The sequence below is a fragment of the Pseudomonas sp. 2835 genome, from assembly GCF_050435905.1.
Lineage (GTDB): Bacteria > Pseudomonadota > Gammaproteobacteria > Pseudomonadales > Pseudomonadaceae > Aquipseudomonas.
The window spans coordinates 55,017-112,287 of record NZ_JBNDLE010000017.1 but is presented as its reverse complement, the minus strand read 5'-3'; the positions used below and the strand labels follow the sequence as shown (position 1 = coordinate 112,287).

Here is a 57,271-nt window from a genome sequence, read left to right as displayed (position 1 = left end):
TTGCGGCTTGCGGCTTGCAGCTCACCCGCTACAATGCCGCCACTGCTGTCTGGAGTGACCTATGCGCGATGCACTGAATCAAGGCCTGATCGACTTCCTCAAGGCCTCCCCTACGCCGTTCCATGCCACCGCCGCCCTGGCCCAGCGCCTCGATGCCGCCGGTTACCAGCGCCTGGACGAGCGCGACAGCTGGGCCACCGTGGCCGGCGGTCGCTACTACCTGACCCGCAACGATTCCTCGATCATCGCCTTCAAGCTTGGCCGTCACTCGCCACTGCTCGATGGTATCCGTCTGGTCGGCGCCCACACCGACAGCCCGTGCCTGCGGGTCAAGCCGCAGCCCGAGCTGCAGCGCCAGGGCTTCTGGCAACTGGGTGTGGAAGTCTACGGCGGCGCCTTGCTGGCGCCATGGTTCGACCGTGACCTGTCGCTGGCCGGGCGGGTAACCTTCCGCCGTGATGGCAAGGTCGAAAGCCAGCTGGTCGACTTCAAGCTGCCGATCGCGGTGATCCCGAACCTGGCGATCCACCTCAACCGTACCGCCAACGAAGGCTGGGCGATCAACCCGCAGACCGAGCTGCCGCCGATCCTGGCCCAGGTTGCCGGTGACGAGCGCGTGGATTTTCGTGCCCTGCTCACCGACCAACTGGCCCGCGAGCACGGCCTGAACGCCGATGTGGTGCTGGATTACGAACTGAGCTTCTACGACACCCAGAGCGCCGCCTTGATCGGCCTGCATGGCGAGTTCATCGCCGGCGCGCGCCTGGATAACCTGCTGTCGTGCTACGCCGGCCTGCAGGCGCTGCTCAATGCCGACAGTGATGAAACCTGCGTGCTGGTGTGCAACGACCACGAAGAGGTCGGCTCCTGCTCGGCCTGTGGCGCCGACGGGCCGATGCTCGAACAGACCCTGCGCCGCCTGCTGCCCGATGGCGACGACTTCGTCCGCGCGATCCAGCGTTCGCTGCTGGTCTCGGCCGACAACGCCCACGGCGTGCACCCCAACTATGCCGAGAAGCACGACGGCAACCACGGGCCCAAGCTCAATGCCGGCCCGGTGATCAAGGTCAACAACAACCAGCGCTACGCCACCAACAGCGAAACCGCCGGTTTCTTCCGCCACCTGTGCATGGCCGAGGAAGTACCGGTGCAGAGCTTCGTGGTGCGCAGCGACATGGGTTGCGGCTCGACCATCGGCCCGATCACCGCCAGCCACCTGGGCGTGCGCACTGTCGACATAGGCCTGCCGACCTTCGCCATGCACTCGATCCGCGAGCTGTGCGGCAGCCAGGACCTGGCGCACCTGGTCAAGGTGCTGACGGCGTTCTATCGCAGCCGCGACTTGCCGTAACTGCGCGGCGCCTGCATCGCTGGCAAGCCAGCTCCCACATGCCGAACCTGTGGGAGCTGGCTTGCCAGCGATGAGGCCCGCCAGCCTGACCCCGATCAACCCCTCGCCGGCGAATCCCGCTATGCTTGAGCCATAACTCTCAAGTAAGGACCTTGCCGCATGTCAGCCTTTGCCTCTCTGTTCCTTCCGGTCATCGCCGGCCTGATCCTGCTGACCGTGGGCTTCAACCTGCGCGATCGCAATATCGGCGTACTGATGATGTGGGTCGGCACCCTGGGCATGATCGGCATCATGTGCTGGAAGATCCTCGAGAAACTCAACTGACAAATACACTACACTCGGGCGATTGATCGTTTTGAGGTTGATTGTCCGGTGCCTGTCTTTTTCCGCGTTTTTCTCCTGCTCCTGCCCCTGTTCTTCGTTGCGCCCGCGCACGCCGCCGGCCTGCCGGGCCTGCTCGGTGGCGGCAGCAAGGCCCAGCCCGAAGCTAGCGAACCCCTGGGCCAGTCACTGGATGAAGTGATCAAGAGCCTGGAGAACGACCAGCAACGGGCCAAGCTGCTGGCCGACCTGAAAAAACTGCGCGACAGCACCAAACAGGCGCAACCCAGCGCCGAACAAGGCGTACTGGGCCTGATCGGCACGACCTTCGGCGAGCTGGAAAAACAGTTCAGCGGTGAGGCCAGCCCGTTCAACCGCTGGACCCGCGAACTGGAGCTGGCGCAGATCGAGCTCGACGCCCGCCTGGTGCCCTGGCACGAATGGCCGCCGATCCTCTTCGGCTTTGCCGCGATCATTGCCCTGTGGAGCCTGCTGGCCTACGCCCTGAACTGGGTCGGCCACCAGGTCCGGCTGCGCTTTGGCCTGACTGAAGAACTGCCGCAACACCCGCGCACCTGGGACCTGGTGCGCTTCGCCCTGCGCAAACTGGGGCCCTGGCTGGTGGCGCTGGTGATCACCGTGTACCTGAGCTTTGCCCTGCCCTCGTCACTGGGCAAGTCGATGGCCATGGTCCTGGCCTACGCGCTGGTGGTCGGTACCTGCTTCTCGGCAATCTGCGTCATCGCCTTCTCCCTGCTTGACGGCCCGCACCGCCACCGCGCCCTGCACATCCTGCGCCACCAGGCGTTCCGCCCGCTGTGGCTGATCGGCAGCTTCGCCGCCTTCGGCGAGGCCATGAACGACCCGCGCATGGCCAGTGCCCTTGGCGATCACCTCTCGCACACCCTGGCGACCCTGGCCAACATCCTCGCCGGGCTGTCGACCGGGTTGTTCATCCTGCGCTTTCGCCGGCCCATCGCCCACCTGATCCGCAACCAGCCGCTGTCACGGCGCCTAACCCGCCGGGCGCTGAGCGATACCATCGAAATCCTCGGCACCTTCTGGTACCTGCCGGCGCTGGTGCTGGTGGCGATTTCGCTATTTGCCACATTCATTTCCGCCGGCGACACCAGCACTGCCCTGCGCCAGTCGCTGATGTGCACGGTGCTGCTGATCTTGTGCATGGTCATCAACGGCCTGGTCCGTCGCCACGGGCTCAAGCCGCAGCGGGCCAACCGTCGCCAGGCGGTGTACTCGGAACGCTTGCGCAGCTTCGGCTACACCCTGGTGCACCTGTTCATCTGGCTGGTGTTCATCGAGCTCGGCTTGCGCGTCTGGGGCTTCTCGCTGATTTCCTTCACCGAGGGCGAAGGCCATGAGGTGGCGGTGCGCCTGTTCGGCCTGGCCGGCACCCTGATTGCCGCCTGGCTGGTGTGGATTCTTGCCGACACTGCCGTGCACCACGCCCTGACCCGTTCGCGCAAAGGCCTGGCCAACGCCCGTGCGCAAACCATGATGCCGCTGATCCGTAACGTGCTGTTCGTGACGATCTTCATCATTGCGGTGATCGTCGCCCTGGCCAACATGGGCATGAACGTCACCCCGCTGCTGGCCGGTGCCGGTGTCATCGGCCTGGCCATCGGTTTTGGCGCACAGTCGCTGGTTGCCGACCTGATCACCGGGCTGTTCATCATCATCGAAGACTCCCTGGCCATCGACGACTACGTCGATGTCGGTGGTCACCTGGGCACGGTCGAGGGCCTGACCATCCGTACTGTGCGCCTGCGCGATATCGACGGCATCGTCCACACCATCCCGTTCAGCGAGATCAAGAGCATCAAGAACTACTCCCGCGAGTTCGGCTACGCGATCTTCCGGGTAGCCATCCCGCACAGCATGAACATTGACCAGGCGATCACCCTGATCCGCGATGTAGGGCAGAAGATGCGCAACGACCCGCTGATGCGCCGCAACATCTGGTCGCCGCTGGAACTACAGGGTGTGGAGAGCTTCGAGTCGGGTTCGGCGATCCTGCGTGCCCGTTTCAAGACCGCACCGATCAAGCAGTGGGAAGTGTCGCGGGCCTTCAACCTGGCGCTCAAGCGCCAGCTCGATGAAGCAGGCCTGGACCTTGCCACCCCGCGCCTGAGCGTGCAGGTGATCACCGCCGACGCCAGCACACCGTTCAGCGAAACGCCCACCAAGGCTTAACCGGCTTCAGCCTTGATGCGGATTGCATCATGGCGCCAGTACTCAAGGTCACAGTCGATCAGCCGCCCGCGCTGGTCGCTGTTGACCCGGGTGATGTGCAGGCCGGGGCTGCCGGCCGACACTTTAAGCGCCAGCGCTGCCGCCACCGGCAAGGCAGTCGGCAGGATCTCGAAGCGTACCCGCCCGTACTGGATACCGTAGTTTCCGGCATACAACTCGGTCAGCGACTGGCTCAGGTCATGGTCAAGAATGCCCGGGAAGTACTCGGGATTCAGGTAGTGCTCGGCATACAGCACCGCCCGGCCATCGATCCGGCGTAACCGGCAGATCTGGATCACACTCGACAACGGCGCCAGTTGCAGCCGCGCACAAACCACTGCCGTCGCCGGTTGCAGGCGCGCCGACAGCAACTCGGTGCGCGCCTCGCGGCCCTGCTCACGGACCATGGCATGAAAGTGGCTGCGCTTGATCAGGTCGTAGGTCAGGCGCTCGGGCGCGACGAACCAGCCGCGCCGTTCCTCGCGGTAAATCAAGCCACGCGCCTCCAGTTGCACCAGCGCCTCACGCAAGGTGATGCGCGTGGTGTCGAACACCTCGCTGAGCTTGCGTTCGGCCGGCAGCTTGCAGCCGGGCGACAGGAGGCCATGCTCGATCTGCTCCTGCAGGGCATGACAGATGGCTGTTACTGCTCGCGGTGGCAGTGGCTGCATCAAAGGTTACCTATCTGGACTAGTCCAGCACCGGCGGCGCCCAATTTTGGCGCCTTCAGGGCTATGAGAATAGTGCAAGCCTAGGCACTGCAGATGAATGCCAGATGACAGTCAGGGTGGTCTACGCTTGATTTTCAGGGGCGCAAGCCCTGGCTGGCAGCACGCCTGGACATCAAATTGTCATGCAACAGGCCTACCTTGGCTCAGGTATTGCTGACCTAGACCAACCGAACCGCAACAACGTCCAACAACACCTTTTGCGTTTTGCACGGCACCCATCAAGGAGCTTCGGATGAAAAAGCTTTTTCTGGCGTCACTGTTAGGCTCGAGTATCGCTTTCTGCACTGCGGCCATGGCCGCCGACACCGACCTCAAGGCCCTCGAGGACGCCGCCCGCAAGGAAGGCGCGGTCAACAGCGTGGGCATGCCCGATGCCTGGGCCAACTGGAAAGGCACCTGGGACGACCTTGCGAAAAAATACGGCCTCAAGCACATGGACACCGACATGAGCTCGGCCCAGGAAGTGGCCAAGTTCGATGCCGAAAAAGACAACGCCAGCGCCGACATCGGTGACGTCGGCGCCGCCTTCGGCCCGATCGCCGTGGCCAAGGGCGTGACCCAGCCGTACAAGCCAAGCACCTGGGAGCAGGTCCCGGACTGGGCCAAGGATAAAGACGGCCACTGGGCCCTGGCCTATACCGGCACCATTGCCTTCATCATCAACAAGCAACTGGTGAAGGAAGAAGACATCCCGAAAACCTGGCATGACCTGGAAAAAGGCAAGTACAAGGTCGCTATCGGTGACGTCAGCACTGCCGCCCAGGCTGCCAACGGCGTACTGGCCGCGGCCATCGCCTATAAAGGCGACGAGAGCAACATCGAACCGGGCCTGCAGCTGTTCACCAAGCTGGCCCAGCAAAAACGCCTGTCGCTGGCCAACCCGACCATCCAGACCCTGGAGAAGGGCGAGATCGAAGTCGGCGTGGTCTGGGACTTCAACGGCCTGAGCTACCGCCAGCAGATCGACCCGAAGCGCTTCGAGGTACTGATCCCGTCTGACGGTTCGGTGATGTCCGGCTACACCACCATCATCAACAAGTACGCAAAAAACCCCAACGCCGCCAAGCTGACCCGCGAATACATCTTCAGTGATGCCGGGCAGATCAACCTGGCCCAGGGCCACGCCCGGCCGATCCGTGCCGAGCACCTGAAACTGCCGGCTGAGGTAGAGGCCAAACTGCTGCCCAACGAGCAGTACGGCGCCGCGCAGCCGATCAAAAATGCTGACGCCTGGGAAGCGACCTCCAAGGCCCTGCCGCAGAAGTGGCAGGAGCAAGTGATCATCGAGATGGAGTGAACCTTCAGGGGGTGTCAGGCAATACCTGCTACCCCCAATCGCTGGCAAGCCAGATCCCACAAGGTCTGTGGGAGCTGACTTGCCAGCGATGAGGTCACCACAATTGCGGAGTTCCTATGAACCACAACGTCATCCTGGTCCTGCTCGATGGCCTCAACCATCAGGTCGCACACCATGCCATGGGCCATCTGCATGCCTATGTCGAAGCCGACCGCGCCGCGCTGTACCGGTTGGAATGCGAGCTGCCGTCGTTGTCGCGGCCGCTGTACGAATGCATTCTCACCGGCGTCGCACCGATCGACAGCGGCATCGTCCACAACAACGTCAACCGCCTGTCCAACCAGCGCAGCGTGTTCCACTACGCCCGCGAAGCCGGCCTGGGCACGGCCGCGGCGGCCTATCACTGGATGAGCGAGCTGTACAACCGCTCGCCCTTCGACCCGCTGCGCGACCGCCACACCCACGCGCCGAAGCTGCCGATTCAGCACGGGCTGTTCTACTACGCCGACCACTACCCCGATTCGCACCTGTTCGCCGATGCCGAGTACCTGCGCCGCCGCCATGCACCGAACTTTCTCCTGGTGCACCCGATGAACATCGACGACGCCGGCCACCGCCACGGCCTGGACAGCAGCCAGTACCGCAACAGCGCGCGCAGCGCCGATATCCTTCTTGCCGACTACCTGCGCACCTGGCTCGAAGAGGGCTATCAGGTCCTGGTGACCGCCGACCACGGCATGAACAACGACCGCTCGCACAATGGCCTGCTGGCCGAAGAACGCGAAGTACCGCTGTTCGTTTTTGGCCAGGCGTTCAGCCTCGACCCGGCGGCCAAGCCGCTGCAGACCGAACTGTGCGGCACCATTTGCGAGTTGCTCGGCGTGCCCCACGACAAACCGGTGTGCCGGGAGCTGCTCAAGTGAATTCGATCAAGCGCGGCAAATGGCTGGCCCTGCTCTGCCTGGTGCCTTTCGCGGTGTTTTTCATCATCTTCCAGATAGCCCCGCTGGCCTGGGTCATGTTCCACAGCGTGCAGGTGGAATCGAGCTGGGGCCTGGACAACTTCACCAAGATATTCAGCTCCAGGTTCTATCGCCAGGCCATCCAGCACAGCCTGGAAATCAGCTTCTGGTCGAGTCTGTTCGGCATCCTCATCGCCATCCTCGGCAGCTATTCCCTGCGCCGGGTCGACTCGCGCCTGCGCGATTTCGTCAACGCCTTCGCCAACATGACCAGCAACTTCTCCGGGGTGCCCCTGGCCTTCGCCTTCATCATCCTGCTGGGCTTCAACGGCGCGCTGACCATGCTGCTGAAGCAGGTCGGGATCATCGAAGACTTCAACCTCTACTCCAAGACCGGGCTGATCATCCTCTACACCTATTTCCAGATTCCCCTCGGCGTGCTGCTGCTCTACCCGGCCTTCGACGCCCTGCGCGAGGACTGGCGCGAATCGGCCGAGCTGCTCGGCGCCGACGCCTGGCAATACTGGCGGCACATCGGCCTGCCGGTGCTGACCCCGGCGCTGCTGGGCACCTTCGTGATCCTTCTGGCCAACGCCCTGGGCGCCTATGCCACGGTCTATGCACTGACCACCGGCAACTTCAACGTGCTGCCGATCCGCATCGCCGCGCTGGTGGCCGGCGACATCTCGCTGGACCCGAACCTGGCCAGCGCCCTGGCGGTCATCCTGGTCGGGCTGATGACCCTGGTGACCTTCGTCCATCAATGGCTATTGAAGCGGAGCTACCATGTCGCGCGCTGAACCGGGCACCTCGTCGCTGTACCACCGCCTGGTGGTCTACCTGCTGTTCATCATCCTCTTGCTGCCGCTGGCCGGCACCCTGCTCTACTCGCTGGCCACCAGCTGGTCGGCGAGCCTGCTGCCCAGCGGCCTGACCTTCAAGTGGTACCTGGCGCTGTGGAGCGACCCGCGCTTTCTCGCCGCCTTCGGCCAGTCGCTGTTGGTGTGCGTCGGTGCCCTGCTGCTATCGGTGCTGTTGATATTGCCGCTGTTGTTCGTGGTCCATTACCACTTCCCACGGCTCGATGCGCTGATGAACATCCTCATCCTGCTGCCCTTCGCGGTGCCGCCGGTGGTGTCGTCGGTGGGCCTGCTGCAGCTCTACGGCTCGGGGCCGATGGCCATGGTCGGCACGCCGTGGATCCTCATCGGTTGCTACTTCACCGTGGCCCTGCCATTCATGTACCGGGCGATTACCAACAACCTGCAGGCGATCAACCTGCGCGACCTGATGGACGCGGCCCAGCTGCTTGGCGCCAGCACCTTCCAGGCTGCCTTCCTGGTGGTGCTGCCGAACCTGCGCAAGGGCCTGATGGTGGCCTTGCTGCTGTCGTTCTCGTTCCTGTTCGGCGAGTTCGTGTTTGCCAACCTGCTGGTCGGCACCCGCTACGAGACCCTGCAGGTGTACCTCAACAACATGCGCAACAGCAGCGGCCACTTCAACAGTGCCCTGGTGGTTTCCTATTTCCTCTTCGTGCTGGTGCTGACCTGGGCAGCCAACCGCCTGAACAAGGACAAGTCCTGATATGAGCTTTGTCAGCGTACAGAACCTGCAAAAAAGCTATGCCGGCAGCCCGGTGTTCAACGACATCAACTGCCAGATCGAACGCGGCGAATTCGTTACCCTGCTCGGCCCGTCCGGCTGCGGCAAGTCCACCCTGCTGCGCTGCATCGCCGGGCTCACCGCAGTGGACAGCGGGCGCATCCTCCTCGATGGCAACGACCTGGTGCCGCTGAGCCCGCAAAAACGCGGGATCGGCATGGTGTTCCAGAGCTACGCGCTGTTCCCCAACATGACCGTCGAACAGAACGTCGCCTTCGGCCTGCGCATGCAGAAGGTCAACAGCGACGACAGTCAGGCGCGGGTCCGCGAAGTACTGCAACTGGTCGAGCTGCAGGACTTTGCCCGACGCTACCCGCACCAGTTGTCCGGCGGCCAGTGCCAGCGCGTGGCCCTGGCCCGCTCGCTGGTCACCCGCCCGCGCCTGCTGCTGCTCGACGAACCGCTGTCGGCGCTGGATGCGCGCATTCGCAAGCACCTGCGCGAACAGATCCGCGCGATCCAGCGCGAACTGGGCCTGACCACCATTTTCGTCACCCACGACCAGGAAGAAGCGCTGACCATGTCTGATCGCATCTTCCTCATGAACCAGGGCCGCATCGTCCAGAGCGGCGATGCCGAAACCCTCTATACCGCGCCGGTGGACGTGTTCGCCGCAGGCTTTATCGGCAACTACAACCTGCTCGACGCCGACAGCGCCAGCCGCCTGCTGCAGCGCCCGGTGAGCAGCCGCCTGGCGATTCGCCCGGAAGCCATCGCGCTAAGCCTGGACGGTGAGCTGGAGGGGCTGGTACGCAGCCACAGCCTGCTGGGCAACGTAATCCGCTACCGGGTTGAAGCGCGCGGGGTAGAATTGCTGGTCGATGTGCTCAACCGCTCGTCCGCCGACCTGCACCCGGACGGCCAGCGGGTATCCTTGTCGATCGATCCCACCGCCCTCTGCGAAGTCGCCTGAGGGTTGCACAGGAGTTTTTCTGAATATGGCACTCGCGATTTTCGATCTGGACGAAACCCTGATCCACGGTGACTGCGCCACGCTCTGGAGCGAACAGATGGGCCGTCTGGGCTGGGTCGATCCAGACTCTTTCATGCGCAAGAACAACGAACTGATGGACGCCTACAGCCATGGCAAGCTGCGCATGGAGGACTACATGGCCTTCAGCCTCGAGCCGCTGATCGGCCGCACCCCGGAAGAAGTCGAGCATCTTGTAGCGCCCTGGGTAGAAGATTTCATCGAACCGATCATCTTCAGCGACGCCACCCAAACCATCGCCGCCCACCGCAAGGCCGGTGACCGGATACTGGTGATTTCGGCTTCCGGCACCCACCTGGTCAAGCCTATTGCCGAGCGCCTGGGTATCGATGAAGTTCTTGGCATTGAGCTGGATATTGCACGCGGTGTTTACACCGGCAACACCACCGGCGTGCTGACCTACCGCGAAGGCAAGATCGCCCGTTTGCTGGAATGGCTGGATGAACAGGAAGAGAACCTTGAAGGCGCGAGTTTCTACTCGGATTCACGCAACGACCTGCCGTTGCTGCTGAAGGTGGATTACCCGCATGTGGTCAATCCGGATCCGGTGTTGCGCGAGCAGGCCGAGACCCATGGCTGGCCGATTCATAGCTGGAAATGATTGAAGCCATCGCGGGGCAAGCCGCTCCTGTGGGAGCGGCGGTGCGACGACTCGACTTGCCCCGCGATTGGCGGTTTACACCAGACTCTCGTCGATCACCAACACCAGCTTGCCCGACACCTGATTGCTGGCAAGCTCGGCAAACGCCGCTTCGGCATCCTTGATCGGGAAGGCCTTGGCCAGTTGCGGCTTGAGCCGGCCTTCACTGAACAGCGGCCACACTTGCTGGCCGAGGTCGCTGAGCAGGTCTGCCTTGAACTGATCATCGCGGGTGCGCAAGGTCGAACCCATCACCTGTATGCGCTTGCCCAGCAGTTGCGCCAGGTCCAGCTCAGCCTTGCGCCCGCCCATCAAGCCGATGATCACCCAGCGCCCGTCACGGGCCAGCAGCTTGAGGTTGAGCTCGGCATAGTTGGCGCCGACCGGGTCGAGGATCACATTGAACGGGGCGAAATCGTTCAACGCCTCGAGGTCTTCACCGCGCACCACGCCACCGCTGGCCCCCAGGTCTTCGCAGTAGACCAGGCGCTCGGCCGAGCCGACGCTGACCCAACACGGGCTGCCAAAGGCCTTGCACAGCTGGATCGCCGCCGAGCCGACACCGCTGGCACCGGCATGCAGCAAGACCTTCTCACCGGGCTTGAGCGCCGCCAGCTGGAACACATTGAGCCAGGCCGTGGCATACACCTCGGGGATCGCCGCCGCTTCCTGCAGGCTCAGGCCCTCCGGCACCGGCAGCACGTGGCGGCCATCGACCACCACTTCCTCGGCCATGCCGCCACCGGCGAGCAAGGCACAGACCCGATCACCGACCTGCCAGGAAGAACCGGCGCCCACTTCGCTGATCACCCCGGAGCATTCCAGGCCGAGAAACTCGCTGGCCCCCGGTGGTGGCGGGTAGAGCCCGGCACGCTGGAGCAGGTCAGCGCGATTGAGGCCGGCGGCGGCCACGCGAATTCGTACTTGACCGATATCGCAAGTTGGACTTGTCGTCGCAACCCACTCCACATGTCCGTCAACGCCTTGCAATGCCTTCACAGTGCCTCCATAGTTGAGTCATGACTGAGCCCGGGAGCTGTAGCCCCGGGCTTTTTGCATTATGCGTCCGGTTTTCATGGAACCGGCGAATTCAAAGACGGCCTAATATGCGTGATCAATTGTCCCTACGTCGAATCAGCATGAAGCATTTTCTGCCAAGCACCACCCTCGCCCTGTTGATCGGTCTGGGCAGTCTGCCATTGGCGGGCAGTGCATGGGCCGCCAACAGCTGGGATAAGCTCCAGCCCGACCGCGATGAAGTGGTCGCCAGCCTCAACGTGGTCGAGCTGCTCAAGCGCCACCACTACAGCAAGCCGCCGCTCAACGATGCGCGCTCGGTGATCATCTACGACAGCTACCTCAAACTCCTCGATCCTGCGCGCAGCTACTTCACCGCCAGCGACATTGCCGAGTTCGACAAGTGGAAGACCCAGTTCGACGATTTCCTCAAAAGCGGCAATCTCGACCCCGGCTTCACCATCTACAAACGCTACCTGGACCGGGTCAAATCGCGCCTGGACTTCGCCCTGGCCGAGCTGAGCAAGGGCGTCGACAACTTCGACTTCACCACCAAAGAGACCTTGCTGATCGATCGCAAGGACGCGCCGTGGATGAAGAACCAGGCCGAGCTCGACGACCTCTGGCGCAAACGCGTCAAGGATGAAGTGCTGCGCCTGAAGATCGCCGGCAAAGAGCCCAAGGCGATCCAGGAACTGCTGACCAAGCGCTACAAGAACCAGCTCACGCGCCTGGACCAGACCCGCGCCGAAGACATCTTCCAGGCCTATATCAACACCTTCGCCCAATCCTACGACCCGCACACCAACTACCTGTCGCCCGACAACGCGGAAAACTTCGATATCAACATGAGCCTGTCGCTCGAAGGTATCGGTGCCGTGCTGCAAAGCGACAACGACCAGGTCAAGATCGTGCGCTTGGTCCCGGCCGGCCCTGCCGCCAAGACCAAGCTGGTCGCTCCGGCCGACAAGATCATCGGCGTGGCCCAGGGCAACAAGGAAATGGTCGACGTGATCGGCTGGCGCCTGGATGAAGTGGTCAAGCTGATCCGCGGGCCGAAAGGTTCGGTGGTGCGCCTGGAAATCATCCCGGCCAGCAACGCCCCTAACGACCAGACCACCAAGATCGTGCCGATCACCCGTGAAGCGGTAAAACTCGAAGAGCAGGCGGCGAAAAAATCGGTGCTCAAGCTCAAGCAGGACGGCCGTGACTACAAGCTCGGGATCATCGAGATCCCGGCCTTCTACCTCGACTTCAAGGCCTTCCGGGCCGGCGATCCGGAGTACAAGAGCACCACCCGCGACGTTAAAAAGCTGCTGACCGAACTGCAGAAGGAAAAAGTCGACGGCGTGGTCATCGACCTGCGCAACAACGGCGGCGGCTCGCTGCAGGAAGCCACCGAGCTGACCAGCCTGTTCATCGACAAGGGCCCGACGGTGCTGGTGCGCAACAGCGACGGCCGCGTCGACGTGCTTGAAGACGAAAACAACGGCGCCTTCTACAAAGGCCCGCTGGCGCTGGTGGTCAACCGCCTGTCGGCCTCGGCTTCGGAGATTTTCGCCGGTGCCATGCAGGACTATCACCGCGCGCTGATCCTCGGCGGGCAGACCTTCGGCAAGGGCACGGTGCAGACCATCCAGCCGCTCAACCATGGCGAGCTGAAACTGACCCTGGCCAAGTTCTACCGGGTTTCCGGGCAGAGCACCCAGCACCAGGGCGTGCTGCCGGACATCGATTACCCGTCGATCATCGACACCAAGGAAATCGGTGAAAGCGCCCTGCCCGAAGCCATGCCGTGGGACACCATCCGCCCGGCGATCAAGCCTGCGGTCGACCCGTTCAAGCCGTTCCTGGCCCAGCTCAAGGCCCGTCACGACAGCCGTACGGCCAAGGATCCGGAGTTCGTCTATATCCGCGACCGCCTGGCCCTGACCCAGAAGCTGATGAACGAGAAAACCGTCAGCCTCAACGAAGCCGAACGCCGCGCCCAGCACGCCGACATCGAAAGCAAGCAGCTGGCGCTGGAGAACACCCGACGCAAGGCCAAGGGCGAAGAACCGCTCAAGGAACTGAAGAAGGAAGACGAAGACGCCCTGCCGGTCGAGCCGGACGATACCAAGCCGGAAGACGACGCCTACCTGAAGGAGTCCGGGCTGATCCTGCTGGACTACCTGGGGCTGAATTCGCAGGTGGCGCGCAATAACCCGTAAAGTAAAACGGTGATGGCAAAATAATGTGACCGCGCTTCATTGCGTCATCAAATAGTCATCAGACTGTCGTGAAATAAGGGACTGAGCGCCGCGGGTGCTCCGTCCCTTTTTTCTAGGTAGGCCTGCCATGACCATCAACGAACAGCTCAGCGCGTTGAGCACCATCCTGGCTCAAAGCGGCTTGCACAGCCTGTTCCAACCCATTATCTGCCTTTCCGAACGGCGCATCCTCGGCTACGAAGCACTGAGCCGCGGCCCGTCCAACAGCCCGCTGCACTCGCCGATCAACCTGTTCGCCGTGGCCCGCCAGGCCGGGCGCCTGACCGAGCTGGAAGTGGCCTGCCGCGAGAGCGCCTGCCGGCGCTTCAGCCAGCAGAATCTTGAAGGCAAGCTGTTCCTCAACGTCTCGCCCGAGTCCCTGCTCGAACCGCAGTACCAGTCCGGGCGCACCCTGAAGATGCTTCACGAGCTTGGCGTACCGCCCAGCCGGGTGGTGATCGAGCTCACCGAACAGACCCCGACCGACGACTTCCAGCTGCTGTTCAACGCCCTGCACCACTACCGCGACATGGGTTTTTCCATCGCCCTGGATGACCTGGGTGCCGGTTACTCGAGCCTGCGCCTGTGGTCGGAGCTGCGCCCGGACTACGTCAAGATCGACCGCCACTTCATCGACGGCATTCACCTGGATGCGGTCAAGCGCGAGTTCGTCGGTTCGATCCTGCAGATCGCCCGGGCCTCGCGTGCCCAGGTCATCGCCGAAGGCATCGAGCTGGCCGAAGAGCTCAAGGTGCTCACCGAGATGGGCGTCGACCTGGTCCAGGGCTACCTGCTGGGCCGCCCGCAGGAACAGGCGGCGCGCGATGTGCAAAGCATGCTCGGGCAGCCGGTACAGGCGCTGCAGAGCCTCAATGAAGACAGCGGCAACCTCGCCGCGCTGCTGATCGAGCAGCCGGCAGTGAACCGCGAGGCGCCCACCCCGCAGGTGCTGGAACTGTTTCGCAGCCAGGCCAACCTCAATTCCCTGGCGGTGCTCGACGCGCATGGGCAGCCGTGCGGCATCGTTCATCGCCATTCGCTCTCCGACGCGCTGCTCAAGCCGTTTGCCACCGACCTGTTCGCGCGCAAGCCGATCAGCCGCTTGATGAGCGATGACTTTCTCGCCGTGGATCTGGGCCAATCGCTGCAACAGGTCAGCCGCCTGCTCACCAGCCGCGCCCGCCAGCGCATCGAGGAAGATTTCATCATTACCCACAACGGCCGCTACCTGGGCCTGGGGCGCGTAATCGACGTGCTCAAGCTGATCACCGAGCAGAAGATCCAGCAAGCCCGTTATGCCAACCCGCTGACCCTGCTGCCGGGCAACGTGCCGATCCAGCAGTGCCTGACCCGCCTGCTGCAACAGCAACGCCCGGCGGCGATCTGCTACGTCGATATCGACAGCTTCAAGCCATTCAACGATATCTACGGCTATGCCCGTGGCGATGAGGTCCTGCTGTGCCTGGCCCAATGCCTGGGCGAAAGGGTCGACCCCAGCCGCGATTTCGTCGGCCATATCGGCGGCGACGATTTCATGCTGGTGCTCGGCTCAGATGATTGGCAACAACGCTTGCAGTTGTTGCTGGAGGACTTTCACAAGCAGTGCCGGCGCTTCTACCGGGCCGAGCACCTGCAGGCCGGGTGCTTCGTTGCCACCGACCGTCAGGGTCGGCGCCAGGAGTTTGCCCTGCTGTCACTGTCGATCGGCGTGGTGCAGTTGCACCCACAGGCCTGTGCCGGGCTCGATGCCGGGCAATTGGCCGAGCTGGCCTCGCAGGCCAAGCACCAGGCCAAGGATGTGCCTGGGCACAGCCTGTACCTGATCGATACCGCGCCTGGTGCTCAGGCTTCTTCGTGTTCGGGGTAGCTGTACTCGAACACCCGCACCACTTCCGAGGCGTGCCAGGAGGCCGCGGCCATGCCATCGGAGGGCCCGGAGAAGCGCCCCAGGCGCTCGACGCATTCGAAGAACCCGGTGCGTGGCAAGCGGCTGGCGCCCTGGCTGATCACCAGGGAGCTGCGCAGGGGTTGCTCGGCGCGGGCATCGAGCGCCGCCAGGTGCTCCAGCGCCGCGGTCAGCGTTTGCATGGCCGGGCTGGGTAACTGCAGTCGCTCGAGCAAGGCCCGGTAGGTCAGCAGGTGGCGTTGACGGCGGGCAACATCCAGCTCGCCGAGCAGGCCTTCCCAGTGCTGGCGGCTGATGCGCACGCTCACGACGGCTCGCTCCAGCCAGCCACACCCAGCTCCCAGGCCAGGCTGCGGCGAATCGCGGCATCCGGCTGGCGTTCACCGCTTTCGATCAGCGCCAGGTACACCGGGCTGATGCCAACGCTGCGCGCCAACTGCTCCGGCGCCAGGCCCTTGCCCTCACGCAAACGCGCCAGCTCGCTGAAATTCGGCAAGCTGGCGCTGTCTGTGGCGCTGGAGGCTGTGCTTGCGGCGGCAACCGGCTCGCCTTGCCCGGCGGCTTTAAGCAGCGCCTGATACTGCTCCCAGGGAACAACCGCGTACTCGGGTTGACCGTCTCGGCTGATGACCTGAATACCCATTACAACCCCCTTGTAGGATTACGATATGTAATCGGTAGGCATAATCCTTATGCCAATTATATTACCAGCCAACAAGGGTGTGCAGGGTCGCGATGTGATCAGCTTTTTTCCTGTTCCAGGCGCAGGGCTTCGGGGGTGTCTGGCAGGCGTTCGACCACCCGCAGTTTTTCCGGTGCCTGGCGCTTGCGCCAGGCGCTGAATGCGGCCAGTTCATCGGACACGGCTTTCATCACCCAGGCCAGCACGGCGATGTCATCGAGCATGCCGACGCCCAACAGCCAGTCGGGAATCGCATCCAGTGGGCTGACAAAGTACAGCAGCCCCGCTACCACGGTGATCAGCGCCTTGGGGCTGATCGCCCGGTACTCGCCGCGCCACCAGGCCAGGCACAGGGCCTGCATCAGGCGCACGTCCTCGCGCAACTTACCCAGCCGCGGACCTTTGCGCGCCACGGCAAAAATCAGCGCCGGCAAACGCCCGCGGCTGAGCAGACGCTCGGCCAGGGGCAGAAATCGGGCGAAATTCCACGGTGCTTTCATACGGCCTCCAGGGCCAGTGCCTAGGAAGGTTATCCACAATAATTGTGGATAACCTTGTGAACAGAGCTCAGTTTCAGGCTCAAGGCGCCCGCCCGGCAAGGGTCCGGGTTAAATCGGGCGTTTTTTACACACCTGTTTCAATCGCGCAAACGTTTTGCCCGCTGCGCCCTGATTCATCACAGTTGCAGTGACTAAGACCGTGCATGGCCCTCTGGGTTCGGTAAAACCCAGAAACGACAACGCCCCGTCGAGACGGGGCGTTGCAGGTATCAGCTGGCCTTACTCGGCAGCAGGATCGGCAGGCTCTTCAGCCTTGGCCGGGTCTTTGATGGCGATCAGTTCCAGATCGAACACCAGCACCGAGTTGGCCGGGATCATCGGGCTCGGGCTCTGGGCGCCGTAAGCCAGGTCCGACGGGATGTACAGCTTGTACTTCTCGCCAACGTGCATCAGTTGCAGACCTTCGACCCAACCCGGGATCACGCCGCTGACCGGCAGGTCGATCGGGCTGCCACGCTCGACAGAGCTGTCGAAGACCTTGCCGTCGATCAGCTTGCCTTCGTAGTGGACGGTGACCACGTCAGTCGGCTTCGGCTGAGCGCCGTCGGCCTTCTTGATGACTTCGTACTGCAGGCCCGAGGCGGTGGTGACCACGCCGGCCTTCTTGCCGTTTTCTTCAAGGAACTTCTTGCCGGCGGCAGCCGACTCTTCGCTCATTTTTACCAGGCGCTCTTCAGCGCGCTTCTGCAAGGCCGAGAAGGCTTCAACCAGCTCTTCGTCCTTGATCTTCTGTTCTTTCTTGCCAACGGCGTCTTCGATACCTTGAGCAACAGCTTTCGAATCAAGGTCGTCCATGCCTTCCTGAGCCAGGCTTTTGCCCATGTTCAGGCCAATACCGTAGGAGGCTTTCTGTGCCGGAGTCTTCAGCTCGACGCTGGTCTGCGAATCGCAACCCGCCAGTACCAGGCTAACCAGGGCAACCGCAGCCGCCAACCGATGCTGTTTCATGCTATTTCCTTGTTCATGCGCCAATAGGGCAATCGAGTAAAGCCGCGAGCTTATCAGGCGGCCACGACCAATGGCTACCGGCATGAGAGCAAGAAAACCCGGATAAGTTCAGCCAGATTAAACCTTCTTCATCCTCGGCTGCAGCCAGTGGCCAGTATTGACGGGACCCGGCAGTTGGGCAAATTCGCCGCTGAGGTTTTGTAGCAGTTTGTATCGATGCCGTGCAGCGGGCGGTTATCATCCCGGGCAGCGCAGCAGCGGCAAGGACGGCAGCAATGTGGGACGGCAGGGTCACCTTCAGCGACTACTGGTTCGGCTATGTGGGGCACAGTGAGGACTCATCGGCCCACAGCCATGTAGCCATCCAGCTTTGCATCGGGATTCGCGGCCCGGTGCGGGTCGATTTCGAACAGCACAGCCTAGAAGGCGCTGGCGTCATCATCGGGCCTTTCGTCAAACACCGCTCGGTGCAACAGCCGCAGCCGCTGGCGTTTCTGTTCATCTACCCGGAATCGCCCCTGGGGCGCGCACTCAACGCACAGTTGCCACTCAATGGCAGCGCCCTGGCCAGCCAGGCCATCGTCGACTGCTTTGCCCTGCAGCGCAGCACCGAACAAACTGTTGCGGCACTGAACCGCATCGTCGGCAGCCCAGCGGAGTTCGACCCACGCCTGGCCTGCGCCCTGTCCTTGTTGCGCGAAGACTGCGACGGCAGCGGCGCGGTCGGCCGCGCAGCCGAAGCGGTCGGGCTGTCCAGCCCGCGCCTGCGTCACGTGGCCACGCGCGACATGGGCGTGCCGCTGTCGCAGTGGATCATCTGGCGCAAGCTGGAGCGCGCCGCACACGCCCTGGCAGCCGGCCATAGCTTGAGCGAAGCGGCCCTGGATGGCGGCTTTGCCGACCAGGCGCACCTGAGCCGGATGATGCGGCGCATGCTCGGCCTGTCTCCGGCGCAAGCGGCTGGCGTGCTGATGCGCACGAGCGATTCGTTCAATACCTGACCTGCTGCACACGCCAAGCTCTGCCCTTCTTGATGACTAGAGGCGCAGTTCATGGGCAAGCCTACCTACCTGAAGCTAGTGGTCTGTACCGCAGTAATCGGCAGCCTGATGCTGCTCGGCTGGCAACGCTGGCAGTACAAACTGCAATACGTCAGCACCGATAACGCCGAGGTCGAGGGCATCATCGTGCCGATCCGCGCCAGGCTTTCGGGCATCGTTGTGCACGTGCCGGTGCAACACAACGGCCGGGTAGCCAGCGGCGACCTGTTGCTGCAGCTGCGCGATGATGAATACCTGCAACAACGAGACAAGGCCCAGGCAGCATTGAACAGGTTGCATGCGGCCACCGGCAGCCAAGGCACGCCCGGATTGCTTGATAGCCAGGCGCGCAGCGCGGCGGCCAACAGCCAGGCCGCCACCGCAACCATCGGCCAGCTCTCTGCCGGGCTTGAGCAGGCCCGTAGCGGCTTCCAGCGCGCCCGACGCCTGGCCGCCCAAGGCGTCCTCAGCAACCAGGACCTGGAAGCGGCCAAGGCGCAGTTCGATGCCCTCGGCCACCAGTTGCAGGGTGCGCGCAACAACGCCCAGGCCGCGGCGCAGGGCAGCCTGGCGCAACAGGCTGCGCTGAAGCTGGAAAGCTATCGAATCGATGCCGCCCGGGCCGACCTGGAACTGGCACAGATTCGCTTGCAAGACACCCGTCACCGCGCGCCGCAGGCCGGTATCGTCGCCGACAAGCATGTCGAACCCGGGCAGTTCGTGGTGGCCGGGCAAAAGTTGCTGAGCCTGGTCGCCACCGATCATTTGTGGATAGTGGCCAACTTCAAGGAGACCCAGATCAGCCGGGTCCGGGTTGGCCAGCCAGCGCGCGTCACACTCGACGCCTTCCCCGACAGGGTATTGCGCGGCCGGGTGCAGAGCCTGGTACCGGCCACAGGGGCACGCTTCTCGTTGCTACCGCAGGAAAACGCCAGCGGCAACTTCACCAAGGTGGTCCAGCGCCTGCAAGCGCGGATCGAACTTGAGCCGCTTGCGCTGCCTTACCAGGCCGCCATCAGCCAGGGCATGAGCGCCTTGGTCGAAGTCGATACCCGTGATGGGCAACGCTTATGAAATCGCCCTGGCTGGTGGCCTTCAGCGTGACCCTGATCTCGATGATGGAACTGCTCGACGTCACCATCGTCAACGTTGCCATTCCCAGCCTGATGGGCAGCTTCGGCGCCTCGGTGGATGAAATCTCCTGGGTCTCGACCGGCTACATCGTCGCCAACGTGGTCATCCTCCCGGCCAGTGGCTGGCTGTCGGCCTGGTTCGGCCGGCGCAACTACTACCTGGTTTCCTCGATCCTGTTCGTACTCGCCTCGCTGGGCTGCGCGATGTCCACCGAACTCTGGCAACTGGTGGCCTTGCGGATTATCCAGGGCCTGGCCGGCGGTGGCTTGCTGGGTATCTCCCAGGCGATCATCTACGACGTGTTCCCCAAGGAAAAGGTCAGCGCTGGCCTGGCCCTGTACGGGGTCGGGGTAATGATGGGACCGACTCTGGGGCCCTCGGTGGGCGGTTACCTGATTGATGAATTCTCCTGGCACTGGATCTTTCTGATCAACCTGCCGATCGGCGCTGTGGCGATCCTTCTGGCGTGGCTCTGCGTGTATGACTCGGTCAACGAGAAACGCCCGCAAAGCATCGACTACATCGGCTTCGCCCTGCTCGCCCTGGGCGTCGGCAGCCTGCAGATCATGCTCGAGCGTGGCGAACACTGGGACTGGCTGGAATCGGACCTGACCATCGCCTGCCTGCTACTGGGCAGCTTCGGCCTGTTGGCGTTTTTCTGGTGGGAGCAGCGCGTGGCCACGCCGATCGTCAATATGGGGCTGTTTCGCAACCGCGAGTTCCTCATGGGCTCGATCTGTGCTTTTTGCGTCGGCTTCGGCCTGTACAGCACGCTGTTCATGGTGCCATTGCTGCTGCAGACGCTGCTTGAGCAGAGCGCCTACCAGAGCGGCATGGTGATCTTTCCCGGCGCCCTGGCCAGCGCCGTGAGCACCCTGGTGATCGGCAAACTGTCCCAGGAAAACAAGATCGATGAACGGCTGTTCGTCAGCATCGGCATCCTCATCTACGGCTATGCGATGTACCTGCACACCCAGTTCACCCTGCAAAGCAGCCCCGACACCCTGTACTGGCCGCTGATCATCCGCGGGCTTGGCCTGGGCATGATTTTCGTTCCACTCACCAACCTGGCGATGCGCCAACTGCCTGCACAGTTGATCTCGGTCGGCTCGGGGGTGCTCAACCTCATGCGCCAGCTCGGTGGCAGCGTCGGCATCGCCATTGCCGCGACCTTGCTGACGCGCTTTTCCTGGGCGCGCTACCGGCAATTGTCCGAGCACGTCACCGAGTCGAGCATCATCGCCAGCGGCTGGGATGTTGCCCGCTACGACCCGCGCGTGCTTTCGCTGGGCACCAGCGACCCGGCCCAGGCGCAAGCCCTGCTGGTCCTGGCCAATACCCGTGAACAGGCACAGATGCTCGGCTTCAGCATGCTTTTCGGCCTGCTCGGCGCAGTCATGCTGATCGGTGTGCCGATGGTCCTGCTGATGCGCAACCCCAAACGAATCGCTCAACCCGAACAGGAAGCCTTGCCGTGCTCGAACAACGCTCGCGAATCCGCGCAGGCCTGATAGCCCTGGCACTGCTTGGCAGCAGCCAGCAGGCCCGCGCTGATGACCTCTACCAGCTCTATCAAAAAGCCCTGGCCCATGACATGAAATACGCCGCGGCCATCGAACAGCAACGTGCCAGCAACGAAAAACAACCCCAGGGCCGCGCCCTGCTGTTGCCCAACCTGTCACTTGAAGGGGGCGCCGCTTGGGTCGACCGTGACGACAGCGGTGCGGCGACACGCAATCGTGACAACTCCAATGCCTACGCACTGGTGCTGATCCAGCCATTGCTGCGCTGGCAGAACGTGATCGGCCATGACCAGAGCAAGGCGCTGGTGCTGGCCGGGGAAATCAACCTGCAGGCCGCTCGCCAGGACCTGATGCTGCGGGTCGCCGACGCCTACTTTGACCTGCTGCTGGCCGAAGACCTGCTCAGCACCAGCCGCCAGCAGGTGCGCACCCTGCAGGAGCAACGCGGCAAGGCTGAACGCTTCTACCAGGCTGGATCCGGTACCGTAAGCGAGGTGCAACGCATCCAGGCCCGCTACGACCTGGCGTATGCCAGGCAGATGGCCGCGCACAGTGCTGTGCAAATGCACCAGGAAACCCTGGCGCAGTTGACCGGCAGCGTGCCCGCGTCCCTGGCCCGGCTCGACCCGCAGGTGCGTTTTCAGGGGCCGCAACCGGCGTTGATCGGCACCTGGGCCGAGCAGGCGCAGCAGCACAACCTCAAGGTCCAGGCGGCGCAGATCAAGCGCCTGGTGGCAGAAAAGGAGATCGACAAGCAACAGGCCGGGCATTTGCCCACGGTCGACCTGGTGGCCGCTCACGGGCGCTTCGCCTCGGTGGGCGGCAGCCTGTACGACGTCACCCTGCCGGAAGAAAAATACACCCAGACCGTGGTCGGTGTGCAGGTCAGCCTGCCGTTGTACGCCGGTGGCGGCACTACCAGCCGCAGTCGCGAGGCCCGCGCCCTGCACGGTGTGGCCCTGGATGAAGTCGAAGACGCCCGCCGCGAGGCCGGCCTGATGGCGCGCCAGGCCTACCTGAGCCTGACCAGCGGCATCAGCCAGTACGCGGCGCTGCAGCAGGCGCTGCGCTCGAGCCAGACCAACCTGGCCTCGACCACCCGCGCCTTCGAAGCCGGTGCGCGGATCAGTGCCGATGTGCTGGATGCCGAACAGCAACTGACCCAAACCGAGCAGCAACTGGCCGAACAGCGTTATTCAATCGTGCTGGCCCAGCTCAAGCTGCTGGCCGCCAACGGCAGCCTCGGCGATGCCGGCCTGCAAGAAATCAACGCGCTGTTGTCAGCGGGCACTCAAGGGTAGTGGCCGTCGCGGTACTGCGCCGCCACTTCGCGCAAAACCTCGCACAGCCATTGCACCGGCAAGGCCTGGGGCAAGGCGGCATTGCTGCAGATGCCGACCGAGCCGCCCGGCTCGCTGACACCCAGGTCCAGCTCGCACAGCTCGCCACGGCTGAGATCGACGCGCACGGCATCGCGCGGTGCCACCCAGACCGCATCGCTGCCTTGTACATATCGGCGGCTGAGGGCCGGCGACAGGGTTTCCAGGCGCTGCGCGGGTTGCTCGATGGCGCACTGCACGAACAGGCTGTCGGCGTGCTTGCGGATGGTCGTGCCGGCCAGCGGCAACACCAGCGGATAGCGTCCGACCTGGCTGCGCTCGAGCGGCTGGCGGCCGAGCAAAGGATGGCCTGGGCGCACCACCAGCGACATCGACTCGCTGTACAGGTGCTCGAACATCAGCCCCTGGATCTGCGGGCTGTCGGTCATGCGCCCGATCACCAGGTCCAGCTCACCGACGTGCAACTGCCCCAGCAGGTGCGCGCTGGGACCGGTGGCAACGCTGACTACCAGGGCCTCATGACGCTGGTGCAGGCGGCACAGCACTTCGGGCATCAGCAGGCTCTCGACGGTCGACAGCACGCCGACCCGCACCTGCGGTGGCGCGTGTTCTTCGCCGCGCAGGGTGCTGACGCCTTCGCGCAGGGCCTGCACGCTGGGGCCGGCGTAGCGCATGAAACGCACCCCGGCCGGGGTCAGCTCGACGCCCTGCTTGCTGCGCTCGAACAGCCGCGTTTCAAGCAGCGCTTCAAGCTCCTTGAGGGTCTTGGAAATTGCCGGCTGACTGATCGCCATAGCGTCGGCGGCCTTGGCGAAACTGCCCTGGCGGGCGATTTCGAGAAAGCACAGCAGGTGGCGGAATTTGATCCGGGTGTCGAGGTTCATCCCCGGAGTTTATCGGGGCTCGGCCCGGACTGCGACCGCTTTGCGGTCGATCGCCGGCAAGGCCGGCTCCCACAGGAGCAGGCTTGCCAGCGATGAGGCCATCAACAGCGGCCCAGTTCTACCTGCTCGCCACTGATGCGCACCGGCCACACCTGCAACGCCTGCTGCGGATCCTCCAGGCAACGCCCGTCACGCAAGCAGAAATGCTGCTTGTACAACGGCGCCGCTACTACCAGTTCGCCCTTGAGTTCGCCAATCAATCCGCGACCAATCACATTGGCCCCGGACCTGGGGTCATGGTTGTCCACGGCAAACACCGGCGTGGCCTGCCCCGGCAGGTAAAACAGCGCCACCTGGCGCCCCTCGAACCACACCACCACCCCGGACTGGGCGACCAGGTCGGCACGGCTGCAAACCCGCTGCCAGTGGTGCGCCTGAACAATTTTCGCTGCGTTGGACTGGCTCATCAAAGCACCTCCTCGGTGGTCGGGATCAAGTGAAGTTCGCCGGCGCCGACAGGCCGGCGCTGGCCGCGTTCGCGGACAAAGTGCACACCCGGGTCCGGGCGCTGATCGTTGACGAAGGTACGGAAGCGCTTGAGCTTGTCCGGATCCTTCAGCGCATTGGCCCACTCGCACTCGTAGCGCTCGACCACCAGCTGCATCTGCGCTTCGAGCTCAGCACCCAGGCCCAGGCTGTCGTCGAGGATCACCTGCTTGAGGTAGTCCAGCCCGCCCTCCAGGCTCTCGCGCCACACCGAGGTGCGCTGCAGTTTGTCGGCGGTGCGGATGTAGAACATCAGCACGCGGTCGATGGTGCGGATCAGGCTGGCGTCGTCCAGGTCGGTGGCGAACAGTTCGGCATGCCGCGGGCGCATGCCGCCGTTGCCGCAGATGTACAGGTTCCAGCCCTTCTCGGTGGCGATCACGCCGATGTCCTTGCTCTGCGCCTCGGCGCATTCACGGGTGCAGCCGGACACCGCGAACTTGAGCTTGTGCGGCGAGCGCAGGCCCTTGTAGCGGTCTTCCAGGGTCAGGGCCATCTGCACGCTGTCCTGCACGCCGTAACGGCACCAGGTGCTGCCGACACAGGACTTCACCGTGCGCGTCGACTTGCCGTAGGCGTGACCGGTCTCGAAGCCTGCGGCAATCAGCTCAGCCCAGATCTCTGGCAATTCGTGCAACTGGGCGCCGAACAGGTCGATGCGCTGGCCGCCGGTGATCTTGGTGTAGAGGTCGTATTTTTTCGCTACTTCGCCGATGACGATCAGCTTCTCGGGAGTGATCTCGCCACCGGGAATGCGCGGCACCACCGAATAGGTGCCGTTCTTCTGCATGTTGGCCATGAAGGTGTCGTTGGTGTCCTGCAGCGGCACCAGCGATGGTTCCATGATCGGCTGGTTCCAGCACGAGGCGAGGATCGAGCCGACCGTGGGTTTGCAGATATCGCAGCCGACGTGCCCGCGTCCATGTTTGGCGAGCATCTCGTCGAAACTGAGGATGCCTTCAACCCGCACCAGCGCGTACAACTCCTGGCGGGTGTAGGCGAAGTGTTCGCACAGGCTCTTGTCGACGCTGACGCCGCGGGCGATCAGTTCATGCTCGAAGACCTGCTTGAGCAACGCCGCACACCCACCGCAACCGGTACAGGCCTTGGTCTGCTGCTTGAGCTGGCCGAGCTCGCCGCAGCCACTGTCGATGGCAGCGCAGATCGCGCCCTTGCTGACGTTGTGGCAGGAGCAAATGGTCGCGCTGGCGGGCAAGGCATCGGCGCCCAGTGCCGGCGCGCCGGCCGACTGCGGCAGGATCAGCCCGGCCGGATCGGCGGGCAGGGCAATGCCGTTCTGCACGTACTGCAGCAGGGTGTCGTAATAGCTGTTGTCGCCGACCAGCACCGCGCCGATCACCCGTTTGCCGCTGGCATCAACCACCAGGCGGCGATAGGCCGACGCCGCTTCGTCGATAAAGCGATAGCTGCGCGCCCCGGGTGTGGCGCCGTGGGCGTCGCCGATTGAGCCGACATCGACACCGAGCAGCTTGAGCTTGGTCGACATGTCGGCCCCGGTAAAACTGCCAGCGTCTTCACCGGCCAGCGTCGCCGCCACCGTGCGCGCCATGCTATAGCCCGGCGCTACCAGGCCGAACACGCTGCCGTTCAACGACGCGCATTCGCCGATGGCAAAGATCCGCGGGTCGCTGCTGCGGCACCCACTGTCGATCACCACCCCGCCGCGCTGGGCGATATCCAGGCCGCTGCTGCGACCCAGGGCATCCTGCGGGCGGATACCGGCGGAGAACACGATCAGGTCGGTTTCCAGAAACTCGCCGCCGTCGAAGTTCATCCGGTAGCGGTACTCGTCACCGGCAACGATGGCCTGAGTCGCCCGCGACAAGTGCACGCCGACACCCAGGGCTTCGATCTGCGCCCGCAAGGCGGCGCCGCCTTCGGCATCCAGTTGCACCGGCATCAGACGCGGAGCGAACTCCACCACGTGGGCTTCCAGGCCGAGGGATTTCAAGGCATTGGCTGCCTCAAGACCGAGCAGGCCGCCACCGACTACCACCCCACGGCGAGCACTGGCGGCCGCGACGCGGATCGCATCGAGATCATCAAGGGTGCGATAGACCAGGCGCGCCGCCCCCTGCGAGCCTTCGATCGGCGGCACGAACGGATAGGAGCCGGTGGCCAGCACCAGTTGATCGTAAGGGTAGCGCCCGGCGCCGGTGACCACCTCGCAGCGCTCACGATCGATCTCCAGCACCGGCTCGCCCAGGTGCAGGTGAATGCCGTGGCCGGCGTACAAGCCCGCCTCGCCCAGGGCCAGGGTTTCGGCATCGCTGCCACTGAAGTATTCCGACAGGTGCACGCGGTCGTAGGCGCGCTGGCGTTCTTCGCCGAACACCCGCACCTGGAAACGGCCCAGGGCACCGCGTTCGATCAGTTGCTCGACGCAGTGATGACCGACCATGCCGTTGCCGACGATGATCAGCTGTTGCCGCGCTTCGATGCTGGTAAACCCATTCATACCCGATCCTCACTCAAGGCCAATCACGCTGGCTTTGCTGCTGGGGCCAACCCCGAAAAACAAAAAAAAGGCGCCTGGAGCCGAAGCTCCAGGCGCCTTTGCCTGGTCTGTTTTTGTAGTCCCGGTTGCGAATCGCCATTGACCCGCGAGGACGTTGTAAATCTGTAAAAGCAGGGAGCGTGCCAAGTGCCAAAGCCTTTCAAACCTGGGTTTGTGCGCGTTCCACTGGCGCCGTTACCGACCCAGGCTGGTGCAGCGCTCCCTGTTATGGGGCACTTCAATACACGTCACGCAGGTAACGCTTGGCACGGTTCAGTTCGCCGACATAAGCCTCGGCCCGCTCCACACTCATGCCGCCATGCTGCTGCACCACCTGCTTGAGCGCCGTATCGACATCCCGGGCCATGCGCCCGGCATCGCCACAGATATAAAAATGCCCGCCTTCCTCCAGCCAGCGCCATAGCTCGGCGCCCTGCTCGAGCATGCGCTGCTGCACGTAGATCTTCTGCGCCTGGTCGCGGGAAAACGCGGTGTCCAGGCGGGTCAGGTGACCGTCACGCTGCCAGGCCAACAACTCGTCACGGTAATAGAAATCCGTGGCCGCCTGCTGTTCACCAAACAACAGCCAGTTGCGGCCGCTGGCACCTTGCGCCTGACGCTCCTGCAGGAACGCCCTGAACGGCGCCACGCCAGTACCAGGCCCGACCATGATCACCGGCGCCGAGCTGTCGTCGGGCAGGCGAAAGTGCGCGGTCGGCTGGGTGAAGATCTCGACCCGAGCGGGCTCGCTGCGGTCGGCCAGGTAGGTCGAGCACACGCCCTTGCGCCGCCCGTAACGCACAGTCGCAACCGTCAGGTGCACCTGATGTGGATGCAGCTTCTGGCTTGAGCTGATCGAGTACAGCCGCGGCTGCAAGGGTTTGAGCAATTCGAGCCAAGCCTGCAGGCTCAGTTGGGGCTTGCACGCATGCACCAGGTCGATCAGTTGCTTGCCCCACAGCCAGCCCTTGAGCACAGCCTTGTTGTGCGGCTCAAGCAAGGCGCGCAGTTGCGCATCACCGGGGGCGAAAGCCTCAAGCATCTGCGGGGTGATGCGGGCGATCTCCAGGTGTTCCAGCAGCGCCTCGGCCAAGGGCATGTCGGCCTGTCCCTTGAGGCTGACACTGCGACCGCCGTCGAAGCGGGTGGCAGTCAGCAGTTCATCCACCAACCCCGGACAGTTGCGCGGCCATACGCCCAGGGCGTCGCCAGCCTGATAAGTGAAACCGCTGTCGCCCAGGTCGAACACCAACTGGCGGGTTTCCTTTACCGCACCTGGGCCGTTGAGCAGGCGGTTGCCGACCAGGGTGGCTGGCAACGGCCGCATCTTGCTGAAACCGCTAGCCGTGGGCGTTGGTGCTTCGAGCAGCAGGTCGCTGTGGCCCAGCTTGCCCAGCAATGCCTGCAGCCACTGCCCCGCTGATTCATGCAAATCGCCCTCGCAATCGACCCGTTCGAGCAAGCGCTTGGCGCCCAGTTCGGCCAGGCGCTGATCCAGCTTGCGACCAAACCCGCAGAACTGTTCATAACTGGAATCCCCCAGGGCCAGCACCGCGTAAGGCAAACCGGCGCAGCGTTGCGCATGCTCGCCCTGCAGCCCGCGCCAGAACGCCGCGCCGCAGTCGGGCGCATCACCGTCGCCAAACGTGCTGGCGATCAGCAGCAGGCTGGCCAGGCCGTCCAGTTGTTCCAGGGCGATGTCGTCCATGCAGCTCAACTGCACCGGCAAGCCGACCTGGCGCAGGCGCTCTGCACATTGCTCGGCCAAGGCCTGAGCGTTGCCGGTCTGCGAGGCCCAGAGCAGCAGGTGTTTGTCCTGCAACGAAACAGGCTGATGATCGATCTGGACGGCATCTATGCGCTCACCGGCCACCCGGCTCAGGGCCACCGCGCAGAACTTGAAGGCCGGCTGCAGCGATAGCGGGTCGACGGCGTCACTGGTGACGGCATTGATCGCCAGGTTCTCGCCATAAACGTCGTTCCAGTGAAACGGCGCAAAGCAGTTGCCCGGCAGCACCCGGGGGCTGAGCCGTGCCGGCAGCACGGCCTGCCCGCGTCGCGAGCGGATCTGCACCTGATCCTTGTCAGCGATACCCAGGCGCTCGGCATCGTCCGGGTGAATCTCCACGAACGGCCCGGGGTCGAGCTTGTTCAGCGCCGCCACCTTGCCGGTCTTGGTCAGGGTGTGCCACTGGTGCTGGACCCGCCCAGTGTTGAGTACCAGCGGAAAATCGGCGTCCGGCAGCTCGGCAGCGGGCAGGCACGGACGGGCAAAAAAACGTGCCTTGCCGCTGCGAGTGGGAAAGGCAATGGCAGGTACCTCGCCTTGGCCGTCGTGGCGCAGGGCCTGGCTGACGCCGTCGTTGCGATAGCGCAGCGGGCTGCGCTCATTCTTGCGCCCAGGCTCACACGGCCACTGCTGCGATGCTTCGCGCAAAACGGCATAGCTGACGCCGCGCACATCGTAACCGGTGGCCGGGTTCCAGGCCTGGCGCAGTTCGTCGAACACCGCTTGGGCATTGGCGTAACTGAACGCTTCGACATAGCCCATGGCGCAGGCGATACGGGCGATGATCTGCCAGTCGGGCAAGCTCTCGCCCGGCGCCTCGACCGCCTGGTTCATCAGGGTCAGGTTGCGCTCGGAATTGACCATCACCCCTTCGCCCTCGGCCCACAGCGCAGCAGGCAGGAGGATATCGGCGTAGCGGTTGGTTTCGGTGTCGAGGAAGGCGTCCTGGGTGATTACCAGTTCAGCCGCTTGCAACCCTTCGATCACCTGCTGGCGGTTGGCGACGCTGGCCACCGGGTTGCTGCAGATGATCCAGCAGGCCTTGATCTGCCCGGTCGCGAGGTTTTCGAACAGCGCCACCGTGCCCTCACCGGCTTCACTGCGCAGGCTGCCAGCGGGAATCTGCCAGAGCTGTTCGACAAAGGCGCGATCGTCCGCAACCAGTGCCGAACGCTGCCCGGGCAGGCCCGGGCCCATGTAGCCCATTTCACGACCGCCCATGGCGTTGGGCTGGCCGGTCAGCGAGAACGGCCCGCTGCCCGGCCGACAGATGGCGCCGGTGGCCAGGTGCAGGTTGCACAGCGCATTGGTTTGCCAGGTGCCATGGATGCTCTGGTTCAGGCCCATGGTCCAGCAGCTCATCCACTCCGGGGCCTGGCCGATCCACGCGGCGGCCTGGCGGATATCGGCCTCGCGCAGCCCGGTGATGGTGGCGACCCGCTCGGGCGTGTAGTCCTGCAAAAAGCCCGGCATATCCTCCCAGCCTTCGGTGTAGCGCTGGATGAAATCAGCGTCGCACTGGCCGTTTTCACATAGCAGGTAAAGCAGGCCATTGAGCAATTCCAGGTCGGTGCCCGGTTTGATCTGCAGGAACAGATCGGCCTTGTCGGCGGTGGCGCTGCGCCTGGGGTCGACGACGATCAGCCGGGCGCCGGCCTTGAGCCGGTCGAGCAGGCGCAAGAACAGCACCGGGTGACAATCGGCCATGTTCGCGCCAATCACCAGGAACACCTCGGCGCGGTCGAAATCCTGGTAGCTGCCCGGCGGCCCGTCGGCGCCCAGCGACAGTTTGTAGCCGCTGCTGGCACTGGCCATGCACAGGCGCGAGTTGGACTCGATATGGCGGCTGCGGACAAAGCCCTTGGCCAGTTTGTTGATCAGGTACTGGGCCTCCAGCGACATCTGCCCGGAGACATAAAAGCCCAGGGCGTCCGGGCCATGCTCGTCAACAATGGCCCGCAGGCGCCGGGCCGTCTGTTCAACAGCGGTGTCGATGCCGCTCTGCACCGGGTCGCGCTGGCGCTGCTCGCGCACATAGGCATGCGTCATGCGCCCGGACGCGCCCAGCGGTTGATGGGCGGTGAGGCCCTTGGTGCACAGGCGGCCAAAATTGCTGGGGTGCAGTTTGTCGCCACTGACCTTGGTCACCCGCCCGTCTTCGACGTTCATGACGATGCCACAACCGACGCCACAATACGGGCACACGCTGCGCACGCTGGTGCTGCTCATCGGCCTACCTCCTGATTTGCGCAAACAAAAAGGCGCCCTGCTGCCCCGGCCTGAACTAACAAGCAGGGGCAACACGGCGCCTTTGTCGTGAACGGGGCAATCTGCGTTGATTGCCGGATGCTCAGGCTGTAGCAAGGGCCGCGCCACAATTGGCAACGCCTTGCGCGGCGTGGATCGGGCGTTGAGGGAGCCTGCCCGGGCGCACCGGATTGGGCCCGCTTGCACCATCGGATGGCATAGCCAGCGGGCCAGGCCTTATCATTGCCAAACATTCCGAGAGATGAAACACCGCCGCCAATGAACCAAGTGGTTTTGAAAAACGCCGAACAACTGGCCCTGATGCGCAATGCCGGGCAATTGCTCAGCCAGGTATTCGCTCACCTCGACAGCTTCATTGCTCCCGGGGTCAGCACCCTGCAGATCAACGACCGGGCCGAGGCGTTTATCGTCGATGTGCTCAAGGCGCGCCCGGCGAGCAAGGGCCAGTACGGCTTTGCCTATTCGCTCAACACCTCGGTCGACCATGTGGTGTGCCACGGCGTGCCGCATGCCGATGAGGTGCTCAAGGCCGGCTCCATCGTCAATGTCGACATCACCCTCGAGCAAGGCGGCTACATTGCGGACTCGTCAAAGATGTACTGCCTCGGGCAGATCGACGCCGCTGCCCGGCAACTGGTCGACACCACTTATGCCGCGCTCTGGCAGGGCATTCGCCAGGTGCGCCCGGGTGCGACCCTGGGCGATATCGGCCATGCCATCCAGCGCCATGCCGAAGCAGCGGGCTACAACGTGGTGCGCGAATACTGCGGCCACGGCATCGGCCGGCAGATGCACGAGGCGCCCGAGGTGCTGCACTACGGCCACAAGGGCAGCGGCCTGCAGCTTAAGCCGGGCATGGTGTTTACCATCGAGCCGATGATCAATCAGGGCGGGCGCGGGGTGCGTACCCTCAAGGACGGCTGGACGGTGATCACCCGCGACCGCAGCCTGTCGGCGCAATGGGAGCACACCATCGCCGTCACCGCCGACGGTTTTGAGGTGCTGACCCTGCGCGAAGAAGAGCGCGCCATGCTGGCCCACGCTTAAGTCAGTTTGCCGCGCACCGCGCGGCTCTCTACAATCCGCGCCATTACGGCCGGCACCTGCACATTTTCCTACCGGCCCCGGAGCTTTTTCATGGAAGAAATCGAGCAGCACTGGCTGTACGCCCTTTCCGCCCCCATGGTCGCCCTCAACGGCGCCAGCTACACCGCCGCGACCTACTTCGAGACTTACGACGAAGACGAGACCGACCTCAAGAAGTGGTGGGGCATCAACAATCGCCAGGAGCTGCTGGACATGCTCAGCATGGCCGACACCGGCCATGCCATGCAGGTCAAGGACGCTTATTGGCAAGCCGCGCGCTGCTTGCCCAGCGAATGGCCGCAGGTGCTTGAACCGCTGACCCCGCGCCAGCGCATCCAGTACGAATTCGCCCGGCGTACCCTCGGCGACTGCGGCCAGGGCGGTGTGCGTGCCTGGGACCTGGGGCGCATGAGCTACCTGCTGCGCGCCGGGTTGCGCAAGGGTTACCTCAGCATTGATGAAAGCCTCTGGCTGCACAGCCGCCTGGCCCTGCGCGCACGCCACTACTACAACGGCTGGGACCGCTACCTGGCCGGCTACCTGTTCGGCAAGGCGCTGTGGAACTGCTCCAGCGCCAGCGATGAAGAGCTGGCGCAGTGCCTGGACCGCCAGGGCAGCGAACACTGGAACCGCTGCATCATGATGAACATGAGCCAGGACGCCCTGGAGTTTTTCGCCAACATCCCCTGGGACCTGCCGCTCAATCCGCCGGAGCGTCCTCAGACCCTGCAAGGAGGCTGGTCATGAGCTGCTGGATTCGCCTGGGCATCGAGCCGACCAACGACCCCGATGTCATCCGCGGCGCGTACCGGGCGCTGTTGCCGCAGCACCACCCGGAAACCGACCCGCAAGGTTTCCAGGCCTTGCGCGAGGCCTATGAGCACGCCCTGCGCCTGGCCCGCGACGAGCCGGAAGAGGCCGCTGAGGACGCTGAGGACGCTGAGCACGACCAATCGGCGCCGGTGCGCAATGCCCTGATCGAACAGACCATGAGCGACTTTTCCAGGTTGCTCGGCGACCCTACCCGTCGCTTCGATCCCCCGGCCTGGCAGGCGTTCATCGATGGCTTCAGCAGCCTGACCCTGGGTGACCAGGAACAGGTCAGCTGGCACCTGTTGTACCGGCTGATGGAAACCGGCCCGTTGTCGCACGCCTGCGTGCAACTGATGGCCCGGCACCTTGGCTGGGAAAACGAAGTGCTGCGCCTGGAAGATCCGCGCCAGGCTGATGAATTTCTTGAACGCATCAGCGAGCCGGACCCGTTTGACACCAGCTTGATGAAGCACTGGTCGATGCAAGCGCAAATCGAAACCCTGTGGTACGCCAGGAACCTGGAATTTCTCTACCACACCCGGCCGCTGTTCGAGTTCGAGAGCTTCGTCACCCTGCACACCTGCCAGCCGCTCCCGGATGACCAGGCGTTTATCCAGCGCCTGCTGGTCAAGCTGTGCCAGGCCAGCATCGGCAGCAGCAGCTTCTTTGCCCTGATCGCCGAGCAGCAACGCCAGGCGCCGGACGATATCGACCTGCTGTACTTGCTCGCCTGCCAGGCCAGCGACACCGGCCAGGAAGAACTCGCCCGCCAGTGCTGGACCCGCCTGTGGCGCGAGCACCAGCATCCAGAAGCCGCACGCTGGCTGCTCAACCTATGCGCCAAGCATCAACCGCAGCGTTTGCCGCTGTTGATCCAGGCCCTCGACCGCCTGGAGCCGGTGTATGAATGGCCGCAAGATCTGAACGATCCGGCACAGATCTGGGGCAGCCCCTCACAGCGCCCGGAAACCCTGACGCGCTGGTTCGACGCCGCACGTGAGGAGCACGAAGGTATCGCCGGCGAGTTCATCAAATGGCGCCTGGACGGTAAAGACGAACTACCGTTGCTGGCCTGGCTGCTCGACGACCAGATGGACCGCCAGCTGCAGCGCCTGTACCGCCACGCCTGGGCCCTGCACCGCGGTGACAGCGGCCTGCTGCGGCAAATCATCGCCGAACCGCTGGGCAATGACCCGCTCGACCAGTTGATTATCGAAGGCTTCAAGTACCAGGCCGAACAGCAATTGCGCTGGCTCGAACAGTCGCCGCTGGCCCTGGCCCTGACCGCCTTCATCAACAGCCCGGCGGCGCAGCCGCAACTGCCCGAGGTGCTGCAGGAAGGCGCCGGCCAGTCAGTGGCCCGCGACTGGCTGCGCCGGATGCGCAGCTACCCGGCCGCGACCTTGCCGAAACTGACCGCACTGATCAAACCGGCCAACCTGATGCCGACGCCTTTCGGCGTGCAGTTGTTGTCCGACCTCGCCGAAGCCGGCATCGAACTGCCACGCCCGCCTGCCGACGATGGCCTGTGGACCTGGCACCGGCAGAACCTGTTCATGCTTGCCCTGGTCGAGCAGCCCGAGCGCTGGCTGGCGATGGTGCCGGCAACCTTGTTGTCCAGCCTGCCGTACCCGGCCGAGCATCCGTTTGCCGGGCTGCAGCAGTTGCTGCTGCGCCTGCGCAGCCAGCAAGGCAACGTCGATGGCCTGCTCGGCTGGCTGGACGACAGCGACCCGCTGCAGTGCTTTATCGGCGAGCGCTTGTCGACGGTGCAACAAGCCCTGGACAGCGCCAAGCTGCCCAGCAACCTGAAACTCTACGCCTGCCTTGAGAATGACCCGCACGCCTTTGATGAAGACGTGCTGGGCATGATGGTGCTGTGCGCCATCCTTTATCACGACCCGACCCTGAACGCCGAACAGCATGGCAGCCTGCTGCGACGCATCTCTACCCTGACCTGCCCGGATGACTGGTTCGAACCGTTTCGCAACGGCCTGATCAAGGGCGAGCCGGTGCGCCCGCCGCGCAAGGTGCTGGAAGAAGACGAACTGATCAACAGCACGCTGTTCTACAGCATGCTCGACAGCCTCAAGGACCTGGCCCGCTACGGCCGCGCCGGGGTGCCGCGGGCCAAGGTGCTCAAAGAGCTGCAGCGCGGCAAGGATTACCCGGGCATGGACGCCGGCATTCGCGCAGCGCTCACCGCCTTGCTGTCGTGGTCCGAGCGCCTTTTGCTGGAGAACTCCGGCAGCCAGCCGGTACCTGCCGCGCACCTGTGGAAACTGGGCAGCCGCCTGGGCCGCAAGGGCTATGGTGTGCAGGTGGCCGTGAGCATCCTTCTCGGGCCGATCCTGACCCTGATGGCCGGCAGCGCGATCGAGCAGATCTTCTTTGGCCTGCTGTTCGTCGGCGTGCTTGGCAGCGCCACCCTGCGTCGCCTGCACGACATTGGCCGGGGCATCCCGATGATGATCATCTTCGTGATGCTGATCCCGTTCCTGCAGTTCTTGCCGCTGGTGCTGTTGCTGCTACCCGGGGAACCGCTGCCCAACCGTTACGGCGTGCCGCCCGGCGATCAGCCCCAGGACACCCTGCAGGGTGGTCTGCAGGCTGCCCTGCGGCGGCTCAACGGTCAGTAACGCATGTCGTCCAGCGCCTCGATGAGGCGCTGGCGGGCACCGGCGATCTCGGTCGACTCCTGGCCGGCCAGGATCGCGCTGAACTCTTTGAGCCAGTCGCCAATTGCATCGCGCTCAGCCCCCAGGCTCTGTGCCCAGGCCCGTTCCAGGCGGGCCAGCAAGGTGCGGTTGGGCAAGGCGTCGCGTGGGTGGATCTTCAGCCCGGCCAGGCGCTCATGACTGGCCTGGCGCGCCTCGTCATCCAGCCCGGTGGGGCTGCGATCGATCACGTGGCTGAATTGTTCGCGCGTCTGCGGCAAGGTCACATCGACTTCCAGCAGGCCGTTGATGTCATAGCTGAAACGCACGTCCAGGCGCTGGATCTTGCCGTTCGGGGTCAGCGGGATGTTGAAGGAATCAACAAAGATGTTGTCTTCGACCCACGGCCGCTCGCCTTGATAGACGCGGATGCTGATGGCTTTTTGCTCAACATGGGTGCTGTAGAACGGCTTGATCCGTGAGGTAGGGATCACCGTATTGCGATCGATGATCGGCGCAAAGACTTCGGTCTGGTATTCACCGTCCATCGCGGCAATCCCCAGGGTATAGGGGCAGACATCGGTGAGGATCAGCTCTTCGATCGCCGAATCGCGCGCCTTGCACGCTGCCTGGGTGGCGGCGCCGAGGGCAACGATGGTGTCCGGGTCGAGGTGGCGGTACGGCAGGCGGCCGAACAGGGTCGAGACCATCTGCTGGACCACCGGCATGCGCGTGGCACCACCCACCAGCACCAGGCTGTCGAGGTCGCTGGCGCGCAAGCGGGCATCGCGCAGGGCCTGTTCGATCGGCGCACGAATCCGCGCCAGCAAGGGCGCCCAGATCTTCTGCGCGCGGGCTTCATCGAGCGACCACTGGCGGCTGACGCCGTCACCGTTCCAGCTCAGGTGCTGCTCACCCTCGCCCAGCTTGCACTTGAGCTGCTCAATGGCATCGGCAAGGCTGGCCAGGGCTTGTGGCGCGAGCATCGTCGGCTTGAGCTGCCAGTCTTGCAGGCAGGCCTGCAGCAAGGCGCCGGTAAAATCTTCGCCGCCGAGGAAGTTGTCGCCGGTCGAGGCATGTACCTCGATCAGCGGCAGCGCGTATTCGAGCACGGTGACGTCGAAGGTGCCGCCACCGAGGTCGAAGATCAGCGTGCGTTCGAACTTCTGCTCGTGCAGGCCGTAGGCCATGGCTGCGGCAGTCGGTTCGTTGATCAGGCGCTGGACTTTCAAACCGGCAAGCTCGGCGGCAAAGCTGGTGCGCTTGCGCTGCTCGTCGCTGAAGTAAGCCGGCACGGAAATCACTGCTTCACTGATCGGGCAACCAAGGAAGGCCTCGGCATCGGCCTTGAGCGCACCGAGCACCAGCGCCGAGAGTTCTTCGGGGCTGAAGGCCTGTTCACCGAGGCTGATCTTTTTCTCGCTGCCCATGAACCGCTTGAAGGCAGCAGCCGTGCGTTGCGGATGGGTGGTCAGGCGTGAACGGGCGGCCTTGCCGACCAGGATGCTACCGTCTTCGTCGAGGCTGACCACTGAAGGCGTGAGCACGTCGCCAAGGGCGTTGGGGATCAGTTGTGCCCGGCCATCCCGCCAGACCGCCACCAGGCTATTGGTGGTGCCCAGGTCGATACCCAGCATTGGCGCCGGGGAAGTGCTTGCATCCTGCATGTGCGATCTCTTGCTCAGAAGTGGGGCTGGCACGGAGAAAAACAGTAGCGTCCCAGCGTACTGGTGGATTCTGGACGAATTCCGGAAACAAAAAAAGCGACCCTAAGGTCGCTTTCTTTGTGGCTTCAGGGTGTTCAGTGGGCCCTGAAGCTAAATATGGCGCAGCGGACGGGACTCGAACCCGCGACCCCCGGCGTGACAGGCCGGTATTCTAACCGACTGAACTACCGCTGCGCGATACACTGAGAAGTGGTGGGTGATGACGGGATCGAACCGCCGACCCTCTGCTTGTAAGGCAGATGCTCTCCCGGCTGAGCTAATCACCCTTCGTCTCGGTGTGGCGCGCATTCTACGGAGCACCGAACACTCTGGCAAGCACTTTTTTAAAAAATTTTTTCAGGCGTTCCAAAGACTTAGCGGTGCTTGGCCTGAAGCGTCCGCTCGGAGTTTAATGCCCTCCTTATGTGTTGAGGAGAGATTCACCCCATGTGGTTCAAAAACCTGCTGACCTACCGCCTGACCCAGGACATCCCGTTCGACCCCGAGGCACTGGAAACCGCTCTGGCCAGCAAGCCGGCTCGCCCCTGCGCCAGCCAGGAGTTGACCACGTACGGCTTCGTCGCCCCGTTCGGCAAAGGTGAAGACGCGCCTCTGGTGCATGTCAGCGGTGACTTCCTGCTGATCGCCGCGCGCAAAGAAGAACGCATCCTGCCCGGCAGCGTCGTGCGCGATGCGGTTAAAGAGAAGATCGACGAGATCGAAGCCGAGCAGATGCGCAAGGTCTATAAGAAGGAGCGCGACCAGATCAAGGACGAGATCATCCAGGCTTTCCTGCCGCGCGCCTTTATTCGCCGCTCGATGATCTTCGCCGCCATAGCCCCCAAGCAAGGCCTGATCCTGGTCAACTCGGCCAGCGCCAAGCGTGCCGAAGACCTGCTATCGACCCTGCGTGAAGTCATCGGCTCGCTGCCGGTGCGCCCGGTGACCGTCAAGATCGCCCCGAGCGCGACCATGACCGACTGGGTCAAGACCCAGCAAGCGGCGCCGGACTTCTATGTACTGGACGAGTGCGAACTGCGCGACACCCACGAAGACGGCGGCATCGTGCGCTGCAAGCGCCAGGATTTGACCAGCGACGAGATCCAGCTGCACCTGGGTACCGGCAAGGTGGTCACCCAGCTGTCGCTGGCCTGGCAGGACAAACTGTCGTTCGTGCTCGACGATAAAATGGTCATCAAGCGCCTGCGCTTTGAAGAACTGCTGCAGGACCAGGCCGAAGAAGACGGCGGCGACGAGGCCCTGGGCCAGCTCGATGCCAGCTTCACCCTGATGATGCTGACCTTTGGCGAGTTCCTGCCGGCGCTGTTCGAGGCGTTGGGTGGGGAGGAGATCCCGCAGGGGATCTGACTTTAAGCTGCAAGCTGCAAGCTTCAAGCTGCAAGAAAGAGCAACAGCCATGCGCGCTGCCTTTGCTTGCAGCTTGTCGCTTGCAGCTGATAGCTTATGCCCCCTGTGAGGACGGCCTCACGACGCACCGCGTGACCATTCCGGGGACGGCCCCATCACTTGATGGAGACTCTGCATGTCCTGGATTATCCTGTTTTTCGCCGGCCTGTTCGAAGTCGGCTGGGCCGTCGGCCTGAAATACACCGACGGCTTTTCCCGTCCGCTACCCACCGTACTCACCATCGGCGCCATGGTCATCAGCCTCGGCCTGCTGGGCCTGGCCATGAAAGAACTGCCGCTGGGCACCGCCTATGCCATCTGGACCGGGGTCGGCGCCGTCGGCACGGTGATCGCCGGGATCATCCTGTTCGGCGAATCCATGGCCCTGGTGCGCCTGGTCAGCGTGGCGCTGATCATCTGTGGCCTGGTCGGGCTCAAGGTCAGCGCCAGCTGACCCCGCCCTACCCTGTCAGCGTGAGTCGCCGCGCAAGGCGCTGACCCGCTCACGCAGCAGCGCCGGCTCTGCCGCTTCTACCGGAACGGCAGAACCGGCCACCAGAGTCACCCGCGACCACAAGCGGCGAAAGAAGCCCTTGGCCGGATCGCGACTGAAGAAACTCCCCCACAAGCCCTGCAACGCCATCGGGATCACCGGTACCGGCGTCTGCTCGATGATCCGCCGCAAGCCGCCCTTGAACTCGTCGATTTCACCGTCGCTGGTCAGTTTGCCTTCAGGGAAGATGCACACCAGCTCGCCATCGGCCAGGTACGCAGCGATCTGCTTGAAGGCCCGCTCGTAGGTCTGGGCATCTTCATTGCGCCCGGCAATCGGAATCGCGCCGGCGGTGCGGAAGATGAAGTTGAGCACCGGCAAGCGGTAGATCTTGTAGTACATGACGAAGCGAATCGGTCGGCGCACCGCCCCACCGATCAGCAACGCATCGACGAACGACACATGGTTGCACACCAGCAGCGCCGCACCCTGATCAGGAATCTGCTGCAAATCGCGGTGCTCGACGCGGTACATGGAATGGCTGAGCAGCCAGATCATGAAGCGCATGGTGAACTCGGGAACGATGCGGAAGATGTAGAAATTCACCGCAATATTGAGCAGCGACACCACCAGAAACAGCTGCGGAATGCTCAGCTTGAGGAAACTCAGCAGCACCACGCTGAAGATCGCCGAGACCACCATGAACAGCGCGTTGAGGATGTTGTTGGCGGCAATCACCCGCGAGCGTTGATCCTCCGGGGTACGCGACTGGATCAGCGCATACAGCGGCACAATATAGAAGCCACCGAACACGCCCAGGCCGAGAATCGACCCCAGCACCCACCAGGCCTGGGCAATGCCCAGCACCGCCAGCCAGTCATACGGCGCGGCCGCCGGCTGGATCTCGCCGGAGTGCCACCACCAGAGCAAGCCGAACAGGCTCAGGCCAAAGGAGCCGAACGGCACCAGGCCGATTTCCACCTTGTGCCCACTCATGCGCTCGCACAGCAACGAGCCGACGGCGATGCCCACCGAGAACAGGGTAAGGATCAGGGTCACCACGGTCTCGTCGCCATGCAGCCATTGCTGGGCGTAACCAGGGATTTGCGTCAGGTACACCGCACCGACAAACCAGAACCACGAGTTGCCGACGATCGAGCGCGACACCGCCGGCGTCTGCTTGAGGCCCATGCGCAAGGTGGCCATCGTTTGGCTGGCGATGTTCCAGTTGAGTTTAAGCTGCGGGGTGGACGCTGCGGCGCGCGGGATGCCGCGGCTGGCCAGGTAGCCCAGCACCGCCACCAGCACCACCGCCGACGCGGCCCAGATGCCGTAATTGACACTGGACATCAGCACCCCGGCACAAATGGTACCGGCCAGGATCGCCAGGAAGGTGCCCATTTCCACCAGGCCATTGCCGCCGACCAGCTCTTGCTCGCGCAAGGCCTGGGGCATGATCGAATACTTCACCGGGCCGAACAGCGCCGAGTGGGTACCCATGCCGAACAACGCCAGGAGCATCAGCCCCGGGATCTGGTTCAGGATGCCGATGGCCCCGACCGCCATGATCGCGATCTCGGCCAGCTTGATCACGCGGATCAAAGCGTCCTTGGCGTACTTCTCGCCAAACTGCCCGGCCAGCGCCGAGAACAGGAAGAACGGCAGGATGAACATCAAGGCGCAGGCATTGACCCAGATGGCAGTGTCCTGACCGTGGGGGCTGGCGATCTTGTAGAGAAACAGCAGGATGACCGACTGCTTGAACAGGTTGTCGTTGAACGCACCCAGCGACTGGGTGACGAAGAACGGCAAGAAGCGCCGTTTGCCAAGCAGGCTGAATTGTGAAGATTGACTCATCGTCCGTGTACCTGAGTGGGGCTTTGTTATTGGATACGCGCAGGCCGCACAAAGCCACAAACACCCAGGTAAATGCAATCTACTTGTTCAGCCCGGCAATGCATGGCGATACGAACAGCTCGCCATGCCAGGCGCCGCGCAAGGTCAGGGCAGTAACCAGCAACCACAGCGCCGCCAGCGCTACCACCAGCACCATGCCCATGTCATGGAAGAAGCCCAGGCCCAGCCAGTTCGCCAGTTTCAGGGTAGCCAGGGTGTACACCCCGAGCGGGAAGGTAAAGCCCCACCAGCCGAGGTTGAACGGCATGCCATGACGGATGTAACGAAGGGTGATCAGCACGGCAGTCAGCAGCCACCAGAGCCCCGCGCCCCACAGCACGATGCCGGCGATCAGGCCCAGGCCACGAGCGATGTCACCCAGGTTGCCGAGGCCGTTGGCGGCGAAGACCGCCGGGGCATCGGCGCCCAGCAGCAACATGCCCAGAGCACCGGTACCGATCGGCCCCAGGGCCAGCCAGCTCGACGCGGCCATATTGGCCTGCGGCAGTTTGTGCAGGGCCATGCGCAGCATGAGGATAGTGAGGATGCTGAACGCCACCGGCAACGACACTGCCCACAGCACATAGCTGGTGATCAGCACCTGGAACTGCGTGTGCGTATCCATCAAGTGCGGCGCCAGCAGGCCGCCGCTGGCAGCGGCCACTTCCGCCGCCACCACCGGCAGCAACCACACGGCGGTCATCTGGTCGATGCTGTGTTCCTGACGGGTGAACATCAGGTAGGGAATGGCCACGCCGCACAGCAGCGCCAGGCCGACGTCGAACCACCACAGCGCCTCGACCCACGGCAGGATGCCCTCGCCCCAGCGGTTGATGCCGAACACCAGGCAGCCGTTGAGGATGGTCGCCAGGCCCATGGGGATGGTGCCGAAGAACATCGATACGGTGGAATGGGCGAAGATCCGCCGCGCTTCGTCAAAGAACATGATCCAACGCGCGGTGTACAGCAGGGTAAACAGCACGAACAGGCCGATGGTCAGCAACCACAGCGATTCGGCCAGGTGGTGCAGAACTGGTACATCGACCTGTGCCAGGGCCAGGGCGAGTACGCCGGTGCCCATGGTCGCGGCGAACCAGTTGGGGGTGAACTGACGGATCACTTCACGCGGGTGCGCCAGCTGGCTCAGCGGGCGTAACGGCGAGGTGCGGGTTTGGCTGCAAGACATGATGGATTCTCCTGTCCTCCGGTGAGGTTGTATCCATCTTAGGCCGGGAAAATATATCTATATAACGGGTATTTTCTCTATCTGTTATCGGTTTTACAGATATACAAATTTCACTGCCAGCGGCGTATGCTCGGCAGCGATAACAACAAGGACGTGGTCACTCAATGCTCACCGCTCTCAAAGGTTACTCGGCGCAGGTACGCCTGCTGCTGGTAACGACCTTCATCCTCACCCTCGCCCGTGCAATTACCCTGCCCTACCTGGTGGTCTACCTGGCGCAGAACTTTGCCCTGGATATCAGCGGCATCGGCCTGATGATCGGCGGTGCACTGATCGTCGCCTCGTTGCTGAGCCTGTATGGCGGCTACCTGATCGACACCCTGCGCAGCTACACGGTGATAATCGCCGCGACCCTGACCTTTACTTTGGCCTTTATTGGCGCGGTGGTCAGCCGCGAACTTAGCCTGTTCTTCACCTGCCTGGTGCTGATCAACCTGGCCCTGGCGGTAGTGGACATCGCCGCAAAAGCTGGCTTTTGTGCACTGCTGCCGCTGGAAGAGCGCAGCGAGGTGTTCTCGATCAAGTACACCCTGAGCAACGTCGCCTACGCGGTTGGGCCCTTTGTCGGTGTGGCGCTGGTGCTGCTGGATGATCACCTGCCGTTCTTGCTCTCGGCGTTGCTGGGCCTGGCCATGTGCCTGAGCTACCAACGCTGGGGCGAGCGCGTGGCGCGGGCGCGGGTCGAAGGCGGCGAACAGGCCGGTTTCTTCAGCGTTGGCGTGCAACTGGTCAAAGATCGCCGGCTGATCTGCTTCACCCTCGGTGGCGCCTTGAGCGCGGTGGTGTTCGGGCAGTTCACCGCCTACCTGTCGCAGTACCTGGTGGTGACCAGCAGCGCCAGCGAGGCGGCGCGCTACATCAGCTACCTGGTAGCCACCAACGCGGTGACGGTGATTGCCTTGCAGTACGTGATTGGCCGGCGCATCAGCAGCCGCCAGTTGATGCCCTGGCTGATCGCCGGCATGGCGTTGTTCCTGGTCGGGCTGCTGGGCTTCTCGCTGGCGCAAACGCTGCTGGTCTGGTGCCTGGCGATGCTGGTGTTCACCCTTGGCGAAATCATCGTCATCCCCGCCGAGTACATGTTCATCGACAGCATTGCCCCGGAACATCTGCGCGGCGTGTATTACGGCGCACAGAACCTGTCCAACCTCGGCGCGGCGCTGGGCCCGGTGATCTGCGGCTTTGCCCTGGCTCATCTGGTGCCGGTGGCGACCTTTTACCTGCTGATTCTTTCGGTGTTGCTGGCGGCGCTGTTCTATTACCTGGGGGCTCGGCACTGAGGGGATTGCGACCGCTACGCGCTCGATCGCTGGCAAGGCCAGCTCCCACAGGGTCCGGTACAAGCAGATCTATTGTGGGAGCCGGCGTTGCCGGCGATGACGCCAGTACCGTCAGCCGCGGGACAAAGCCTGCAGCGGCAAACTCAGAACCGCCGCCACGGCGCACAAGACGATGACCCCCAAGGCGTACACCTCGCCGGTCGGCACCAGGCCGAAGCTGCGCACCATCCACCCGGCCAGCATGGCGGGCACGCAAAACGCCAGGTAGCTCAGCACATAGAACGTCGCCATCAGCCCAGCACGCTCGTGGGCTTCGGCCAGCGGCATGATGCTGCGTAACGCGCCGAGGAAGCTGGCGCCAAAGCCAGTGCCGGTGACTACCGTGGCCAGGAAAAACAGCCCCAGTTCACCGCGATGCAACGCCAGCAGGATCAACAGCATGCCGGCCGGCAACACCGCGGTGCCCAGGCGCAGGATCTGCCCGGCCGGGCGCTGGCGCAGGTTGTAGATCGCCACGGCACCGGTCACTGTCAACGCCGCTACCAGGCCGCCACCCACCAAATTCGAGGTTGCCCCGGTGGCCTCGCGCGCCAGTGATGGCGCCAGCGACAGGAAGAACCCACCCAGCGCCCAACCGGCGACGTTCACCGGCAACATCCGCCACACCGCAGCCCGCGCCTGGTGCGGTACATGCAGGGCCGGGCGCAAGGATCCCAGGGCGCCGGGCTGGCGGCTGACGCTCTCGGGCAGATGCCACACCAGCAAGGCCAAGGCCACGAACAGCCCGAGCAACAGCCAGTAGGCCAAACGCAGCGGCCATGGCGCAAATTCCACCAGCAAACTGGTACCCAGGGCGCCACTGGCCATGCCGAGCAAGGGTGTCAGGCTATTGACCAGCGGTCCCTGCTCGCGGTCGATATCCAGCAACGCAGCGCCCAGCACACTGGTGGCCATGCCGGTGGCGAAGCCTTGCACAATCCGCGCAGCAATCAACCAACCGACACTGTCGGCCTGCAGGAACAACAGCATGGAAACGCTTTCCAGCACCAAGGCAGTGAAGATCAGCGGCCGCCGCCCCAGGTAGTCCGACAGCGAACCGACCGTCAACAGCGCCGCCAGCAGGCTGAGCGCATACACGGCGAAGATCAGCGTCAGGGTCACCGCCGAGAACTGCCACGCTTGCTGGTACAGATGATACAAAGGCGTCGGGGTGCTCGAGGCGGCAAGAAACCCAAGCAGGGCAATAGCCAAAAACATCAGACGAAATCGCCGTGAGGCTGGGGCTTTGGACAACATGAACATGATCAGCACTCCGCTAAAGCAATTATTTAGCTTTTGCGCAGTCTGCTCGCCTTCATTCCTTAACGCAAACCCTTTGTGTTAAGGTCGACCGATGGCGATTAAAGAAGGTATTCGCACGGGTGGGCGCAGCGCCCGTGTGCAGGCATCGGTACATGCGGCGGTACGCGAACTGCTCAAGGAGCAGGACCGCGCGAGCCTGACCGTGCCGCAAATTGCCGCTCGCGCCGGCGTCACCCCGTCGACCATCTACCGGCGCTGGGGCGAACTGGCCGCCTTGCTCGCTGACGTCGCCGTCGAGCGCGTGCTGCCCGACGTGGCGCCGCTGGACACCGGCGAGCTGCGCACCGACCTGCGCGCCTGGGCCGAACAGTACCTCGACGAAATCACCTCCGAGCCCGGCCGCAACCTGATGCGCGACGTGCTCAGCAGCGCCTGCCCGGGTTACTGCACCAACATCCTGCGCGGGCAACTGCAGGTCATCCTCGACCGCGCCCAGGCGCGCGGCGAGGCCCTGCCGGACATCGAGCGCCTACTGGATCTGCTCGTCGCACCGACCGTCTACCGCACCTTGTTCGCCGAAGCCCCGCCGACTCTGGAACAGCTCTACAGCCTGCTTGACCTGGCCTTGCCCGGCTAAGACCTGCGACGCTCTGCCACTGCGACCATCGTCGGCGCTGACGAAGCCTTTGCGGCGTGCCAGACTGATTGATCGAGGTTCGCTGTCAGGCTGGAATCACCCTTTTGTTTCGGAGTTGTCATGTCGCTGTCCAGTGGGCTGATCGCCGTGGTCGCCCTGGCCTATATGGCCATCATGTTCGCCATCGCCTTCTACGGCGACCGCCGCAGCACACCGTTGCCGCCGCGTCTGCGTGCCTGGGTGTACAGCCTGTCGCTGGCGGTGTACTGCACCAGCTGGACCTTCTTCGGCGCCGTCGGCCAGGCCGCCGAACAACTCTGGGCGTTCCTGCCGATCTACCTGGGCCCTGTCTTGCTGTTGTTGTTTGCGCCCTGGGTGCTGCAGAAGATGGTGCTGATCAGCAAACAGGAAAACATCACCTCGATCGCCGACTTCATCGCCGCCCGCTATGGCAAATCCCAGAGCCTGGCGGTGGTGGTGGCGCTGATCTGCCTGATCGGCGTGCTGCCGTACATCGCCCTGCAGCTCAAGGGTATCGTGCTTGGCGTCAACCTGCTGATCGGTGCCGGCGCCGACGCCACCGGCAGCCGCGTGCAGGACACCGCACTGGTGGTGTCGCTGGTGCTGGCGCTGTTCTCGATTGTCTTTGGTACCCGCAGCCTGGACGTCACCGAGCACCACCGCGGCATGGTCCTGGCGATTGCCTTCGAATCGCTGGTAAAACTGCTGGCATTCCTCGCCGTCGGCGCCTTCGTCACCTTCGGTCTGTTCAACGGTTTCGAAGACCTGTTCAGCAAGGCGCAACTGGCGCCACGCCTGGAAGGCTTCTGGAACGAGACCATCAACTGGCCGTCGATGATCGTGCAGACCGGCGTGGCGATGATGGCGATCATCTGCCTGCCGCGCCAGTTCCACGTCACCGTGGTAGAGAACATCGAACCCCAGGACCTGCGCCTGGCGCGCTGGGTGTTTCCGATGTACCTGATCCTCGCTGCGCTGTTCGTGGTGCCGATCGCCCTGGCCGGGCAGATGCTGTTGCCTGACTCGGTGCTGCCCGACTCCTTCGTGATCAGCCTGCCGCTGGCCGAAGCGCATCCGGCGCTGGCGCTGCTGGCCTTTATCGGCGGCGCGTCGGCGGCCACCGGCATGGTCATCGTCGAGGCCGTGGCGCTGTCGACCATGGTTTCCAACGACATGCTGCTGCCCTGGCTGCTGCGGCGCAACAATGCCGAGCGCCCGTTCGAGGCCTTCCGCCACTGGATGCTCTCGGTGCGCCGGGTGACCATCGTCGTCATCCTTTTGCTGGCCTATGTCAGCTACCGCCTGCTCGGCTCTACCGCAAGCCTTGCGACCATCGGCCAGGTGGCGTTTGCCGCCGTGACCCAGCTGACCCCGGCCATGCTCGGCGCCCTGTACTGGAAGCAGGCCAACCGCCGCGGGGTGTTCGCGGGGCTGGCCGCCGGGGTGTTCCTGTGGTTCTACACCCTGGTGTTGCCGATTGCCGCCCATAGCCTGGGCTGGTCGCTGGAGCTGTTCCCGGGCCTGGCCTGGCTGCATGGCAACCCGCTGAACCTGCCGATCACGCCGCTGACCCAGGGCGTGGTGCTGTCGCTTGCGGGCAACTTCACCCTGTTCGCCTGGGTATCGATCCTCTCGCGCACGCGGGTGTCCGAGCACTGGCAGGCCGGGCGCTTCATCGGCCAGCAGACCAGTGCCCGCCCCAGCAGCCGTTCGCTGCTGGCGGTGCAGATCGACGACCTGCTGCACCTGGCCGCACGCTTTGTCGGTGAAGAGCGCGCGCGGCAAAGCTTCATCCGTTTTGCCTACCGCCAGGGCAAGGGTTTCAACCCCAACCAGAACGCCGACGGCGACTGGATCGAACACACCGAGCGCTTGCTTGCCGGTGTACTGGGCACCTCCTCGACCCGCGCGGTGGTCAAGGCCGCGATCGAAGGCCGCGACATGCAGCTTGAGGACGTGGTGCGCATCGCCGACGAAGCCTCGGAAGTGCTGCAGTTCAACCGCGCCCTGCTGCAAGGGGCGATCGAGAACATCAGCCAGGGCATCAGCGTGGTCGACCAGTCGCTGCGCCTGGTGGCCTGGAACCGCCGCTACCTGGAGCTGTTCAATTACCCCGACGGGCTGATCAGCGTCGGCCGGCCGATTGCCGACATCATCCGCTACAACGCCGAGCGCGGCCTGTGCGGCCCGGGCGAGGCCCAGGTGCACGTGGCCAGGCGCCTGCATTGGATGCGCCAGGGCCGCGCGCACACCTCCGAGCGCTTGTTCCCCAACGGCCGGGTGATCGAGCTGATCGGCAACCCGATGCCCGGCGGTGGTTTCGTCATGAGTTTTACCGACATCACCCCGTTCCGCGAAGCCGAACAGGCGCTCAAGGGCGCCAACGAAAGCCTGGAACAACGGGTTGCAGAACGCACCCATGAACTGTCGCAACTGAACCAGGCCCTGAGCGAAGCCAAGAGCCACGCCGAGGCCGCCAACCAGTCCAAGACCCGCTTCCTCGCAGCGGTCAGCCACGACCTGATGCAGCCGCTGAACGCCGCGCGGCTGTTCTCGGCGGCGCTGTCGCATCAGGGCGATGGCTTGTCGGCCGATGCCCAGCAACTGGTCCAGCACATGGACAGCTCGTTGCGTTCGGCCGAAGAGCTGATCAGCGACCTGCTGGACATCTCTCGCCTGGAAAACGGCAAGATCACCCCGGACGTCAAACCCTTCGCCCTCAACGAGCTGTTCGACACCCTCGGCGCCGAATTTAAAGTGCTGGCCCAGCAGCAAGGCCTGGATTTCCGCCTGCGCGGCAGTCGCCTGCGGGTACAGAGCGACATGAAGCTGCTGCGGCGCATCCTGCAGAACTTTTTGACCAACGCCTTCCGCTACGGCAAAAGCCCGATTCTGCTCGGTGTGCGCCGTCAGCAAGGACGCTTGTGGCTGGAGGTCTGGGACCGCGGCAGCGGCATCGCCGATGACAAGCTGCAGGTGATTTTCGAGGAGTTCAAACGCCTGGACAGCCACCAGACCCGCGCAGAAAAAGGCCTGGGGCTTGGCCTGGCGATCGCCGACGGCCTGTGCAAGGTCCTTGGGCATCCGCTGGAGGTGAAATCGTGGCCGGGCAAGGGCAGCGTGTTTCGCGTCAGCGTGCCGCTGGCCACGGCGCCGGCGGTCGCGGTGGCGAGCCCTGCCGAGCAGGCCGGACAGCCGCTGGCCGGCATGCAGGTGCTGTGCGTCGACAACGAAGACAGCATCCTCATCGGCATGAACAGCCTGCTCAGCCGCTGGGGTTGCCAGGTGTCCACTGCGCGCAACCGTGCAGAGTGCGAAGCCTTGCTGGCAAGCGGCCTGCGCCCGCACCTGGCGCTGGTCGACTACCACCTGGACGACGGCGAGGTCGGCACCGAGCTGATGGCCTGGCTACGCACGCGCCTGGGCGAGCCGGTCCCTGGCGTGGTGATCAGCGCCGACGGGCGCAGCGAGATGGTCGCCCAGGTGCATGCCGCCGGCCTCGACTACCTGGCCAAGCCGGTCAAGCCGGCGGCCCTGCGCGCCCTGCTCAATCGGCATCTGAGCCTGGTCCAGTAAGGGCGCTGGCGGCCAGCGGGTCGCCTTCGCTCATGGCCCGTTCGAGCAGGTCGGGCGGCAAGCTCTTGCTGGCCCGGGCGCCGAGCAGCTTGAGCTGTTCGCTGCGGCTGATCAGGTTGCCGCGCCCTTCGCAAAGCTTGTTGCGCGCTGCGCTGTAGGCTTTGTCGACCTGCTGCAGGCGGTTGCCCAGCTCGTCCAGGTCCTGGATGAACAGCACAAACTTGTCGTACAGCCAGCCGGCGCGCTCGGCAATTTCCCGGGCGTTCTGGCTCTGGCGTTCCTGCTTCCACAGGCTGTCGATGACCCGCAAGGTAGCCAGCAGGGTGGTCGGGCTGACGATCACGATCTGGCGGTCGAAGGCCTCCTGAAACAGGTTCGGCTCTGCTTGCAGGGCGGCCGAGAACGCCGCCTCGATGGGCACGAAGAGCAGGACGAAATCCAGGCTGTGCAAACCTTCGAGGCGGTTGTAATCCTTACCGGACAAACCTTTGACATGGTTGCGCAGCGACAGCACGTGCTGCTTGAGCGCCGCCTGGGCGATCTCGCTGTCGTCGGCGGCAACATACTGCTGGTAGGCGGTCAGGCTGACCTTGGAGTCGACCACCACCTGCTTGTCGCCCGGCAGCATAATCAGTACGTCGGGCTGGAAGCGCTCACCGTCGGCGCTCTTGAGGCTGACCTGAGTCTGGTATTCGCGGCCCTTCTCAAGCCCGGCGTGCTCCAGCACCCGCTCCAGAATCAACTCGCCCCAGTTGCCCTGAGTCTTCTGGCCCTTGAGCGCCTGGGTCAGGTTGGTGGCTTCATCGCTCAGGCGCAGGTTGAGCTGCTGCAGGCGTTCCAGTTCCTTGGCCAGCGAAAAGCGCTCGCGGGCTTCTTGCTGGTAGCTGTCTTCAACGCGTTTTTCGAAGGCCTGGATGCGCTCCTTGAGCGGATCGAGCAACTGCCCAAGGTGTTGCTGGCTGGTCTGGGCGAAGCGCTGCTCGCGCTCATCGAAGATCTTTGTGGCCATTTCGGCGAACTGCGCGCGCAACTCGTCTCGCGAGCCCTGCAGGTCGTCGAGGCGTTGCTGGTGGCTTTCCTGCTGTTCGCGCAGTTCGGCGCTCAGGGCTGCGCTCTGAGCGTCCAGGCGGCGCAATTCGGCCTCACGGCTGGCGCGTTCGAGCTGCCAGGCGTGGGCGGCGTCGCGGGCTTCGTCGCGATCGATCTGCAACAGCTCAAGCTCGCGGGCCTGGGCGGCCAGGGTGGCCTGCTTGGCGGCGTTGGCCTGGCTCAGGTCGCTGATTTCATCGCGGCTGGCATCGAGCTGGGCGAGCAGGCCTTCCTGGGCCAGTTGCACACTGCTCAGGCGCTCCTCGAGCAAGGCCGCCTCGGCCTGGCGCGCACTCAGGCGCCGTTGCACCTGCAGTACCAGCGCCAGACACGGCACCGCCGCCACCACGATACCCAGCACAATGCTGGTCAGATCCACTGCCATAGCCACCCCGATCTCCCTCGGCCAACGATCAACGGCTCAGCTTATCAGCCTTGGGCCTGCGCGCCGCACTCAGGCTTCAGGCAATTGCCTGAGCAGGCGCACGGCCTCCTGCGAACCCTGGGCTGCCGCCTGCTCGAGCCAGTAACGGCCCTGGGCGGGTTCGTTCAGTTGCCCCAGGGTGCACAGCCGGCCGTACTCGAGCTGAGCCCGGCGATCACCGGCCCGCGCCGCCTGGCGCAGCAGCTCATGACCGATCCGGCGGTCGCGGGCATTGCCGCAATCACGGCAAAGCATTTGCCCCAGGCGGCTCTGGGCCACCACCACGCCCTGACGCGCCGGCTGCTTGAGCAAGCGTCCGGCAAAGTGTTTAACGTTGGGGTTGTCACCCAGGCGTGGGCTGTCGAGCAACCACAAGGCAACCTTCAAGGAGAAGCGCTTGGGCTCGGGCAGGGGCGTCTGGGCAGCAGGGGCAACGAGGGTTTTGGAGCGAAACTTCATAAAAAACAGCGAAGGCAACTCGAGAGGCGCGCCACTCTACTCCATTTTTCTGACAATGGCCCGGTGCTTTTCTACACTTTTTTCAAAATATTTCAGTGTTTTTTTCTTGACGTCAGGGCGACCATTTTGCCCCTGACAGAAGACGGTCGAAGGATTGTCAGACACCGGACAAAAAGCTGGCACGCCCGTCCTAGAGCAAGCGCTCGGGACAATCCACAGAAGCTGTGGATAACTCGGTGGACAACCCCCTAAACCACCCCGCAAACCCCTATGGAATGGGGCTTTCAGTCAAACTGTCGATTTTTTCACCAGCTAAAATTAGTGTTTTTTTTCATTGACTTAAGGCTACGGCCAAGTCATTGGCGGCCAATTGCCGCCTTGTTGCAGTGCTGTAACAGCGGCCGCCCCAAGTGTGTACAACCGCCCTTGAACGAGGCACTTCGCTGCACGAAATTGACACGTTCCCTGCCTCAAGGCACTGCAAAGCCGGTGAATTAGCACTTCACAGACCGCCTGGAACGCGACATACTGATCGGCTCGCCAAACGAAAAGCGATAGTGCTTGCCATAACCGGTAAACTTCTGTAGTCTTGCCGCCGTTAGTACCAAGCTGAAAGTCAATTCTGGCCAAAGCAGTCCTTACAGTGCCCTGCCCCCTCACATCGGACAGGCCTGTTGAAACCAGGACCGGCCCACTCGATGGTTCCCCAGGTAAATCACTTCTTACTCTGACCGAACCAACCTGCAGATTGATCAGGATCTTCACCCAGCGGCATTGAACCCGACCCTGGCTGTTGCCTGCCCTCTGACGTACCTACCAGTCAGCCCCAGCGCCACATGATAAATGCGCCCAAAACTGGCTGCCCTGTTCCAGTCAGGTTCTTCGCACTGGCTTAAATGCCCGCGTCACTGGAACGTTTTATATGTGCACGGATCGAAACCGTGTCTATTGCAGGAACATCTAATAACTATGAATCACTCTACTCATACTCAGGCTGCCATTCGCACCCTTTCCCAGGCATTTGCCCCTCTGAACTGCTTGATCCTGGCGTCGCGCAAAGGCGGCTTCAGCTTCACCCTGGTCAACGAGCACGGCATTGCCCGTCACAGCGAGCGCCTGTACCCGGAGCAATACTCCGAAGCCGAGCCGCTGCAGGCCGTCATCGAGCGTACCCGTCAGGCCCTGGTGGCCTGATCCGCACGACGCTGCAAACGCTCAAGCCCTGCCCTCTGGCGGGGCTTTTTATTGCCTGCAGGAAGGGGCTGGGTAATTGCCGTACGGCATATGATTTATAACTAAAAGCCGCAAATGTTTTAAAAACAGGCCTTTACAGCGTGAATATGACACTACACTTCAACTCAAGCGGCAATGGCCGCTTCCGGCGGGCCTGACCGACTCACCAGCTGCCAAGCTCCAGCGTCCGCCGGCCAATTTCCAGTTCGAGGGCATCATGGGTATCGCCGCGAGCGAGTTGAGCCAGTTCGTCATTCGTCCGACCCTGATCTACCTGGGCCGCCACTGCGCCAGCGCCGAAGCCCTGCTGCTCGGCGTCGCCGCCAGCCAGTCGGCACTCGGCTCAGCATTGCACGACCGCCGCGGCCACGGCCTGTATCGCATTGGCGAACTGCGCCACCAAAGCCTTTGGGACCAGTTTCTGGCCCGCGACCCGGACCTCGCCAGCCTGGTCCGCGGCCTGGCCAGCCAGCATGCCTTCCTCAGCGGCCCGCACCTGGAGCTGACCGTCAACCTGCGCTACGCCACAGCCATCGCCTGGATGCTGATCGAAGAACAGGCCCCTAAACTGCCCGCCGCCGACGATCTGCTCGGCCTGGCACGCATCTGGCGACAAACCTTCCAACCCCAGGGACGCCTGCGCGATTTCACTTGCGCCTGGCAAACCTGCATCGCTCCTGTGACTCTTCAAGCCTGCTGAGAGTCACTGCTTTCCATAATCGGAAAATTCCCGCCATTTTGGTCGGATTGTCCTACAAAACCGCTCTATCTCCTGCGATACAGCCTATAGCGCTGCGGGCGAACTGATGGTAATTTTCGCCCCGGAGATCCCAAGGAGTTCTAATAATGAAAAAAGTAATGCTCAAAACCTCTCTCAGCCTCGCCGTCACTCTCGCCTCGACTCAACTGTTCGCCAGTGGCTTTGCCCTCAACGAACAAAGCGTCAGTGGCATGGGCACAGGTTTCGCGGGTCGTTCTTCTTCTGCCGATGATGCCAGCACCGTATTCGGCAACCCTGCCGGTATGTCGCGCCTGAAACGCGAACAGATCACTGTTGGCGGCGCCGCCGTCATCGCCAAATCCGATATCTCCGGGGGCGGGCGCCCAGGTGGCACCACCGACGGCGACATGGTGCCGTTCGTTGGCGTGCCCATGGGCTACTACGTCAAGCCTCTGGATGAGCACTGGACCGTAGGTTTCGGTGTCTACGCGCCGTTCGGCCTGGTCACCGACTACGAGAGCACTGCCGCCAGCCGTTACTGGGGCAAGAAAAGCCACGTCGAAGTGGTCACCTTCCAGCCAACCATCAGCTATGCCTTCAACGACAAGGTATCGATCGGTTTCGGCCCGACCATCAACAAGATCAAGGGTGAGTTGAGCGCCAACACCCTGAACCCGCGCACCCCGGGTTTCAACGATGGCGAAGTGAAGATCAAGGGTGACGACACTGCCGTCGGCTACAACATCGGCGTGCTGGTCCAGGCCACCGACAAGACCCGCCTGGGCCTGACCTACCACTCGATGGTCGACTACAAGCTCGAAGGCAACACCAAGATCAACAACGCCCTGATCGGCCCGTTCAGCGGCAGCAAGTTCGATGCTGAACTGAAAATCAAGACCCCTGAGTCGGTCGACTTCTCGGTTACCCACGAACTGGATGACCAGTGGACTATCTACGCCGGTAGCACCTGGACCCGCTGGAGCCGCCTGGAAGCCATCACCGTCACCAACGACGTTCCTGCCCCGCTGGCCGGCCAGTTCGGCACCATCAGCGAAGAGCAGAACTGGCACGACACCTGGGCCCACGCCATCGGCGCGTCCTACAAGCTGAACAAGGAGTGGGTACTGCGTACCGGCTTCACCGTCGACCAGTCGCCGACCAACAACCACGACCGTTCGCCACGCATCCCGACTGGCGATCGCAAGATCTTCAGCCTGGGCGCCGGCTACAGCCCAACCGACGACGTGACCATCGACCTGGCTTACTCCTACCTGTGGGAAGAAGACACCAAGGTCAACCTGGCCAGCCCGACCAAGGGTTCGTACAACGCCAAGTACGAAAACAGCGCTCACGGCATTGGCGCGTCGCTGACCTATCGCTTCTGATAACAGCGCCGCAACGAAAAACCGCCTTCATCGGCGGTTTTTTTACGCCTGATCAATCGGCCAGGCATGCCCGACTTCAAGCTGAAGGTACTCCATGAACGCGCGCACCTTGGGCGTCAGGGCAAAGCGGTCGGCCACGCACAGGTAGATATCCATCGGTTCGGTCTGGGCGTAGGCCCTGGCTGGCTGCGAATACTCGAACAACGCCACCAGTTGGCCGCGCTCGAGCAGGGGCCGGGCGACGAACTCGGCCAGGCGGGCAATGCCGCCATCCTGCACGGCCATTTGCGTCAGTACGTCGATGTCATCGCTAATCAGCACATTGGCGAATTCGGCATCAAAACGCAGGCCCTCGCGAATAAAACCCCAGCGCAAGAAGCGCCCATCCACCGGGTAGCGGAACACCAGGCAGCGGTGTTCCTTGAGCTGTTCGGGTGATTGTGGCCAGCCGGCAGCCGCCAGATAGCCCGGGGACGCGCAGCAAATGAACGGTACCCGGGCAATGTGCCGGGCCAGCAGGCCGTCTTCGAGCTGCGGCTGGATACGGATACTGACATCGACGCCTTCCTGAGCGTGGTTGACCCGTCGATCATTCGTAACCAATTCAATTGAAAGCTGCGGATAACGCGCGCCGAATGCCGGAATCAGCGGCGCCAGCACATGGCGGCCAAACGCCGAAGACGAGGCAATGCACAGACGCCCCTTAGGCTCGCAATCGGGTGCAGTGACGGCTTGCTGGGCTTGCTCCAGATCGCGCTCGATGTGTTTGACCTTGTCGTAGTACAGGCTGCCACTGGGCGTCTGGGCCATGCTGCGCGTGGTGCGCGAGAGCAGGCGCACCTGCAGGTGGGCTTCCAGGCGGGCGATATTCTGGCTCACGGCGGCGGCACTCAGGCCCAGGCTGCGGGCGCCACCGGCAATGCTGCCGGCTTCGACTACCTTGATGAAACTTTTGATCGAACCGAGCAGGTTCATGACGGGGATCCAGGCATTCGTAAGATCTTCTTTATAAAGACCTAAGCCCAAGGCGTCTACCGCAGTCCAGCAGCGCCTTGCTAGGCTGCACCTTCACTCACCAGGAAGGAGTCAGCATGACCTCCAATACCAGCGCCCGCAGCCGACGCAAACTCGGCGTTCGCGCCACCCCCTACGTGTTCGCCTTCTTCATGTCGGCAATCATGGCCCTGTTGATGTGTTTCGTGATCACCGCCGCCAACGCCGGCATCAACGAGCACTACCTGGGCAACGTGCTCAAGGCCTACCAACTGGCGATGCCAGTGGCCTTCGCCTGTGTACTGGTGGTGCGCCCGATCGTGCTCAAGCTGGTGGCCTGGACCGTGCACCCAAGCCACTGACGCTGCTGCTGCTGCTCAGGGTTGGGACGCGATGGCTTTTTCGATCGCCGCCCTGAACGCCGGATCATCCGGCTTGGTCAGGCTGGAGAAGTTGGCCACTACCTTGCCCTGGCGATCGACCACGTACTTGTAGAAATTCCACTTCGGCGCGCTGCTTTGCTCGGCCAGCCCCTTGAACAGCGGCGTGGCATTGGCGCCGCGCACGGGCTGGGCCTGGGTCATGGTGAAGGTCACGCCATAGTTGGCATAGCAGACCTTGGCAGTTTTCTCGGCGTCGGCGTCTTCCTGCTTGAAGTCATTGGACGGCACCCCGAGCATTTCCAGGCCCTGTTCGTGGTACTCCTTGTAAACGCTTTCCAGGCCTTCGAACTGCGGAGCAAAGCCGCAATAGCTGGCGGTATTGACCACCACCAGCGGCTTGCCGGCAAAGCGCTGGCACAGGTCGATCTGCTCCTTGCCGCTCAGCGCCGGCAGCTTGCTGTCGAGCAGCGCCGGGCAGGCGGCGGCCAGGGCATTGGCCGCGGCGGCCAGGGTCAACAGCGGAACCAACATCCAGCGTGTGCGCATCTTCTCTCTCCCTCGAACGTTCCCGGAGAAATCAGAGTACTCCTAGCACACGCCCATGCCCAACTGCATCAACGCCAGGCCGCCCTCATGCCAGCCCCACCAGGCCAGCGCCAGCAGCAACAGGGCGGCTAAGCCGAGCATGCTGCGAACGACAACAGGCTTCATGCCGCTTGCGCCTGCAAGCGCGCCACCGGGCGCTCGCGTACCGGCCAGTTCAGCGCTGCAGCGAGCAGGCTGAGGAGGATGGAAATCTGCCAGACCAGGTCATAGTTGCCGGTGCGGTCATACACCACTCCGCCCAGCCAGCCACCGAGAAAAGCCCCCAACTGGTGGAACAGGAAGACGATACCGCCGAGCATCGACAAGTTGCGCACACCGAACAGAGTGGCCACGGTGCCGTTGGTCAAGGGTACGGTCGACAGCCACAGCAGGCCCATGGCGATGCCGAAGAGGTAAGCACTGAACTGGCTGATTGGCGCCCACAGGAACAACACGATGACTACCGCGCGCAGCAGGTACAGAGCGGTCAGCAGGCGCGGCTTGGACATGCGCCCGCCCAGCCAGCCGGCAGTGTAGGTGCCGACGATATTGAACAGCCCGACCAGCGCCAGCACCGTGGTGCCGATGGTCGCTGGCAGATGCTGGTCGACCAGATAGGCCGGCAGGTGCACACCGATGAACACCACCTGAAAGCCACAGACGAAAAAGCCCAGGGCCAGCAGCCAGAAGCCGGAATGCGAACAGGCTTCGCGCAGGGCCTGGCCGAGGGTCTGGTCGTTACCCTGGCTGGGCAGCGGGCGATCACGTAGCAGCCCTACCAGCGGCACGATAAAGGCCACCAGCAAGCCCAGCACCAGCAAGGCCGGCGACCAGCCCAGCCAGCCGATCAGGCCCAGCGTTCCCGGCAGCATGGCGAACTGACCGAAAGAGCCGGCAGCGCTGGCGATACCCATGGCCATGCTGCGCTTCTCGGGCGGCACGGCACGGCCGACCACACCGAGAATCACCGAAAACGAGGTGCCCGACAGGCCGATACCGATCAACAAACCGGCACTGAGCGACAGGGTCAGGGCCGAGTCGGACATGCCCATCAGCACCAAGCCGGCGGCATAAAGAATACCGCCGACCATCACTACCTTGGCCGCACCGAGGCGATCGGCCAGGGCTCCGGCAAACGGCTGGGCCAGGCCCCAGATCAGGTTCTGCAAGGCAATGGCGAAGGCGAATACGCCGCGGCCCCAGCCAAACTCGGCGCTCATCGGCGCCAGGAACAGGCCAAAGCCGTGCCGCACGCCCAGCGACAACGCCA

At 63.5% G+C, this 57,271-nt stretch carries 47 protein-coding genes and 2 tRNA genes (1 of these 49 running past the window's edge); 27 read left to right on the top strand and 22 right to left on the bottom strand.

Features of this window, described 5'->3' with window-relative positions:
- Nucleotides 1-61: 61 nt before the first annotated feature.
- The 3 genes from ABIE20_RS21375 (at nucleotide 62) to ABIE20_RS21365 (ending at nucleotide 3,883) form a co-directional block, all read left to right on the top strand.
- Nucleotides 62-1,351, top strand: a complete 1,290-nt coding sequence (locus ABIE20_RS21375) for a M18 family aminopeptidase (protein WP_045195457.1) — start codon at nucleotides 62-64, stop codon at nucleotides 1,349-1,351.
- Nucleotides 1,352-1,510: 159 nt separating this feature from the next.
- Nucleotides 1,511-1,675 carry a hypothetical protein gene (locus tag ABIE20_RS21370; RefSeq protein ID WP_176794228.1) on the top strand — a complete coding sequence of 55 codons (165 nt, stop codon included), beginning with the start codon at nucleotides 1,511-1,513 and terminating at the stop codon, nucleotides 1,673-1,675.
- A 48-nt stretch (nucleotides 1,676-1,723) separates the two neighbouring features.
- Entirely contained in the window at nucleotides 1,724-3,883 is a 2,160-nt protein-coding gene (locus ABIE20_RS21365; protein WP_429507158.1) for a mechanosensitive ion channel family protein, read from the top strand.
- On the opposite strand, the gene phnR is transcribed toward ABIE20_RS21365, so the two are convergent.
- Entirely contained in the window at nucleotides 3,880-4,593 is a 714-nt protein-coding gene (gene phnR / locus ABIE20_RS21360; protein WP_429507157.1) for a phosphonate utilization transcriptional regulator PhnR, read from the bottom strand. The two genes, ABIE20_RS21365 and phnR, sit on opposite strands and share 4 nt — an antisense overlap.
- A gap of 292 nt (nucleotides 4,594-4,885) precedes the next feature.
- On the opposite strand from phnR, the gene ABIE20_RS21355 reads away from it, so the two are divergent.
- The 6 genes from ABIE20_RS21355 (at nucleotide 4,886) to ABIE20_RS21330 (ending at nucleotide 10,166) form a co-directional block, all read left to right on the top strand.
- Nucleotides 4,886-5,950 (top strand): ABC transporter substrate-binding protein, encoded by a 1,065-nt coding sequence (locus tag ABIE20_RS21355; RefSeq protein WP_429507155.1) that lies wholly within the window; start codon nucleotides 4,886-4,888, stop codon nucleotides 5,948-5,950.
- Between the two features lie 116 nt (nucleotides 5,951-6,066).
- Entirely contained in the window at nucleotides 6,067-6,873 is an 807-nt protein-coding gene (locus tag ABIE20_RS21350; protein WP_429507154.1) for an alkaline phosphatase family protein, read from the top strand.
- 5 nt (nucleotides 6,874-6,878) lie between these two features.
- Nucleotides 6,879-7,712 (top strand): ABC transporter permease, encoded by an 834-nt coding sequence (locus ABIE20_RS21345; protein ID WP_429507172.1) that lies wholly within the window; start codon nucleotides 6,879-6,881, stop codon nucleotides 7,710-7,712.
- The gene (locus ABIE20_RS21340; protein WP_038993990.1) at nucleotides 7,699-8,496 is read left to right on the top strand and encodes an ABC transporter permease; all 798 of its coding nucleotides are present in this window, start codon (nucleotides 7,699-7,701) and stop codon (nucleotides 8,494-8,496) included. The genes ABIE20_RS21345 and ABIE20_RS21340 overlap by 14 nt, the downstream gene beginning before the upstream one ends.
- Before the next feature lies 1 nt (nucleotide 8,497).
- The gene (locus ABIE20_RS21335) at nucleotides 8,498-9,487 is read left to right on the top strand and encodes an ABC transporter ATP-binding protein (RefSeq protein ID WP_429507153.1); all 990 of its coding nucleotides are present in this window, start codon (nucleotides 8,498-8,500) and stop codon (nucleotides 9,485-9,487) included.
- Between the two features lie 25 nt (nucleotides 9,488-9,512).
- Nucleotides 9,513-10,166 carry an HAD family hydrolase gene (locus tag ABIE20_RS21330; RefSeq protein ID WP_429507151.1) on the top strand — a complete coding sequence of 218 codons (654 nt, stop codon included), beginning with the start codon at nucleotides 9,513-9,515 and terminating at the stop codon, nucleotides 10,164-10,166.
- A gap of 75 nt (nucleotides 10,167-10,241) precedes the next feature.
- On the opposite strand, the gene ABIE20_RS21325 is transcribed toward ABIE20_RS21330, so the two are convergent.
- Entirely contained in the window at nucleotides 10,242-11,204 is a 963-nt protein-coding gene (locus ABIE20_RS21325) for a zinc-binding dehydrogenase (RefSeq protein WP_429507150.1), read from the bottom strand.
- A gap of 140 nt (nucleotides 11,205-11,344) precedes the next feature.
- Between ABIE20_RS21325 and ABIE20_RS21320 the strand changes: the two genes are divergently transcribed.
- Both ABIE20_RS21320 and ABIE20_RS21315 read left to right on the top strand, forming a co-directional pair.
- Nucleotides 11,345-13,432: a carboxy terminal-processing peptidase gene (locus ABIE20_RS21320; RefSeq protein WP_429507148.1), complete on the top strand. Its 2,088-nt coding sequence runs from the start codon at nucleotides 11,345-11,347 to the stop codon at nucleotides 13,430-13,432.
- Nucleotides 13,433-13,559: 127 nt separating this feature from the next.
- A complete protein-coding gene (locus tag ABIE20_RS21315) occupies nucleotides 13,560-15,338 on the top strand; it encodes a bifunctional diguanylate cyclase/phosphodiesterase (protein WP_429507147.1) in 1,779 nt (592 codons plus the stop codon).
- Here ABIE20_RS21315 and ABIE20_RS21310 read toward each other — a convergent pair.
- The 4 genes from ABIE20_RS21310 to ABIE20_RS21295 form a co-directional block, all read right to left on the bottom strand.
- Nucleotides 15,314-15,685 (bottom strand): hypothetical protein, encoded by a 372-nt coding sequence (locus tag ABIE20_RS21310; RefSeq protein ID WP_010224211.1) that lies wholly within the window; start codon nucleotides 15,683-15,685, stop codon nucleotides 15,314-15,316. The two genes, ABIE20_RS21315 and ABIE20_RS21310, sit on opposite strands and share 25 nt — an antisense overlap.
- Entirely contained in the window at nucleotides 15,682-16,020 is a 339-nt protein-coding gene (locus ABIE20_RS21305; protein ID WP_429507145.1) for a helix-turn-helix domain-containing protein, read from the bottom strand. The genes ABIE20_RS21310 and ABIE20_RS21305 overlap by 4 nt, the downstream gene beginning before the upstream one ends.
- 98 nt (nucleotides 16,021-16,118) lie before the next feature.
- Nucleotides 16,119-16,559, bottom strand: a complete 441-nt coding sequence (locus ABIE20_RS21300) for a YkvA family protein (protein ID WP_429507143.1) — start codon at nucleotides 16,557-16,559, stop codon at nucleotides 16,119-16,121.
- Nucleotides 16,560-16,838: 279 nt separating this feature from the next.
- On the bottom strand, nucleotides 16,839-17,567 hold the full coding sequence (locus ABIE20_RS21295) for an FKBP-type peptidyl-prolyl cis-trans isomerase (RefSeq protein WP_429507141.1): 729 nt from the start codon (nucleotides 17,565-17,567) through the stop codon (nucleotides 16,839-16,841).
- Nucleotides 17,568-17,842: 275 nt separating this feature from the next.
- On the opposite strand from ABIE20_RS21295, the gene ABIE20_RS21290 reads away from it, so the two are divergent.
- Genes ABIE20_RS21290 through ABIE20_RS21275 form a run of 4 tightly spaced genes read left to right on the top strand, consistent with a single transcriptional unit; the run spans nucleotide 17,843 to nucleotide 22,565 of the window.
- On the top strand, nucleotides 17,843-18,568 hold the full coding sequence (locus ABIE20_RS21290; protein ID WP_429507140.1) for a helix-turn-helix domain-containing protein: 726 nt from the start codon (nucleotides 17,843-17,845) through the stop codon (nucleotides 18,566-18,568).
- Between the two features lie 51 nt (nucleotides 18,569-18,619).
- Entirely contained in the window at nucleotides 18,620-19,681 is a 1,062-nt protein-coding gene (locus ABIE20_RS21285; RefSeq protein WP_429507138.1) for an HlyD family secretion protein, read from the top strand.
- Entirely contained in the window at nucleotides 19,678-21,252 is a 1,575-nt protein-coding gene (locus tag ABIE20_RS21280) for a DHA2 family efflux MFS transporter permease subunit (protein ID WP_429507137.1), read from the top strand. Before ABIE20_RS21285 ends, ABIE20_RS21280 begins: the two co-directional genes overlap by 4 nt.
- Nucleotides 21,216-22,565 (top strand): TolC family outer membrane protein, encoded by a 1,350-nt coding sequence (locus tag ABIE20_RS21275; RefSeq protein WP_429507135.1) that lies wholly within the window; start codon nucleotides 21,216-21,218, stop codon nucleotides 22,563-22,565. The genes ABIE20_RS21280 and ABIE20_RS21275 overlap by 37 nt, the downstream gene beginning before the upstream one ends.
- Here the strand turns inward: ABIE20_RS21275 and pcaQ are convergent.
- The 4 genes from pcaQ to ABIE20_RS21255 form a co-directional block, all read right to left on the bottom strand.
- Nucleotides 22,556-23,488, bottom strand: coding sequence for a pca operon transcription factor PcaQ (gene pcaQ, locus ABIE20_RS21270; protein WP_429507134.1), 933 nt, complete (start codon nucleotides 23,486-23,488; stop codon nucleotides 22,556-22,558). The two genes, ABIE20_RS21275 and pcaQ, sit on opposite strands and share 10 nt — an antisense overlap.
- A 101-nt stretch (nucleotides 23,489-23,589) precedes the next feature.
- Nucleotides 23,590-23,955, bottom strand: a complete 366-nt coding sequence (nirD, locus tag ABIE20_RS21265; RefSeq protein WP_429507133.1) for a nitrite reductase small subunit NirD — start codon at nucleotides 23,953-23,955, stop codon at nucleotides 23,590-23,592.
- Nucleotides 23,955-26,513, bottom strand: coding sequence for a nitrite reductase large subunit NirB (gene nirB, locus ABIE20_RS21260; RefSeq protein WP_429507132.1), 2,559 nt, complete (start codon nucleotides 26,511-26,513; stop codon nucleotides 23,955-23,957). Before nirB ends, nirD begins: the two co-directional genes overlap by 1 nt.
- A gap of 277 nt (nucleotides 26,514-26,790) precedes the next feature.
- Nucleotides 26,791-30,570, bottom strand: coding sequence for a molybdopterin-dependent oxidoreductase (locus ABIE20_RS21255; protein ID WP_429507131.1), 3,780 nt, complete (start codon nucleotides 30,568-30,570; stop codon nucleotides 26,791-26,793).
- 297 nt (nucleotides 30,571-30,867) lie between these two features.
- On the opposite strand from ABIE20_RS21255, the gene map reads away from it, so the two are divergent.
- The 3 genes from map to ABIE20_RS21240 all read left to right on the top strand — a co-directional run bounded on the left by map (nucleotide 30,868) and on the right by ABIE20_RS21240 (nucleotide 35,147).
- Nucleotides 30,868-31,656 carry a type I methionyl aminopeptidase gene (map, locus tag ABIE20_RS21250; protein ID WP_429507130.1) on the top strand — a complete coding sequence of 263 codons (789 nt, stop codon included), beginning with the start codon at nucleotides 30,868-30,870 and terminating at the stop codon, nucleotides 31,654-31,656.
- Between the two features lie 90 nt (nucleotides 31,657-31,746).
- The gene (locus ABIE20_RS21245) at nucleotides 31,747-32,442 is read left to right on the top strand and encodes a DUF1266 domain-containing protein (RefSeq protein ID WP_429507128.1); all 696 of its coding nucleotides are present in this window, start codon (nucleotides 31,747-31,749) and stop codon (nucleotides 32,440-32,442) included.
- On the top strand, nucleotides 32,439-35,147 hold the full coding sequence (locus ABIE20_RS21240) for a DUF805 domain-containing protein (RefSeq protein WP_429507126.1): 2,709 nt from the start codon (nucleotides 32,439-32,441) through the stop codon (nucleotides 35,145-35,147). The genes ABIE20_RS21245 and ABIE20_RS21240 overlap by 4 nt, the downstream gene beginning before the upstream one ends.
- Here ABIE20_RS21240 and ABIE20_RS21235 read toward each other — a convergent pair.
- The 3 genes from ABIE20_RS21235 to ABIE20_RS21225 form a co-directional block, all read right to left on the bottom strand.
- On the bottom strand, nucleotides 35,141-36,832 hold the full coding sequence (locus tag ABIE20_RS21235; protein WP_429507125.1) for an Hsp70 family protein: 1,692 nt from the start codon (nucleotides 36,830-36,832) through the stop codon (nucleotides 35,141-35,143). The genes ABIE20_RS21240 and ABIE20_RS21235 overlap by 7 nt on opposite strands.
- Nucleotides 36,833-36,989: 157 nt before the next feature.
- Nucleotides 36,990-37,066, bottom strand: a tRNA-Asp gene (locus tag ABIE20_RS21230).
- 16 nt (nucleotides 37,067-37,082) lie between these two features.
- A tRNA-Val gene (locus tag ABIE20_RS21225) sits at nucleotides 37,083-37,158 on the bottom strand.
- Between the two features lie 160 nt (nucleotides 37,159-37,318).
- Here ABIE20_RS21225 and rdgC point away from each other — a divergent pair.
- Nucleotides 37,319-38,239 (top strand): recombination-associated protein RdgC, encoded by a 921-nt coding sequence (rdgC, locus tag ABIE20_RS21220; protein ID WP_045195499.1) that lies wholly within the window; start codon nucleotides 37,319-37,321, stop codon nucleotides 38,237-38,239.
- A gap of 175 nt (nucleotides 38,240-38,414) precedes the next feature.
- Entirely contained in the window at nucleotides 38,415-38,732 is a 318-nt protein-coding gene (gene sugE / locus ABIE20_RS21215; protein WP_130265825.1) for a quaternary ammonium compound efflux SMR transporter SugE, read from the top strand.
- 15 nt (nucleotides 38,733-38,747) lie between these two features.
- Here sugE and ABIE20_RS21210 read toward each other — a convergent pair whose 3' ends face one another.
- Both ABIE20_RS21210 and ABIE20_RS21205 read right to left on the bottom strand, forming a co-directional pair.
- Entirely contained in the window at nucleotides 38,748-40,628 is a 1,881-nt protein-coding gene (locus tag ABIE20_RS21210) for an MFS transporter (protein WP_429507124.1), read from the bottom strand.
- 79 nt (nucleotides 40,629-40,707) lie between these two features.
- Nucleotides 40,708-41,853: a TDT family transporter gene (locus tag ABIE20_RS21205; RefSeq protein ID WP_429507123.1), complete on the bottom strand. Its 1,146-nt coding sequence runs from the start codon at nucleotides 41,851-41,853 to the stop codon at nucleotides 40,708-40,710.
- A 164-nt stretch (nucleotides 41,854-42,017) separates the two neighbouring features.
- Here ABIE20_RS21205 and ABIE20_RS21200 point away from each other — a divergent pair, with 164 nt between their 5' ends.
- The gene (locus ABIE20_RS21200) at nucleotides 42,018-43,193 is read left to right on the top strand and encodes an MFS transporter (RefSeq protein WP_429507122.1); all 1,176 of its coding nucleotides are present in this window, start codon (nucleotides 42,018-42,020) and stop codon (nucleotides 43,191-43,193) included.
- Between the two features lie 111 nt (nucleotides 43,194-43,304).
- Here ABIE20_RS21200 and ABIE20_RS21195 read toward each other — a convergent pair whose 3' ends face one another.
- Nucleotides 43,305-44,495: an MFS transporter gene (locus tag ABIE20_RS21195; protein ID WP_429507120.1), complete on the bottom strand. Its 1,191-nt coding sequence runs from the start codon at nucleotides 44,493-44,495 to the stop codon at nucleotides 43,305-43,307.
- A gap of 91 nt (nucleotides 44,496-44,586) precedes the next feature.
- Here ABIE20_RS21195 and ABIE20_RS21190 point away from each other — a divergent pair, with 91 nt between their 5' ends.
- Nucleotides 44,587-45,132, top strand: a complete 546-nt coding sequence (locus tag ABIE20_RS21190; RefSeq protein ID WP_429507119.1) for a TetR/AcrR family transcriptional regulator — start codon at nucleotides 44,587-44,589, stop codon at nucleotides 45,130-45,132.
- Nucleotides 45,133-45,252: 120 nt separating this feature from the next.
- Entirely contained in the window at nucleotides 45,253-48,729 is a 3,477-nt protein-coding gene (locus ABIE20_RS21185) for a PAS domain-containing hybrid sensor histidine kinase/response regulator (RefSeq protein WP_429507117.1), read from the top strand.
- Here ABIE20_RS21185 and rmuC read toward each other — a convergent pair.
- Entirely contained in the window at nucleotides 48,701-50,089 is a 1,389-nt protein-coding gene (rmuC, locus tag ABIE20_RS21180) for a DNA recombination protein RmuC (RefSeq protein ID WP_429507171.1), read from the bottom strand. The genes ABIE20_RS21185 and rmuC overlap by 29 nt on opposite strands.
- A gap of 183 nt (nucleotides 50,090-50,272) precedes the next feature.
- Nucleotides 50,273-50,701: a tetratricopeptide repeat protein gene (locus ABIE20_RS21175; RefSeq protein ID WP_429507116.1), complete on the bottom strand. Its 429-nt coding sequence runs from the start codon at nucleotides 50,699-50,701 to the stop codon at nucleotides 50,273-50,275.
- Between the two features lie 969 nt (nucleotides 50,702-51,670).
- Between ABIE20_RS21175 and ABIE20_RS21170 the strand changes: the two genes are divergently transcribed.
- The 3 genes from ABIE20_RS21170 (at nucleotide 51,671) to ABIE20_RS21160 (ending at nucleotide 54,040) form a co-directional block, all read left to right on the top strand.
- Nucleotides 51,671-51,895 (top strand): hypothetical protein, encoded by a 225-nt coding sequence (locus ABIE20_RS21170; RefSeq protein WP_045195514.1) that lies wholly within the window; start codon nucleotides 51,671-51,673, stop codon nucleotides 51,893-51,895.
- A 256-nt stretch (nucleotides 51,896-52,151) separates the two neighbouring features.
- Nucleotides 52,152-52,634 carry a hypothetical protein gene (locus ABIE20_RS21165; protein ID WP_429507114.1) on the top strand — a complete coding sequence of 161 codons (483 nt, stop codon included), beginning with the start codon at nucleotides 52,152-52,154 and terminating at the stop codon, nucleotides 52,632-52,634.
- 146 nt (nucleotides 52,635-52,780) lie between these two features.
- On the top strand, nucleotides 52,781-54,040 hold the full coding sequence (locus ABIE20_RS21160) for an OmpP1/FadL family transporter (protein WP_429507113.1): 1,260 nt from the start codon (nucleotides 52,781-52,783) through the stop codon (nucleotides 54,038-54,040).
- A 42-nt stretch (nucleotides 54,041-54,082) separates the two neighbouring features.
- On the opposite strand, the gene ABIE20_RS21155 is transcribed toward ABIE20_RS21160, so the two are convergent.
- Nucleotides 54,083-55,015, bottom strand: coding sequence for a LysR family transcriptional regulator (locus tag ABIE20_RS21155; protein ID WP_429507111.1), 933 nt, complete (start codon nucleotides 55,013-55,015; stop codon nucleotides 54,083-54,085).
- A 116-nt stretch (nucleotides 55,016-55,131) separates the two neighbouring features.
- Here ABIE20_RS21155 and ABIE20_RS21150 point away from each other — a divergent pair, with 116 nt between their 5' ends.
- Nucleotides 55,132-55,395 carry a DUF2798 domain-containing protein gene (locus ABIE20_RS21150; RefSeq protein WP_429507109.1) on the top strand — a complete coding sequence of 88 codons (264 nt, stop codon included), beginning with the start codon at nucleotides 55,132-55,134 and terminating at the stop codon, nucleotides 55,393-55,395.
- 15 nt (nucleotides 55,396-55,410) lie between these two features.
- On the opposite strand, the gene ABIE20_RS21145 is transcribed toward ABIE20_RS21150, so the two are convergent.
- The 3 genes in view from ABIE20_RS21145 to ABIE20_RS21135 are tightly spaced (at most 42 nt apart) and all read right to left on the bottom strand, a layout consistent with a single transcriptional unit that may run on beyond the window.
- On the bottom strand, nucleotides 55,411-55,962 hold the full coding sequence (locus ABIE20_RS21145; RefSeq protein ID WP_429507108.1) for a glutathione peroxidase: 552 nt from the start codon (nucleotides 55,960-55,962) through the stop codon (nucleotides 55,411-55,413).
- A gap of 42 nt (nucleotides 55,963-56,004) precedes the next feature.
- Complete coding sequence (locus tag ABIE20_RS21140; RefSeq protein ID WP_429507106.1) at nucleotides 56,005-56,127, bottom strand: hypothetical protein; 123 nt, start codon at nucleotides 56,125-56,127, stop codon at nucleotides 56,005-56,007.
- Nucleotides 56,124-57,271: the 3' portion of an MFS transporter gene (locus ABIE20_RS21135; RefSeq protein WP_429507104.1), read on the bottom strand. It continues 55 nt past the right edge of the window; the window shows 1,148 of its 1,203 coding nt (coding positions 56-1,203); its start codon lies beyond the right edge, outside the window — the gene reads right to left on this strand; its stop codon occupies nucleotides 56,124-56,126. The genes ABIE20_RS21140 and ABIE20_RS21135 overlap by 4 nt, the downstream gene beginning before the upstream one ends.

Bases quoted from the DNA above. Each gene is read 5' to 3' on its own strand.
- ABIE20_RS21375 (WP_045195457.1), top strand. From the start codon at position 62: ATGCGCGATGCACTGAATCAAGGCCTGATCGACTTCCTCAAGGCCTCC.
- ABIE20_RS21370 (WP_176794228.1), top strand. From the start codon at position 1,511: ATGTCAGCCTTTGCCTCTCTGTTCCTTCCGGTCATCGCCGGCCTGATC.
- phnR (WP_429507157.1), bottom strand. From the start codon at position 4,593: ATGCAGCCACTGCCACCGCGAGCAGTAACAGCCATCTGTCATGCCCTG.
- ABIE20_RS21355 (WP_429507155.1), top strand. From the start codon at position 4,886: ATGAAAAAGCTTTTTCTGGCGTCACTGTTAGGCTCGAGTATCGCTTTC.
- ABIE20_RS21350 (WP_429507154.1), top strand. From the start codon at position 6,067: ATGAACCACAACGTCATCCTGGTCCTGCTCGATGGCCTCAACCATCAG.
- ABIE20_RS21340 (WP_038993990.1), top strand. From the start codon at position 7,699: ATGTCGCGCGCTGAACCGGGCACCTCGTCGCTGTACCACCGCCTGGTG.
- ABIE20_RS21335 (WP_429507153.1), top strand. From the start codon at position 8,498: ATGAGCTTTGTCAGCGTACAGAACCTGCAAAAAAGCTATGCCGGCAGC.
- ABIE20_RS21330 (WP_429507151.1), top strand. From the start codon at position 9,513: ATGGCACTCGCGATTTTCGATCTGGACGAAACCCTGATCCACGGTGAC.
- ABIE20_RS21320 (WP_429507148.1), top strand. From the start codon at position 11,345: ATGAAGCATTTTCTGCCAAGCACCACCCTCGCCCTGTTGATCGGTCTG.
- ABIE20_RS21315 (WP_429507147.1), top strand. From the start codon at position 13,560: ATGACCATCAACGAACAGCTCAGCGCGTTGAGCACCATCCTGGCTCAA.
- ABIE20_RS21305 (WP_429507145.1), bottom strand. From the start codon at position 16,020: ATGGGTATTCAGGTCATCAGCCGAGACGGTCAACCCGAGTACGCGGTT.
- ABIE20_RS21300 (WP_429507143.1), bottom strand. From the start codon at position 16,559: ATGAAAGCACCGTGGAATTTCGCCCGATTTCTGCCCCTGGCCGAGCGT.
- ABIE20_RS21295 (WP_429507141.1), bottom strand. From the start codon at position 17,567: ATGAAACAGCATCGGTTGGCGGCTGCGGTTGCCCTGGTTAGCCTGGTA.
- ABIE20_RS21290 (WP_429507140.1), top strand. From the start codon at position 17,843: ATGTGGGACGGCAGGGTCACCTTCAGCGACTACTGGTTCGGCTATGTG.
- ABIE20_RS21285 (WP_429507138.1), top strand. From the start codon at position 18,620: ATGGGCAAGCCTACCTACCTGAAGCTAGTGGTCTGTACCGCAGTAATC.
- ABIE20_RS21280 (WP_429507137.1), top strand. From the start codon at position 19,678: ATGAAATCGCCCTGGCTGGTGGCCTTCAGCGTGACCCTGATCTCGATG.
- pcaQ (WP_429507134.1), bottom strand. From the start codon at position 23,488: ATGAACCTCGACACCCGGATCAAATTCCGCCACCTGCTGTGCTTTCTC.
- nirD (WP_429507133.1), bottom strand. From the start codon at position 23,955: ATGAGCCAGTCCAACGCAGCGAAAATTGTTCAGGCGCACCACTGGCAG.
- nirB (WP_429507132.1), bottom strand. From the start codon at position 26,513: ATGAATGGGTTTACCAGCATCGAAGCGCGGCAACAGCTGATCATCGTC.
- ABIE20_RS21255 (WP_429507131.1), bottom strand. From the start codon at position 30,570: ATGAGCAGCACCAGCGTGCGCAGCGTGTGCCCGTATTGTGGCGTCGGT.
- map (WP_429507130.1), top strand. From the start codon at position 30,868: ATGAACCAAGTGGTTTTGAAAAACGCCGAACAACTGGCCCTGATGCGC.
- ABIE20_RS21245 (WP_429507128.1), top strand. From the start codon at position 31,747: ATGGAAGAAATCGAGCAGCACTGGCTGTACGCCCTTTCCGCCCCCATG.
- ABIE20_RS21240 (WP_429507126.1), top strand. From the start codon at position 32,439: ATGAGCTGCTGGATTCGCCTGGGCATCGAGCCGACCAACGACCCCGAT.
- ABIE20_RS21235 (WP_429507125.1), bottom strand. From the start codon at position 36,832: ATGCAGGATGCAAGCACTTCCCCGGCGCCAATGCTGGGTATCGACCTG.
- rdgC (WP_045195499.1), top strand. From the start codon at position 37,319: ATGTGGTTCAAAAACCTGCTGACCTACCGCCTGACCCAGGACATCCCG.
- sugE (WP_130265825.1), top strand. From the start codon at position 38,415: ATGTCCTGGATTATCCTGTTTTTCGCCGGCCTGTTCGAAGTCGGCTGG.
- ABIE20_RS21210 (WP_429507124.1), bottom strand. From the start codon at position 40,628: ATGAGTCAATCTTCACAATTCAGCCTGCTTGGCAAACGGCGCTTCTTG.
- ABIE20_RS21205 (WP_429507123.1), bottom strand. From the start codon at position 41,853: ATGTCTTGCAGCCAAACCCGCACCTCGCCGTTACGCCCGCTGAGCCAG.
- ABIE20_RS21200 (WP_429507122.1), top strand. From the start codon at position 42,018: ATGCTCACCGCTCTCAAAGGTTACTCGGCGCAGGTACGCCTGCTGCTG.
- ABIE20_RS21195 (WP_429507120.1), bottom strand. From the start codon at position 44,495: ATGTTCATGTTGTCCAAAGCCCCAGCCTCACGGCGATTTCGTCTGATG.
- ABIE20_RS21190 (WP_429507119.1), top strand. From the start codon at position 44,587: ATGGCGATTAAAGAAGGTATTCGCACGGGTGGGCGCAGCGCCCGTGTG.
- ABIE20_RS21185 (WP_429507117.1), top strand. From the start codon at position 45,253: ATGTCGCTGTCCAGTGGGCTGATCGCCGTGGTCGCCCTGGCCTATATG.
- ABIE20_RS21175 (WP_429507116.1), bottom strand. From the start codon at position 50,701: ATGAAGTTTCGCTCCAAAACCCTCGTTGCCCCTGCTGCCCAGACGCCC.
- ABIE20_RS21170 (WP_045195514.1), top strand. From the start codon at position 51,671: ATGAATCACTCTACTCATACTCAGGCTGCCATTCGCACCCTTTCCCAG.
- ABIE20_RS21165 (WP_429507114.1), top strand. From the start codon at position 52,152: ATGGGTATCGCCGCGAGCGAGTTGAGCCAGTTCGTCATTCGTCCGACC.
- ABIE20_RS21160 (WP_429507113.1), top strand. From the start codon at position 52,781: ATGAAAAAAGTAATGCTCAAAACCTCTCTCAGCCTCGCCGTCACTCTC.
- ABIE20_RS21155 (WP_429507111.1), bottom strand. From the start codon at position 55,015: ATGAACCTGCTCGGTTCGATCAAAAGTTTCATCAAGGTAGTCGAAGCC.
- ABIE20_RS21150 (WP_429507109.1), top strand. From the start codon at position 55,132: ATGACCTCCAATACCAGCGCCCGCAGCCGACGCAAACTCGGCGTTCGC.
- ABIE20_RS21145 (WP_429507108.1), bottom strand. From the start codon at position 55,962: ATGCGCACACGCTGGATGTTGGTTCCGCTGTTGACCCTGGCCGCCGCG.
- ABIE20_RS21140 (WP_429507106.1), bottom strand. From the start codon at position 56,127: ATGAAGCCTGTTGTCGTTCGCAGCATGCTCGGCTTAGCCGCCCTGTTG.